Source organism: Streptomyces litmocidini, from assembly GCF_014649755.1.
Taxonomy (GTDB): domain Bacteria; phylum Actinomycetota; class Actinomycetes; order Streptomycetales; family Streptomycetaceae; genus Streptomyces; species Streptomyces litmocidini.
Genome location: NZ_BMTQ01000013.1, coordinates 1 through 53659, shown reverse-complemented (window position 1 = coordinate 53659; position 53659 = coordinate 1). Strand labels below are relative to the sequence as shown.

63 protein-coding genes are annotated in these 53659 nt (G+C 73.4%); 13 read left to right on the top strand and 50 right to left on the bottom strand.

The annotated features are described in order from the left end of the window. The first annotated feature begins 80 nt into the window (after nucleotides 1-80). Nucleotides 81-1628 carry a CocE/NonD family hydrolase gene (locus tag IE180_RS25305; RefSeq protein WP_190159258.1) on the top strand — a complete coding sequence of 516 codons (1548 nt, stop codon included), beginning with the start codon at nucleotides 81-83 and terminating at the stop codon, nucleotides 1626-1628. 57 nt (nucleotides 1629-1685) lie between these two features. On the opposite strand, the gene IE180_RS25300 is transcribed toward IE180_RS25305, so the two are convergent. From IE180_RS25300 to IE180_RS25200, 21 genes are all read right to left on the bottom strand, one after another. Further along, nucleotides 1686-2543 carry an amino acid ABC transporter permease gene (locus IE180_RS25300; RefSeq protein ID WP_190159257.1) on the bottom strand — a complete coding sequence of 286 codons (858 nt, stop codon included), beginning with the start codon at nucleotides 2541-2543 and terminating at the stop codon, nucleotides 1686-1688. Beyond that, on the bottom strand, nucleotides 2540-3184 hold the full coding sequence (locus IE180_RS25295) for an amino acid ABC transporter permease (RefSeq protein WP_190159256.1): 645 nt from the start codon (nucleotides 3182-3184) through the stop codon (nucleotides 2540-2542). The genes IE180_RS25300 and IE180_RS25295 overlap by 4 nt, the downstream gene beginning before the upstream one ends. 15 nt (nucleotides 3185-3199) lie before the next feature. Further along, entirely contained in the window at nucleotides 3200-4117 is a 918-nt protein-coding gene (locus IE180_RS25290; RefSeq protein ID WP_190159255.1) for a glutamate ABC transporter substrate-binding protein, read from the bottom strand. A 14-nt stretch (nucleotides 4118-4131) separates the two neighbouring features. After that, entirely contained in the window at nucleotides 4132-4878 is a 747-nt protein-coding gene (locus IE180_RS25285) for an amino acid ABC transporter ATP-binding protein (protein WP_190159254.1), read from the bottom strand. A gap of 139 nt (nucleotides 4879-5017) precedes the next feature. Beyond that, nucleotides 5018-5461 carry a DUF6278 family protein gene (locus IE180_RS25280; protein WP_190159253.1) on the bottom strand — a complete coding sequence of 148 codons (444 nt, stop codon included), beginning with the start codon at nucleotides 5459-5461 and terminating at the stop codon, nucleotides 5018-5020. A 66-nt stretch (nucleotides 5462-5527) separates the two neighbouring features. After that, on the bottom strand, nucleotides 5528-6307 hold the full coding sequence (locus IE180_RS25275; RefSeq protein WP_190159252.1) for an exodeoxyribonuclease III: 780 nt from the start codon (nucleotides 6305-6307) through the stop codon (nucleotides 5528-5530). Between the two features lie 39 nt (nucleotides 6308-6346). Then, a complete protein-coding gene (locus IE180_RS25270; RefSeq protein ID WP_190159251.1) occupies nucleotides 6347-6979 on the bottom strand; it encodes an MBL fold metallo-hydrolase in 633 nt (210 codons plus the stop codon). Nucleotides 6980-6988: 9 nt separating this feature from the next. Next, nucleotides 6989-8245, bottom strand: a complete 1257-nt coding sequence (gene pcaDC, locus IE180_RS25265) for a bifunctional 3-oxoadipate enol-lactonase/4-carboxymuconolactone decarboxylase PcaDC (protein ID WP_190159250.1) — start codon at nucleotides 8243-8245, stop codon at nucleotides 6989-6991. Between the two features lie 432 nt (nucleotides 8246-8677). After that, nucleotides 8678-9241 carry a cysteine hydrolase family protein gene (locus IE180_RS25260; RefSeq protein ID WP_190159249.1) on the bottom strand — a complete coding sequence of 188 codons (564 nt, stop codon included), beginning with the start codon at nucleotides 9239-9241 and terminating at the stop codon, nucleotides 8678-8680. Between the two features lie 2 nt (nucleotides 9242-9243). Then, complete coding sequence (locus IE180_RS25255; RefSeq protein WP_190159248.1) at nucleotides 9244-9717, bottom strand: hemerythrin domain-containing protein; 474 nt, start codon at nucleotides 9715-9717, stop codon at nucleotides 9244-9246. A 277-nt stretch (nucleotides 9718-9994) separates the two neighbouring features. Beyond that, on the bottom strand, nucleotides 9995-10414 hold the full coding sequence (locus tag IE180_RS25250; RefSeq protein WP_190159247.1) for a hypothetical protein: 420 nt from the start codon (nucleotides 10412-10414) through the stop codon (nucleotides 9995-9997). 50 nt (nucleotides 10415-10464) lie between these two features. Then, nucleotides 10465-10776 carry a gas vesicle protein K gene (locus tag IE180_RS25245; RefSeq protein WP_229860854.1) on the bottom strand — a complete coding sequence of 104 codons (312 nt, stop codon included), beginning with the start codon at nucleotides 10774-10776 and terminating at the stop codon, nucleotides 10465-10467. Then, the gene (locus tag IE180_RS25240; protein WP_229860852.1) at nucleotides 10770-11006 is read right to left on the bottom strand and encodes a gas vesicle protein; all 237 of its coding nucleotides are present in this window, start codon (nucleotides 11004-11006) and stop codon (nucleotides 10770-10772) included. Before IE180_RS25240 ends, IE180_RS25245 begins: the two co-directional genes overlap by 7 nt. Next, nucleotides 11003-11866, bottom strand: a complete 864-nt coding sequence (locus IE180_RS25235; protein ID WP_190159246.1) for a GvpL/GvpF family gas vesicle protein — start codon at nucleotides 11864-11866, stop codon at nucleotides 11003-11005. Before IE180_RS25235 ends, IE180_RS25240 begins: the two co-directional genes overlap by 4 nt. Continuing rightward, on the bottom strand, nucleotides 11863-12330 hold the full coding sequence (locus tag IE180_RS25230) for a gas vesicle protein (RefSeq protein ID WP_373302820.1): 468 nt from the start codon (nucleotides 12328-12330) through the stop codon (nucleotides 11863-11865). Before IE180_RS25230 ends, IE180_RS25235 begins: the two co-directional genes overlap by 4 nt. A 32-nt stretch (nucleotides 12331-12362) precedes the next feature. After that, on the bottom strand, nucleotides 12363-13580 hold the full coding sequence (locus tag IE180_RS25225; RefSeq protein WP_190159245.1) for an SRPBCC family protein: 1218 nt from the start codon (nucleotides 13578-13580) through the stop codon (nucleotides 12363-12365). Beyond that, nucleotides 13573-14172, bottom strand: coding sequence for a hypothetical protein (locus tag IE180_RS25220; protein ID WP_190159244.1), 600 nt, complete (start codon nucleotides 14170-14172; stop codon nucleotides 13573-13575). Before IE180_RS25220 ends, IE180_RS25225 begins: the two co-directional genes overlap by 8 nt. Before the next feature lie 49 nt (nucleotides 14173-14221). After that, the gene (locus tag IE180_RS25215; RefSeq protein WP_190159243.1) at nucleotides 14222-14479 is read right to left on the bottom strand and encodes a gas vesicle protein GvpG; all 258 of its coding nucleotides are present in this window, start codon (nucleotides 14477-14479) and stop codon (nucleotides 14222-14224) included. A 15-nt stretch (nucleotides 14480-14494) separates the two neighbouring features. After that, the gene (locus IE180_RS25210; protein WP_190159242.1) at nucleotides 14495-15208 is read right to left on the bottom strand and encodes a GvpL/GvpF family gas vesicle protein; all 714 of its coding nucleotides are present in this window, start codon (nucleotides 15206-15208) and stop codon (nucleotides 14495-14497) included. A 4-nt stretch (nucleotides 15209-15212) separates the two neighbouring features. After that, nucleotides 15213-15650 carry a gas vesicle structural protein GvpA gene (locus tag IE180_RS25205; RefSeq protein ID WP_190159241.1) on the bottom strand — a complete coding sequence of 146 codons (438 nt, stop codon included), beginning with the start codon at nucleotides 15648-15650 and terminating at the stop codon, nucleotides 15213-15215. A gap of 67 nt (nucleotides 15651-15717) precedes the next feature. Further along, nucleotides 15718-16023, bottom strand: a complete 306-nt coding sequence (locus IE180_RS25200; RefSeq protein WP_190159240.1) for a gas vesicle protein GvpO — start codon at nucleotides 16021-16023, stop codon at nucleotides 15718-15720. A gap of 236 nt (nucleotides 16024-16259) precedes the next feature. On the opposite strand from IE180_RS25200, the gene IE180_RS25195 reads away from it, so the two are divergent. Then, nucleotides 16260-16538 (top strand): GlsB/YeaQ/YmgE family stress response membrane protein, encoded by a 279-nt coding sequence (locus tag IE180_RS25195; protein WP_190159239.1) that lies wholly within the window; start codon nucleotides 16260-16262, stop codon nucleotides 16536-16538. 14 nt (nucleotides 16539-16552) lie between these two features. On the opposite strand, the gene IE180_RS25190 is transcribed toward IE180_RS25195, so the two are convergent. The 8 genes from IE180_RS25190 to IE180_RS25155 all read right to left on the bottom strand — a co-directional run bounded on the left by IE180_RS25190 (nucleotide 16553) and on the right by IE180_RS25155 (nucleotide 22839). Further along, entirely contained in the window at nucleotides 16553-16978 is a 426-nt protein-coding gene (locus IE180_RS25190) for an FhaA domain-containing protein (protein ID WP_190159238.1), read from the bottom strand. Continuing rightward, complete coding sequence (locus IE180_RS25185; protein WP_190159237.1) at nucleotides 16975-17121, bottom strand: hypothetical protein; 147 nt, start codon at nucleotides 17119-17121, stop codon at nucleotides 16975-16977. Before IE180_RS25185 ends, IE180_RS25190 begins: the two co-directional genes overlap by 4 nt. Before the next feature lie 157 nt (nucleotides 17122-17278). Next, nucleotides 17279-17875 (bottom strand): hypothetical protein, encoded by a 597-nt coding sequence (locus IE180_RS25180; protein ID WP_190159236.1) that lies wholly within the window; start codon nucleotides 17873-17875, stop codon nucleotides 17279-17281. After that, nucleotides 17872-19047: an ROK family glucokinase gene (locus tag IE180_RS25175; protein WP_190159235.1), complete on the bottom strand. Its 1176-nt coding sequence runs from the start codon at nucleotides 19045-19047 to the stop codon at nucleotides 17872-17874. Before IE180_RS25175 ends, IE180_RS25180 begins: the two co-directional genes overlap by 4 nt. A 58-nt stretch (nucleotides 19048-19105) precedes the next feature. Further along, nucleotides 19106-19900: an ATP-binding cassette domain-containing protein gene (locus tag IE180_RS25170; protein WP_190159234.1), complete on the bottom strand. Its 795-nt coding sequence runs from the start codon at nucleotides 19898-19900 to the stop codon at nucleotides 19106-19108. Continuing rightward, the gene (locus IE180_RS25165; protein ID WP_190159233.1) at nucleotides 19897-20952 is read right to left on the bottom strand and encodes an ABC transporter permease; all 1056 of its coding nucleotides are present in this window, start codon (nucleotides 20950-20952) and stop codon (nucleotides 19897-19899) included. The genes IE180_RS25170 and IE180_RS25165 overlap by 4 nt, the downstream gene beginning before the upstream one ends. Further along, a complete protein-coding gene (locus IE180_RS25160) occupies nucleotides 20949-21968 on the bottom strand; it encodes a sugar ABC transporter substrate-binding protein (protein WP_190159232.1) in 1020 nt (339 codons plus the stop codon). The genes IE180_RS25165 and IE180_RS25160 overlap by 4 nt, the downstream gene beginning before the upstream one ends. Before the next feature lie 112 nt (nucleotides 21969-22080). Then, nucleotides 22081-22839 (bottom strand): GntR family transcriptional regulator, encoded by a 759-nt coding sequence (locus tag IE180_RS25155; RefSeq protein WP_229860850.1) that lies wholly within the window; start codon nucleotides 22837-22839, stop codon nucleotides 22081-22083. A 115-nt stretch (nucleotides 22840-22954) separates the two neighbouring features. On the opposite strand from IE180_RS25155, the gene IE180_RS25150 reads away from it, so the two are divergent. Next, on the top strand, nucleotides 22955-23989 hold the full coding sequence (locus IE180_RS25150) for a Gfo/Idh/MocA family protein (RefSeq protein WP_190159231.1): 1035 nt from the start codon (nucleotides 22955-22957) through the stop codon (nucleotides 23987-23989). Here IE180_RS25150 and IE180_RS25145 read toward each other — a convergent pair. From IE180_RS25145 to IE180_RS25135, 3 genes are all read right to left on the bottom strand, one after another. Next, entirely contained in the window at nucleotides 23978-24403 is a 426-nt protein-coding gene (locus IE180_RS25145; RefSeq protein WP_190159230.1) for a PaaI family thioesterase, read from the bottom strand. The genes IE180_RS25150 and IE180_RS25145 overlap by 12 nt on opposite strands. Nucleotides 24404-24845: 442 nt before the next feature. Further along, complete coding sequence (locus tag IE180_RS25140; RefSeq protein WP_190159229.1) at nucleotides 24846-25520, bottom strand: response regulator transcription factor; 675 nt, start codon at nucleotides 25518-25520, stop codon at nucleotides 24846-24848. A 43-nt stretch (nucleotides 25521-25563) separates the two neighbouring features. After that, the gene (locus tag IE180_RS25135) at nucleotides 25564-26775 is read right to left on the bottom strand and encodes a sensor histidine kinase (RefSeq protein ID WP_190159228.1); all 1212 of its coding nucleotides are present in this window, start codon (nucleotides 26773-26775) and stop codon (nucleotides 25564-25566) included. Nucleotides 26776-26921: 146 nt separating this feature from the next. Here IE180_RS25135 and IE180_RS25130 point away from each other — a divergent pair, with 146 nt between their 5' ends. Continuing rightward, on the top strand, nucleotides 26922-27143 hold the full coding sequence (locus tag IE180_RS25130) for a hypothetical protein (RefSeq protein WP_190159227.1): 222 nt from the start codon (nucleotides 26922-26924) through the stop codon (nucleotides 27141-27143). A 12-nt stretch (nucleotides 27144-27155) separates the two neighbouring features. Here the strand turns inward: IE180_RS25130 and IE180_RS25125 are convergent, their stop codons facing one another. Together IE180_RS25125 and IE180_RS25120 are read right to left on the bottom strand one after the other, a co-directional pair. Then, complete coding sequence (locus IE180_RS25125; RefSeq protein ID WP_190159226.1) at nucleotides 27156-27494, bottom strand: hypothetical protein; 339 nt, start codon at nucleotides 27492-27494, stop codon at nucleotides 27156-27158. 32 nt (nucleotides 27495-27526) lie between these two features. Beyond that, nucleotides 27527-28453 carry a DMT family transporter gene (locus tag IE180_RS25120; protein WP_190159430.1) on the bottom strand — a complete coding sequence of 309 codons (927 nt, stop codon included), beginning with the start codon at nucleotides 28451-28453 and terminating at the stop codon, nucleotides 27527-27529. Between the two features lie 321 nt (nucleotides 28454-28774). Here IE180_RS25120 and IE180_RS25115 point away from each other — a divergent pair, with 321 nt between their 5' ends. Beyond that, nucleotides 28775-29515, top strand: coding sequence for an SDR family NAD(P)-dependent oxidoreductase (locus IE180_RS25115; protein ID WP_030692990.1), 741 nt, complete (start codon nucleotides 28775-28777; stop codon nucleotides 29513-29515). Nucleotides 29516-29760: 245 nt separating this feature from the next. Here IE180_RS25115 and alc read toward each other — a convergent pair whose 3' ends face one another. Both alc and allB read right to left on the bottom strand, forming a co-directional pair. Then, complete coding sequence (alc, locus tag IE180_RS25110; protein WP_190159225.1) at nucleotides 29761-30876, bottom strand: allantoicase; 1116 nt, start codon at nucleotides 30874-30876, stop codon at nucleotides 29761-29763. Nucleotide 30877: 1 nt separating this feature from the next. Next, entirely contained in the window at nucleotides 30878-32212 is a 1335-nt protein-coding gene (allB, locus tag IE180_RS25105) for an allantoinase AllB (RefSeq protein ID WP_190159224.1), read from the bottom strand. 324 nt (nucleotides 32213-32536) lie between these two features. Between allB and IE180_RS25100 the strand changes: the two genes are divergently transcribed. Continuing rightward, nucleotides 32537-33343, top strand: coding sequence for an IclR family transcriptional regulator (locus tag IE180_RS25100; protein ID WP_093873352.1), 807 nt, complete (start codon nucleotides 32537-32539; stop codon nucleotides 33341-33343). Between the two features lie 214 nt (nucleotides 33344-33557). Here IE180_RS25100 and IE180_RS25095 read toward each other — a convergent pair whose 3' ends face one another. Then, nucleotides 33558-34226: a response regulator gene (locus IE180_RS25095; protein WP_190159223.1), complete on the bottom strand. Its 669-nt coding sequence runs from the start codon at nucleotides 34224-34226 to the stop codon at nucleotides 33558-33560. After that, nucleotides 34223-35350, bottom strand: a complete 1128-nt coding sequence (locus IE180_RS25090) for a sensor histidine kinase (protein WP_190159222.1) — start codon at nucleotides 35348-35350, stop codon at nucleotides 34223-34225. The genes IE180_RS25095 and IE180_RS25090 overlap by 4 nt, the downstream gene beginning before the upstream one ends. Before the next feature lie 194 nt (nucleotides 35351-35544). Between IE180_RS25090 and IE180_RS25085 the strand changes: the two genes are divergently transcribed. Then, nucleotides 35545-35973 carry a DUF6223 family protein gene (locus IE180_RS25085; protein ID WP_190159221.1) on the top strand — a complete coding sequence of 143 codons (429 nt, stop codon included), beginning with the start codon at nucleotides 35545-35547 and terminating at the stop codon, nucleotides 35971-35973. Nucleotides 35974-36112: 139 nt separating this feature from the next. Here the strand turns inward: IE180_RS25085 and IE180_RS25080 are convergent, their stop codons facing one another. Further along, nucleotides 36113-36793, bottom strand: coding sequence for an ABC transporter ATP-binding protein (locus IE180_RS25080; protein ID WP_190159220.1), 681 nt, complete (start codon nucleotides 36791-36793; stop codon nucleotides 36113-36115). Continuing rightward, on the bottom strand, nucleotides 36790-37866 hold the full coding sequence (locus tag IE180_RS25075; protein ID WP_190159219.1) for an ABC transporter permease: 1077 nt from the start codon (nucleotides 37864-37866) through the stop codon (nucleotides 36790-36792). Before IE180_RS25075 ends, IE180_RS25080 begins: the two co-directional genes overlap by 4 nt. A 112-nt stretch (nucleotides 37867-37978) precedes the next feature. Here IE180_RS25075 and IE180_RS25070 point away from each other — a divergent pair, with 112 nt between their 5' ends. Next, nucleotides 37979-39175 (top strand): sensor histidine kinase, encoded by a 1197-nt coding sequence (locus tag IE180_RS25070; RefSeq protein ID WP_190159218.1) that lies wholly within the window; start codon nucleotides 37979-37981, stop codon nucleotides 39173-39175. After that, the gene (locus IE180_RS25065; protein ID WP_190159217.1) at nucleotides 39172-39798 is read left to right on the top strand and encodes a response regulator; all 627 of its coding nucleotides are present in this window, start codon (nucleotides 39172-39174) and stop codon (nucleotides 39796-39798) included. The genes IE180_RS25070 and IE180_RS25065 overlap by 4 nt, the downstream gene beginning before the upstream one ends. Here IE180_RS25065 and IE180_RS25060 read toward each other — a convergent pair. From IE180_RS25060 to IE180_RS25025, 8 genes are all read right to left on the bottom strand, one after another. Next, nucleotides 39788-40012, bottom strand: coding sequence for a hypothetical protein (locus IE180_RS25060; protein ID WP_190159216.1), 225 nt, complete (start codon nucleotides 40010-40012; stop codon nucleotides 39788-39790). The two genes, IE180_RS25065 and IE180_RS25060, sit on opposite strands and share 11 nt — an antisense overlap. 114 nt (nucleotides 40013-40126) lie before the next feature. Next, the gene (locus tag IE180_RS25055; protein ID WP_190159215.1) at nucleotides 40127-40555 is read right to left on the bottom strand and encodes an amphi-Trp domain-containing protein; all 429 of its coding nucleotides are present in this window, start codon (nucleotides 40553-40555) and stop codon (nucleotides 40127-40129) included. Next, complete coding sequence (locus IE180_RS25050) at nucleotides 40552-40989, bottom strand: DUF7144 family membrane protein (RefSeq protein ID WP_190159214.1); 438 nt, start codon at nucleotides 40987-40989, stop codon at nucleotides 40552-40554. Before IE180_RS25050 ends, IE180_RS25055 begins: the two co-directional genes overlap by 4 nt. Nucleotides 40990-41017: 28 nt before the next feature. Continuing rightward, nucleotides 41018-41482, bottom strand: coding sequence for an SHOCT domain-containing protein (locus IE180_RS25045; RefSeq protein WP_190159213.1), 465 nt, complete (start codon nucleotides 41480-41482; stop codon nucleotides 41018-41020). Between the two features lie 58 nt (nucleotides 41483-41540). After that, nucleotides 41541-41738 (bottom strand): DUF8691 family protein, encoded by a 198-nt coding sequence (locus IE180_RS25040; protein ID WP_030693005.1) that lies wholly within the window; start codon nucleotides 41736-41738, stop codon nucleotides 41541-41543. A gap of 125 nt (nucleotides 41739-41863) precedes the next feature. Then, nucleotides 41864-42052 carry a hypothetical protein gene (locus tag IE180_RS25035; RefSeq protein ID WP_373302819.1) on the bottom strand — a complete coding sequence of 63 codons (189 nt, stop codon included), beginning with the start codon at nucleotides 42050-42052 and terminating at the stop codon, nucleotides 41864-41866. A 210-nt stretch (nucleotides 42053-42262) separates the two neighbouring features. Then, nucleotides 42263-44959, bottom strand: a complete 2697-nt coding sequence (locus IE180_RS25030; protein WP_190159212.1) for a helix-turn-helix transcriptional regulator — start codon at nucleotides 44957-44959, stop codon at nucleotides 42263-42265. 415 nt (nucleotides 44960-45374) lie between these two features. Continuing rightward, nucleotides 45375-45692 (bottom strand): DUF5955 family protein, encoded by a 318-nt coding sequence (locus tag IE180_RS25025; protein ID WP_190159211.1) that lies wholly within the window; start codon nucleotides 45690-45692, stop codon nucleotides 45375-45377. A gap of 183 nt (nucleotides 45693-45875) precedes the next feature. On the opposite strand from IE180_RS25025, the gene IE180_RS25020 reads away from it, so the two are divergent. The 3 genes from IE180_RS25020 to IE180_RS25010 all read left to right on the top strand — a co-directional run bounded on the left by IE180_RS25020 (nucleotide 45876) and on the right by IE180_RS25010 (nucleotide 49743). Continuing rightward, on the top strand, nucleotides 45876-46490 hold the full coding sequence (locus IE180_RS25020; protein ID WP_190159210.1) for a nucleotidyltransferase family protein: 615 nt from the start codon (nucleotides 45876-45878) through the stop codon (nucleotides 46488-46490). Between the two features lie 239 nt (nucleotides 46491-46729). After that, nucleotides 46730-48352, top strand: coding sequence for a malate synthase A (gene aceB, locus IE180_RS25015; RefSeq protein ID WP_190159209.1), 1623 nt, complete (start codon nucleotides 46730-46732; stop codon nucleotides 48350-48352). 245 nt (nucleotides 48353-48597) lie between these two features. Then, entirely contained in the window at nucleotides 48598-49743 is a 1146-nt protein-coding gene (locus tag IE180_RS25010; RefSeq protein WP_190159208.1) for a GDSL-type esterase/lipase family protein, read from the top strand. An 18-nt stretch (nucleotides 49744-49761) separates the two neighbouring features. On the opposite strand, the gene IE180_RS25005 is transcribed toward IE180_RS25010, so the two are convergent. Beyond that, nucleotides 49762-51549 carry a hypothetical protein gene (locus IE180_RS25005; RefSeq protein WP_190159207.1) on the bottom strand — a complete coding sequence of 596 codons (1788 nt, stop codon included), beginning with the start codon at nucleotides 51547-51549 and terminating at the stop codon, nucleotides 49762-49764. 265 nt (nucleotides 51550-51814) lie between these two features. Next, entirely contained in the window at nucleotides 51815-52768 is a 954-nt protein-coding gene (locus IE180_RS25000) for a fibronectin type III domain-containing protein (RefSeq protein WP_190159206.1), read from the bottom strand. A gap of 131 nt (nucleotides 52769-52899) precedes the next feature. Here IE180_RS25000 and IE180_RS24995 point away from each other — a divergent pair, with 131 nt between their 5' ends. Next, a complete protein-coding gene (locus IE180_RS24995; protein WP_190159205.1) occupies nucleotides 52900-53553 on the top strand; it encodes a hypothetical protein in 654 nt (217 codons plus the stop codon). Nucleotides 53554-53659 lie beyond the last annotated feature (106 nt).

The following is a 53659-nucleotide window of genomic DNA, read 5'->3' as shown; positions in this document are numbered from 1 at the left end:
ACCAGTTACCACGGGTAAGTCGCTCCGGTTACCGTCGGGTCACTTTCACTGCCCCCACAGTGCCCCGTGAGGAGTGCCCCGTGCGCACATCCCTGGTCCTCGCCGTCTCGGCCGCCCTCGTGGCCGGGACCGCCCTCGGGCTCGCCCCGACAGCCCGGGCCGCCGACACCTCGATCCGTTTCGTCGACATCGCGGGGGACGGCGGCACCGTCCTCAAGGCGAACGTCGTCACCCCCGCCGGAGCCGACGCCGCCGGCCGCCACCCCGTGATCGTGCTGCCCACCAGCTGGGCCGTGCCCCAGGTCGAGTACCTCGCCCAGGCCCAGGAGCTCGCCGACTCCGGCTACGTCGTGGTGAGTTACAACTCGCGCGGCTTCTGGCAGTCCGGCGGCGAGATCGAGACCGCCGGCCCCGAGGACGTCGCCGACGCCTCCAAGGTGATCGACTGGGCCCTCGCGAACACCCCGGCCGACCCGGACCGCGTCGGCATGGCGGGGGTCTCGTACGGCGCGGGGATCAGCCTGCTCGCCGCCGCGCACGACCCGCGGATCAAGGCCGTCGCGGCGCTCAGCGGCTGGGCCGACCTCATCGAGTCCATCTACAGCGGCCGCACCCAGCACCTCCAGGCCGCCGCCCTGCTCGGCGGCGCCGGCTACCTCACCGGACGGCCGGGACCCGAACTCCAGCAGATCCTGGGCGACTTCCTCTCCTCCGACCTGACCAAGGAGGAGGACATGATCGCCTGGGGCCGCAAGCGCTCCGCCGTCGAGCAGATCGACCGGATCAACGCCAACGGCACCGCGGTCATGCTCGGCAACGCCTGGGGCGACACCATCTTCCCGCCCAACCAGTACGCGAGCTTCTACGAGAAGCTCACCGGCCCCAAGCGGCTGGAGTTCCGTCCGGGCGACCACGCCACCGCCGAGGCCACCGGCCTCCTCGGCCTGCCCAACGACACCTGGACCAGCGCCCACCGCTGGTTCGACCACTACCTCAAGGGCGCGGACAACGGCGTCGACCGCGAGCAGCCCGTCCGGCTCAAGCCCCGCTCCGACGCGCCCTACGAGGGCTACCCCGACTGGAAGTCGGTCGACGCCCGGCGGCGCACGATCGCGCTCGAAGGCTCCGAGCACGTCTGGGCGAACGTCGACTCGGGAGCCAACGGCGGCATCGTGATGCTGTCCAACCTCCTGGACCAGTTCTTCCAGGCTCCGCCCACCGCCTCGATCCCGCTGCTCCCCCGCGCCTTCGCGGGCGTCTGGCAGTCGGAGCGGTACGAGACCCCGCAGCGGGTGCGCGGCACGGCGCGCCTGCACACCACGGTCACCCCGACCGCGGAGAGCGGCACCTTCGTCGCGTACCTCTACGACGTCGGCCCGCTGGGCGTCGGCAAGCTGATCAGCAACGCCCCGTACACCTTCCACGGCAAGGTCCCGGGGAAGGCGTTCGCCGTCGACCTGGACCTGTTCTCCACGGCGTACGACGTCCCGGCCGGGCACCGGCTCGCCCTGGTCGTCGACACCGTCGACCCGCTCTACATCGAGCACAACCCGACCGGCGCGCAGCTGACCTTCTCCTCCCCCACGGCCGACCCGTCGTACGTGTCGGTCCCGCTGCGGGCGGAGTGATCACCGGCTGCTGCCGGGCGGGTGCGGCCCCGGGAGGGGTCTTGTCCCCCTTCCCCGCTACTGCTGTCCCGGCAGCAGCGTCCGTGGTTCGGCCGGGGCGACGTCCACGGCCTTCGTCTTCGGGCTGTGCCGCTCCCTGCGGGCCACCCAGGTGGCGAACCAGGAGAGCAGCATGCACATCCCGATGTAGACCGGTGAGACGACCAGGACGACGGGGATGAACGGCAGGTCGTAGTCGAGGTTGGACGCGATCAGCTTGCCCGCGTGCAGGAACTCCTCGTAGGTGATGAGGAAGCCGAGCGAGGTGTCCTTGAGGGCGACCACGAGTTGGCTGATGATGGCCGGGAGCATGGCGCGCACGGCCTGGGGCACCAGGACGTACGTCATCACCTGGGCCTTGCGCATGCCGAGCGCGTACGCGGCCTCGCCCTGGCCGCGTGCGACGGCGTGGACGCCGGTGCGGAAGACCTCGGCGAGCACGGAGCCGTTGTAGAGGGCCAGGCCGGCGACGAGCGCGGGCAGCGGCTGCACCTTGAGCGCCACGAAGATGAAGAAGATCATCACGAGGACGGGCATGGCGCGGAAGAACTCGACGAGCAGGGTCGAGATCCAGCGCGGCACCCGGTGCTCGGAGAGGCGCCCGGTGGCGAGGACCGCGCCGAGGGCGAGCGAGAGGACCGAGGCGCAGGCGAAGGCCTTGAGGGTGTTGCCGAGGCCCCTGAGCAGCAGCTCCTGGATGCCCTCGTACGCGAAGGGCGTCCATTTGGCGGAGGTGAACTGCTCGGTGTCGAAGAGGAGGTACAGGACCCAGCCGGCCAGGGCGAGGAGGACCGCGGTGGACGCGAGTCCGTAGAGGAGGTGGCGCTGCCGGGCGTGGGGTCCGGGGATGTCGTAGAGGGCGGTGGACTCGGTCATCGGGCGACTCCCCAGCGCTTCTCCATGAGGTGGAAGAGGGCGCTGATGGTGAGGGTGATGATCAGGTATCCGACGGCGATCCAGACGAAGGTCCAGACGATGTCGTAGCCGAGTTCGCTGAGGGGCTTGTAGGTGCCGAGGAGTTCGGTGACGCTGAACGCCCCGGCGATCGCCGAGTTCTTGGCGAGGGCGATCAGGGTGGAGCCGACGGGCGGGATGACGGTGCGGAAGGCCTGCGGCAGGACGACCGTGGAGAGGGTCTGGGAGAAGGTCATGCCCAGGCTGCGGGCGGCCTCGCCCTGGCCGCGCGGCACGGTGTTGATGCCGGAGCGCAGCACCTCGCAGATGAAGGCGGAGGTGTAGCAGCCGAGGGCGAGGACCGCGAACAGCTCGAAGGGCAGCACGAGTCCGAAGCGGGGCAGGCCCAGCATGACCGCGAAGAAGAGAAGGGTCAGCGGGGTGTTGCGCAGGACGGTGACCCAGACCGTGCCGAAGACCCGGAAGGAGCCCACCGGTGCGACCCGGAAGGAGGCCATGACGAAGCCCAGGACGAGGGCGAGCGCCGAGGAGTAGACGGTGAGTTCGACGGTGCCGAGGAAACCCTTGCCGTAGAGCGAGAAGTTGTCTGTCAGTACGTCCATGTCGGGCTCCTCCGGTCAGCTCGCCGGGTAGCGGTCGATGGCGGGCGGCTTCGGGGCGGGGACCCCGGAGAGCCCGAGGGTGGCGTCGTACGCCTTCTTCCAGTCGCCGTTCTTCTCGTGGGCGGCGACGGCGTCGTCGAGGGCGAGGCGCAGGGCGGTGTCGCCGTGCGGGACGCCGATGCCGTAGGGCTCCTCGGAGAACGGCTTGCCGACGACCTTGAGCTCGTCGGGGACCTTGGCGGCGTAGCCCATGAGGATCGTGTCGTCGGTGGTGACCGCGTCGACCTGGTAGGTCAGCAGGTTGTCCACGCAGACGGAGTAGGTGTCGTAGGCGACGAGTTCGGCCTTCGGGTGGTCCTTCTGGATGCGCTGGTACGGGGTGGAGCCGGCTGCCGAGCAGACCCGCTTGCCGTCCAGGTCCTGCGGTCCGTCGATGTCGTTCTCGTCGGTGCGGACCAGGAGGGACTGGCCGGCCCGGTAGTAGGGGCCGGCGAAGCCGACGAGCTTCTTGCGGTTGTCGTTGATGGTGTACGTGCCGACGTAGTAGTCGATCTGGCCGTTCTGGAGGGCCGTCTCGCGGTTGGCGGAGGCGATGGTGCGGAAGTCGACGCCGGCCGGGTCGAAGCCGAGGGACGCGGCCATCATCTTGGCGATCTCGACGTCGAAGCCGGAGTAGCGTCCGGTGGCGGGGTCCTTCTCGCCCATGTAGGGCTGGTCCTCCTTGGCTCCGACGACGAGCCGGCCGCGTCTCTTCGCCCGGTTCCAGGTGGCGGATTCCGGCAGGGTGAAGTCCGACGCGACCTGGTAGACGGGGAGTTGGTCGGGCTGTGGGCCCTTGACGGGCGGGCTGCCCTCCTTGCCGCAGCCGCCGAGCGCCGCCGTCACGGCGAGCAGCGGGGCGAGCGCGGCGAGGGTCCGGTGCGTGCGCTGCATGGTTCCCACCCGGGTCAGTGCTTGAGGATCTTGGAGAGGAAGTCCCTGGCGCGCTCGCTGCGCGGGGCGGTGAAGAACTCCTCCGGGGTGCGGTCCTCGACGATCTTCCCGTCGGCCATGAAGACGACCCGGTGGGCGGCGGAGCGGGCGAAGCCCATCTCGTGGGTGACGACCACCATCGTCATTCCCTCGCGGGCGAGTTGCTGCATGACCTCCAGGACCTCGTTGATCATCTCCGGGTCGAGGGCCGAGGTCGGCTCGTCGAAGAGGAGGGCCTTGGGGTCCATGGCGAGGGCCCGGGCGATGGCGACGCGCTGCTGCTGGCCGCCGGAGAGCTGGGCCGGGTACTTGTCGGCGTGCGCGGCGAGTCCGACCCGGTCGAGGAGTTCGCGCGAACGCCGGTCGGCCTCCTCCTTCCTGCGCCTGCGGACCTTGACCTGCGCGAGGGAGACGTTCGCGAGGACCGTCCTGTGCGCGAAGAGGTTGAAGGACTGGAAGACCATGCCGACTTCGGCGCGCAGCCGGGCCAGCGCCTTTCCCTCCTCGGGGAGGGGCCGGCCGTCGACGAGGATCTCGCCCGACTCGACGCTCTCCAGCCGGTTCATCGCGCGGCAGAGGGTGGACTTGCCGGATCCGGAGGGGCCGATGACCACGACCACCTCCCCGCGCCCGACGGTGAGGTCGACGGACCGGAGGACGTGCAGCGCGCCGTAGTGCTTGTTGACGCCACGCAGTTCGATCAGCGGATCGACGACGGCCATGCGCTGCCCTGCCCCGTTTCTCGGCGGTGTCGCGGACAGCGCAAACTTTCCACGAGAAAAAGGGACTTCACGCCCGACACGCATGAAACGGGAATAATCCGTATTTACTGCGGAAGGGTGGATCGGGGCGGGCGGAAACTCAGTACTCGGAGGCTTCCGCGTACACCTGGGAGAGCTGCGGCGCGCCCGTCATCGCCCAGTCGAGACCGGCCTCGACGACCTGGATCTCCCGGCCGGAGGCCAGTCTCACCACGGGGCTGCCGCCGGGCCACACCTGCCACCGGGCGCCCGGCACGTTCCGGACGATCACGGTGCCGAGGTAGAGCCCGGCGTCGTTACCGAACCAGGGAAGCTCTTCGGGATCGTTCCGCCAGCCGGGCGGGAGCTGGTCGAGCTCCTGGAGGGAGCCCGGGGTGTCGTCCAGGGCCACTCCGGCCTCCGCGACCCGGGACCGCAGCAGCTCGCACTCGGAGAGGAGCTCGGCCACCCCCTCCGGGTCGCGGTCGAAGGCCGCGACCAGGGGGGAGTCCGAGGAGCCGGGCCCGTGCCGCTTGCGCCAGCCGTCCAGAAAGGGAATGTTCATCCGAACAGCGTCGCACCGTGGCCGTGCGGACGACCACCCGGCGCGCGGTGATCATCGCGACCGGCGTCAGACGTCGAGGTCGACGACGACCGGCGCGTGGTCCGAGGCGCCCTTGCCCTTGCGCTCCTCGCGGTCCACGTAGCTGTCGGAGACCGCCTCGACGAAGGGCTTGTTCCCGTAGACCAGGTCGATGCGCATGCCCTTGTTCTTCGGGAAGCCGAGCGCGCGGTAGTCCCAGTACGTGAAGGGGTGGTCGTACTTGAGGGGCCGCGGGACCACGTCGGCGAGACCGGCCTCGCGGAGCCCGGCGAGCGCGGCCCGCTCCGGCTCCGTCACGTGCGTGGCGCCCTCGAAGACGGCGATGTCCCAGACGTCCTCGTCGGTCGGGGCGATGTTGTAGTCGCCGAGGACCGCGAAGGGGCGCTCCCCCGCCGCGTCCTCCCCGACGGCCGCCCTGAGCGCCTCCAGCCAGCGCAGCTTGTACGCGTAGTGCTCGTGGGCCACCTCGCGGCCGTTCGGCACGTACACCGACCAGACGCGGACCGGGCCGCAGGTCGCGGAGACCGCCCGGGGCTCCTGAACCCCGTCGTACTCCGGACCGCCGGGCAGTCCGGTCACCACGTCCGCGAGGCCGACCCGGGAGACCAGGGCCACGCCGTTCCACCGTCCGGTGGCGTTGACCGCCGACTCGTAGCCCAGGGCGCGCAGTTCCTCCACGGGGAACTGCTCGGCGGCGCACTTGGTCTCCTGGATGCACAGCACGTCGGTGCCGCTGCTCTCCAGCCAGGCCAGGAGCCGGGGCAGCCGGGCGGTGATCGAATTGACGTTCCAGGTGGCGATGCGCATGGACCCAAGCCTACTGGCGGGGTGTGACAGCGGGCGGATTCAGAGCTCGGCGGAGGCGCCGGGGGCGAGGCGCGCGTGGTGGGTGCCGCCGAGCCCGCCGATCTGCCGGTCGTAGATGGGCCGCGCGAGATCGGTGAGCAGCGCGTCGTGGATGTCGTACGCCCGGCGCGGCTTGACCTCCCGCACGTAGTCGATGACCTCGGAGATCTTGTTCCAGGGGGCCATGACGGGCAGCAGCAGCGTGTCGACCGGCTGGTCGGGCACGGTCAGCGCGTCGCCGGGGTGGAAGACGGCGCCGTCGACGAGGTAGCCCACGTTGGTGATGCGCGGGATGTCCGGGTGGATCACCGCGTGCAGCTCGCCGTGGACCTGGACGTCGAAACCGGCCGCCGTGAAGGCGTCGCCGTGCCCCACGGTGTGCACCCGGCCCGGAAAGGCCGCCGAGAGCCGGTCGGCGACGCTGCGCAGCGTCCAGATCTCGGCGGCCCCGTCGGCCTCCAGGGCCGCGCGCAGCCGGCCCTCGTCGAAGTGGTCGGGGTGCTCGTGGGTGACGAGCAGCGCGTCGGCTCCGAGGACGGCGTCCTCCTCGGTGAACATGCCGGGGTCGAGGACGAGCGTGCGGCCGTCCTTCTCCAGCCGCACGCAGGCGTGGGACTTCTTCGTCAGCTTCACGCCGCCAGGCTACGCCGGGGGCGTCGTCTCCTCCGCGATCACCCGGTTGACCACCCGCAACGCCGTCTCGGCGGCCGGGAGGCCGCAGTACACGCCCGCGTGGAGGACGATCTCGCGGAGTTCCTCGGGCGACAGGCCGTTGCGGAGGGCCGCCCGGGTGTGGTCGGCGAGTGCCTCCCGGTGGCCGCCGGCGAGGAGGGCGGTGAGGGTGACGGCGCTGCGCAGGCGCCGGTCGAGCCCCTCGCGGCTCCAGACCTCGCCCCAGGCGTAGCGGGTGACGAGTTCCTGGAAGGCGCCGTCCGGGTCGTCGGCGAGGGCCCGGTCGACGTGGGCGTCGCCGAGGACCTCGCGGCGCAGCCCGAGCCCCTTCTCGTACGGGTCGGACCGGCCGGCCCCGACGGGCTCGGCGGCCGGAGCGGCCGGGGCGGGCTCGGCGACCGGCACGGGCGGAACGGGCGGCGGCACGTTCAGGGTGCCGCTGGGTTCCTGGGCGGTCCCGGAGAAGTGCTCGGTGAGCAGGTCGGTGACGGCGGCCGGCTGCTCGACGGGGGCCAGGTGCGAGGCGCCGGGGACGACGGCGAGCCGGGCGTCGGCGATGCCGGCGACCAGGGTGCGGGCCTCGGCGGGGCCGGTGACCTGGTCCTCGGAGCCGACGAGGACCAGGGCGGGGATGCCGATGCTGCCGAGGGCCTCGCGGACGTCGAAGACGGCGAGGGCCTCGCAGGCGGCGATGTAGCAGGCGGGGTCGGTGGTCCTGACCATCTGGACGGCCCAGTCGACGATGGCGGGCTGCGCGCCGGCGAAGAGCGGGGTGAACCACTGCTCGGGCGCGGTGCGGGCCATCGGCTCCAGGCCGTTGGCGCGGACGATGACGCCCCGCTGACGGAACTCGTCGGCGGTGCCGAACCGGGGCGAGGTGGCGACCAGGGCGAGCGAGGCGACCCGGTGGGGCGCGCGCAGGGCGAGGTCCAGGCCGACCGCGCCGCCCAGGGAGCAGCCCGCGTACCCGAAGCGCTGGACGCCGAGCGCGTCGAGGGTGGCGAGGAGCCGGTCGCCGAGTTCGGCAACGGAGGTGAACGGCTCCGCGGGCGCGCCTCCGTGTCCCGGAAGGTCGAAGCGGACGACCCGCCACTCACGGGCGAGCTCCGGTATCTGCCGGTCCCACATGTGGAAGGTGGTGCCCAGTGAGGGGCCCAGGACCAGGGCCGGAGCCTGTTCCGGCCCGTCAACGCGGTACTGCAGGGTGTTCGTCGGTGTCTCGCTCACCCGCTAGACCCTCTCATCTCGCCCGACCGCCCCTACGACCGGGGACCCGATTGCGCGGCCCTGAGCAGGTGGGAGACCTCTCGGGCAGCGTGGTGTTCGAGGCATCGGAGGCACCCGCGACGGGCCTGCCCGCGTCGGTGCGACGTCGGCGGCGGTCCTGGACGCACGGTCGAGGCGCAGGCGAGTCGCACGAACCGGTGCGAGGCGGTGTCGGCCCGGCCGCCGCACCTCCGGCTGCGCTCGGCGCCCCACCTTACGGCCCCGCCTCCGGTGCGAGAAGTGCGCCCCGCGATCGGGAGCGGCCGGCGGTCGCCGCACGGCCCCTCCGGAAAAGCGGCGGTCCTCAGTCCCGGCGTGCCCCGGTCTCCGGCGCCCCGATCGACCGGACGGAGCCCGGCCGTGGGAGGCCGGCCGTGCCGTGCCCGGCGGTCCTCACCGTTCCCCTCGTGCGGCAGGGGCGCGGAAGTCGATGTCCGCGACGGGCCGGATGTCCGCGCCCATGTTGACCTCCATCATCCGCAGGGCGGCCCGGGCGAGGTCCGGGCGGATGTGGGCGACGGCGTCCCGGGCGACGGTGACGTCGAGGTGGCGGATGTGCGCGTCGAGCGCCGAGTAGAGGATGCACTGCTCGGTGACCTGGCCGCACAGCACCAGACGCTCCACTCCCAGTGTGCCGAGCAGATAGGCGAGAGGGGTCTCGTAGAAGATGGAGTGCCGGGCCTTCATGACGAACAGGGCGTTCTCGTCGGGCTTGACCGGTTCGACCAGGTCCCCGTGCGGGCCGGCGAGCGCGGATTCGAGGAGTTCTCCGTGGTGGGAGCGCCACTGGCCGAAGTTGTCGTTGACGTAGACGACCGGTACGTCGGCCTGCCGGGCGCGCTCCAGGGCGGTGCGGATCCCGGGCAGGGCCTCCCGGACGGACGGCAGGAGGAGTTCCGCCTCGGGATGCTCGTAGAGGCTGAGCATGTCGACGACGACCAGGGCGCTCTTCGCCACTTCTACTGCTCAGCGCTCGGAACGGTCAGCGGGTCGCTGGGCGCGGTCGCCCTGGCGGCCTCCATCTCCTCGCCCAGCTCCTTGAGCCGGTTGCGTCCCATCGCCTTGCGGACCTCGGGGAACCACTCCTTCTCCTCTTCCTCCACGTGGTGGCGCACGTTCTCCATCAGCACGGTCATCTTCGCGTCGAACCGCTCGTCGGCGGGGTCCATGTCCTTCAGCTCGGACAGCATCCACAGCACCACGTGGTGCTCCTCGACGCTCTCCAGGACGTGGTCCTTGCTGTCGGGGGCGGCCTCCCGCGCCGCCGGATAGAAGATCTTCTCCTCGATCCAGGTGTGGGTGGTCAGCTCCTCGATCACCTGGTCCGCGAGCTTCCGCTTCTCCGCCAGGGCGCCCTCGCCGGCCTTCTCGAACTGCTTGAAGAGCTTCTCCACCGTCTTGTGATCCTCCTTGAGGAGCACGATGCCGTCCATGTCCGTCCCTTCGTCAGCGATGATGTTCTCCACGCATTCCCCGGCCGTGTCCCCGCACGCTCCCGCCGCCGCCAGATGCCCCGACCGGACCAGTGCGCACGCACCGCCGGGGGGACGCCGCCGACGGGCCCGCCGCTGTCCGGGCGGATGCGGCGGGGCGGCGACGGGGCACACGGCTCCCGACGCGATCGGCGGGGCACGGTGGCCCGCCCGGCAGGACCGGGCGGGCCACCGTGCCCCGCGGGTCGCGCGGGTGCTGTCACCCGCGCCCGCCGGCTCAGATCCGGCCGCGTGCGAGACGGGCCAGCGGACCCGTCAGCGGACCGGTCAGCGGCTTGGCCGTGGAACGGCCGATGGCGAACGCGGCGCCGGCGACACCGGCGACGCCGGCCGCCGCACCGGCGGCCACGGCCTTGCGGTGCTTGACGGCCGTCCAGGCCGTGGCGGCCGCGGCGGCCGCCTTGCCGGCGTTGGCCGTCACCAGCTCCCGGCCGCTCTGGAGTCCGCCGGCCACCGCCCGGCCGGCGCGCTCGGTGGCCTCGCCGGCCGCCTTCCCGGCGCCCTGCGCCCCTGCCGCCTTCTCCGCGACGGAGGCGCGCTTCGCGGTCCGCCGGGCCGCGGTGGCGGTCTTGCCGCCCGTGGTCTTCCCGGCGTTCGCGGTATCGGAATTCTTGGTGTTGTCGCTCTCAGCAGTCATGACATTCCTCCTTGCCGCTCGATGTGAAATGACACGGGCCCCTGGCTGTCTCAGCCGCCGTTCCGGGGGAGCAGGGATCCCAGGGGTCCCAGATCCAGATTGAGGTCGTCCATCGACAGGCCGTACCGGTCGCAGAGTTCCTCCATGCGTTCCTGCAGGACCATCAAGGTCAGTCCGATGCGCTCCTCCTGCTCCTCCGTCAGGTCTCCCTGGTCCACCCGGTGCACGGCGGTGCGCTCCATCAGCTGCCGGAGCAGCTCGACGACGGTCAGGACGAGTTTGACGAGGTCCCGTTCCACGGTGTCCGCGTCCGTCCCCAGGCGCCGGGCGGCCGCGGAGATCTCGCCCTCCCGGTTCACCACGGCGCCGGCTCCTCTCCCGTGACGGACCGGATCACCGCGCGCAGGTTGATGTGGACCAGGTCGACGTCCGCGACGGACAGGACGAGGTCTCCGGTGAGCACCGCTCCCCCGTTCAGGAGCCGGTCCAGCAGATCGATCAGGGCGACGGGCGGGCCGGTCAGGGAGTCGGGCGGGCCGGAGAGGGAGTCGAGAGCGGTGGTGCCGCCGCGGGCGGTCCGCGTGCCGTTCATCGCCCCGCACCTTCCTCCGCCCCGTGCCGGTCCTCCTCCGTCACCGTGGCGAACGAGTACGGGGCCCACGGGCCGGTCACCTCGACGCGCACGCCCGGCGTGGCGCCGGCCGACGCGTCGAGCGCGGACGTGAACCGGCCGACTTCGCCCGCGGGCACGAGGTACGCCTCGTTCGCGATGTTCTCCCCCCGCGCGGGAGCCAGTCCGCCCTGCTGGGGCCGGTGGACGACCCGCGCGCGGGAGAGCCCCTCCGCCACCCGGACCGCCTCCTCGGCGACGCCCGCCGCCGCGCGGTAGAGGTCCTGGGTGCCGCGGCGCTGGGCCCGGCGCCGTTGGAGGTAGGCGCGTCCGGGGCTCTCCGCGACCGCGACCGCCTCCGTCTTCGGCGGCGCCACCGCGCCCGCGTCCACGGAGACCTTCACGCCGAGTTCCACGTGGCCGTCCAGGCGGTCCAGCAGGTCCAGGAAGCGATCGCGCCGGGCGTCGAGCATCCCGGCCACCCGGACGTCGTCCAGATAGACGGTCGCCAGCCGCATGGGCAGGACGGTCGTCCTCGCGAACGCGGCGTCGACCACCGCGTGGTGGGACCGGGCGATCGTCTCCAGCCTGGCCATGTCCTCCAGCTGGGTGCGCAGTCCCCGTTCCCCGAACGCGCCGGACGGAACGGAGGACACCACCGCCGCGAGGCCGGCGGACTCGACCAGCCGCAGAGCCCTTCCGTCGACGCCGGCCAGGCGCGCGACGGCCTCCCGCAGGGCGGGCTCGCCGCCACGGCCGAGGGCGTAGACGTACGACATCTCCTCACCGGCGTCGAGGGGCTCCTCCGCCCGCCGGGGCTGCGAGGGCGCTTCGGTGCTCATCGCGTCTCCTCCTCTCCCTGCCCGGTGCCCACCGCGTCGCCTCCTCGCTCCTGCCGGGGAGCCCGCGCCGCGTCGGACGAGGGGTCGGAGAGTCCGACCGCCGCCCTCAGCCGGGCCAGCTCGGCCCGCAGCCGCTCGTTCTCCTCGGCCGGCGACTCGACCCCGGCCGTCGGACCGTTCGTCACGGACCGGGCTGGCCTGGCCCGGGAGGAGAGCGAGGGGTCGTGCTCCCACCAGTCGATGCCCATCTCCTTCGCCTTGTCGACGGACGCGACCAGCAGGCGGAGCTTGATCGTCAGGAGTTCGATGTCGAGCAGGTTGATCTGGATGTCGCCCGCGATCACGATGCCCTTGTCGAGCACCCTCTCGAGGATGTCCGCGAGGTTCGCGGACGAGCCCTGCGCGGTGTACGCCGGTGCGGCTCGCGGAGAACCCGGCATGCGGACGGCCGGTGAATCGGACACGATGTCTCCCCTGTCCTGTGCTGCGGTGTCGGTCAGCGAGCGGAGGCCGCGGTACGACGCCGGGAGCGGCGGGCGGACCCGGGCTCCTCGTCGGGGAGCTCGTCGTCCTTCTCGGCCTCGCTCTCGTCGGTGTACTCGTCCTCGGGCCCTTCGCCTTCGGGCTCTTCGTCCTCGGGCTCTTCGTCCTCGGGCTCGTCGGGCTCGTCGTACTCGGCCGCCGCGTCGTCGTCCGTCTCGTACTCGGCCGCCGCGTCCTCGTCGGCGTCACCGGACTCGTCCGAGTCGTCGGGATCGTCAGAGTCGTCGGGATCGTCGGCGTCCTCGAAGTCGTCCTCGGGGCCCTCCTCGGGGCCGTCCTCGAAGCCGTCCTCGGGACCGGGCTCCTCCTCCGGCGCTTCGGCGGCTTCCCGCTCCTCCTCGACCGCCTCGTCGTGCCCGACCACGACCTCGCCGTCGCGGATCTCCCCGCGCCAGCCGTCCGTGGCCTCGCCGCGCATCATGATGAACTTGCGGTAGAGCTTGAGGTCGAGCCGCGCCCGGCGGCCCTGGGCGCGCCAGATGTTGCCGGTCTTCTCGAAGAGTCCCTTCGGGAAGTACTCGAGCACCAGCAGCACCCGGGTGAGGTCGTCGGTGAGGGGGTGGAAGGTCACCACCCCCTTGACGGTGCCCTTGGCGCCCTCCGTGGTCCACATGATGCGCTCGTCCGGCACCTGCTCCGTGACGTTCGCCTGCCAACTCCGGGTGGACTTGGCGACCTTCACCTTCCAGTTGCTCGTCGTGTCGTCGGCCTTCTCGACGCTCACGACGCCCTTGGCGAAGGTGCTGAACTCCTGGAACTGCGTCCACTGGTCGTACGCCTCGCGCACGGGCACGCCGACGTCGATGTCCTCGACGATCGTCACGCTCCGGGTCTTGCCACCACCCGACTTGCGCCCCTTGCCGAACAGGCCCTTGACCTTGTCCTTCACGGTGTCCTTGAGGTGGGAGACGCCGGCGGTCACGGCCGCCTGCGCGGGTGACCTGCCCTCGCGGAGGGCCTGACCGCCCTTGGCCAGGCTCTTGACCGCGCCGCCCGTGCCCGTTCCGGGCTCCGCCAGCTTGGCGACGCCTTCGCCCAGGCGCTCTCCGAGCCGTGTCACGGTGTGCTCGGCCCGGGCGCGCAGATAAGCGTGGAGCTCTTCCTTGAGCCGGTCGGTGGCGGGGTGGTCGGCCAGCTCGCCCTTCAGCCTGCCCAGTGCCGAGTCAGCCACGGTCACCACCGCCCCGGGTCCTGCGGCCGGACGGGGTCGCGGTCTTCTTGGCGGCGGTCCGCTTGCGGGCCGTGGCGGCCGACTTGCCCGTGCCGTCGGCGGACTTCGCCCGCCCGGTGGCCTTCTTGGCGGGCGCCTTGCTCCGGGTGGCGCGCCTCGGCTTCCCCTTTCCGCCGTCGTCCCGTGCGGCTCGCTCCTCCTGTTCGTCCGGCTCGTCCTCGGAAGCCTCCTCGTCCTGCTCGCCCTCGGAGGCCTCCTCGTCCTGCTCGTCCCGCTCGTCCCCGAGGTCGTCGCCGGACCCGCCGAGGGCCCGTGTGCGCCGGCTCAGGGAGTCGGCGAGGCCCGCCGCGCGCTGCGCGAGCGCCTCCGCCGCCGCGGACTTCGTGGCCTCCACCAGCTCCTTGCGCACCTGGTCGTTCAGGTCGCCGACGAGCGGTGAGGAGGCCAGCGCCCGACCGACCCGGCGGGGGTCGAGGTCGAGTCGCCTGCCGGCGAGGAACAGGCCGAATCCCAGGGCCAGCCTGGCCTTCCTGGTCCTTCCCAGTAGGTATCCCCCCACCAGGGCCGCGCCTATCCTGGCGTTCTTCGTCATCTCTCGTACACCTCGTCCTCCCGGTCGGTCGTCTGTCGTCGATGGGGGCTCAGCGGCCGCTCCGCGAGCCCTGCCAGTACGCCTCGGCCTCTTCGAGCCGGTCGAGGAGCTCGTCCTCGCGGCGGTCGAACTCGTCGGCGTCGATGCGGCCGCTCGTCAGTTCCCGTTCGAGCGCCGCCAGCTCCCCCCGCACCCGCTCGGGGTCGTAGTACTCCCGCTCCGCGGCGAGGATCACCTGGTCGAGGACCCAGGCGGTGCCGCGGACCGGGGCCAGCGGGAGGGTCAGAACGGTACTGACGAGCCCCATGTCCCCTCCTTTCCCTCAGACGAAGCTGTACGGCGGCAGCGGTCCCGTGAGGGTGAAGTCGTACGCGTTCCCGCACCGGTCGGCCTCGGCCTGCACGGCCTGGACGAACGCGTCCGTGCGCTCGGCCGGGACCAGGAAGGAGGCGTTGAGGAAGTGGTTGCCGCCGACGCCGGAGACGGTGGAGCGGGTGGCCGAGCCGTCCAGCCGGGTCACGATCTCCTCGGCCTCCCGTTCACCACGGGCCACGACCTCGCGCGAGACGAGCTCTCCCAGCGCGACCCGGTCCTCGTGGGTGCCGGAGCCGTCGCGGGTGCGCTCGTTGAGCTCCCGGGCCTGCTCGGAGTCGGCGAGGACCGCGCGGAGCATGTCCTCCTCGTCCCGGCCGGCCTTGAGGTGGTACTCGACGTGACCGTCGAGCTCGGCGAGCCGCTGCCGGTACGCCTGTTCCTCCCGGTCCAGGACGTCGGCGACGCGCTCGTCGTCGGGGCCGAGCAGGCCGAAGCGCATCGGCAGGGTCGCCCCGTCGGCCATGAGCGACTCCAGGACGTTCTGGTGGGCCATGACGTCGCGCCGCTTGGCGCGCAGGCCGGGGGGCGCGTCGCTCACGACGGCCGTCAGGGTGCCGGTGCGGACGGTGCGCAGGGGTGACGGCGGATCGCCGACCCCTCGCAGACCGTCCAGGCGCACGGGGTGCGTGGCGTCGGTGATGGCGTAGACGTACGTGGACAAGGTGTCACTCCTCTCGCTTCCGGGCCGTCTGGCGGCCGGCCGTCGACTTGCGGGCCGGGCGCTTGCCGGCTTCCTCCTCGGACTCGTCGCGCTTGCCCTGCAGCGTGTCCGTGAAGGCCTCCACGGCGCCGCTCAGCGCTCCCTTGGACTTGCCCTTGGCGCCGCTCTCGGTCATCTCGCCGACGATGTCGGTGAGCTGGGTGGGCGCCTTGCGGCCGGATTCCAGGTCGAGGCGGTTGCACGCCTCCGCGAACCGCAGGTACGTGTCGACGCTGGCGACGACCACACGGACGTCGATCTTGAGGATTTCGATTCCGACCAGGGAGACGCGGACGAACGCGTCGATCACGAGCCCTCGGTCGAGGATGAGTTCGAGAACGTCGTAGAGATTTCCCGAACCACTGCCACCGGTCGTGGCGTTGCTCTGCTGGACGAGTGTCACGATGAAGCTCCTTCCGGTGATCGCGCGGGACCGGCGAAGGCCGGGACCCGCCGGTCACCCGCTGGTTTCAGCGGCGGTCGATCTGCCCCCTCGCGTAACGGCGAACGCGTTCGTAGGCGACGAGTCGCCCTTCGGCGTCGAGTTCGACGTGGTAGGTCGCCATGACGCTCATGGTGTCGGGGACCTTTTCGAGTTCGACCACTTCCACGTCTGCGGACCAGCCCTCACCGGTGCCCTTCACCGCCGAGACGGATCCCGGCTCGCACTGGAGCAGGTCCGCGAGCTGGCCGGAGGCGCGGCGCATGACGGTGGCGATGTCGCAGCGCCCGCCGGCGGCGGCATCGGCCGTCCCGCCTTTCCTGTCGTCGGTCATGTTCCTGATCCCGCCTTCGTGCCCCTGGAAATCGGTGTGAGGAAAAGCTCCGGCCGCCGAGTGCGGCTGCCGTTCGCGTGCCCCTGCGATCCGAACGTATGCGTGATCGCGACCGGTTCGCCGAACGGGCGGTGGAATCCCACCCCTTTCGCTCCCGCGCTTTCCGTTCCCGAATGCCCCGCATGCGCGCGGGTAGGCGGGCACGGAAATCATCGGGCCCCGGCGAAAGGGAAGTTGTGACGATCTCGGGATTCCTCAGCGCCTTGGTCATCGGTGTCGCGGTCGGTCTGCTGGGCCGTCTCGTCCTGCCCGGAAGACAACACATAGGCGTCCTGTGGACGCTCGTCGTGGGAATCGCCGCGGCGCTGGTCGGGTCGTTGATCGCCGCCCTCTTCGGACTTTCGGACACCCGGGGCGTCGACTGGACGGAGTGCCTGGTCCAGATCGTGCTCTCCGCGCTCGGGGTGGCGGCCCTGGACCGCGTCCTGGGCGACGTCCGCCCTCCCGGGCGCTGAGGTCCCCGGGCCGTTCAGTCGCCCTCGGGAAAGGCGTCGGCCCGTACGTGGGGCATGGGGCGGCCGGTGACCCGGTACGGCTCGCCGGGCGGGCACGCGGACGGGACGACGCGCACGGTCAGCGGTCCCGCCCACTCGTAGCCCTTGCGCTCGCCGTACCGGAACAGATCGTCCGTCAGGGACTCGCCCACGTCGCCCCGGCCCCGGCGGACCAGCTCCTCGTGCACCCCGGCGTCGAGTTCCACCTCGTAGGCGTTCGGTACGACCACTCTGCTCTCGCTGCACACCACGGCGTGGTCGTCGCACTCGTAGTGCAACGCGTCGAGCAGCTCGGCGTGTTCGCGGTGGCGGCCCCTGGAGAACAGCCTGTCCTGCCAGCGTTCCAGGGCGCGTTCCCACCGCGAGAGCCCTCCTCCCGCCGCGTGCCCGCCGCCCTTCACCGTCGTCCTCGCAGCCGGCCGAGCAGACTGCGGGCCCGGGCGCGCGTACGGGGGTCGGCGGCGGCGCGACGGGCCGACGCGATCGTCCGCCGTCCCTGCGGACTGCGGGTGAACTGCTTGATGCGGGTGATCAGTCCGGACATCGTTCCTCCTCGGGTCGCGTGGGGTCCGCCTACCCGGGGACGCCCCGAGAATGTCGGCGGCCTTCGCCGGGGCGCGGCGCGCGGCGGGCAACCAGCGTTCCGAGGGAGGGCCTTGCCCCCGTCAGGCGGTGGATCCGCTCACCCGTGGGAGACCGCGTCAGGGGCTCGTCGTCGACACCGCGTACACCCGCGGGAAGGCCGGATCGGTGAGGTCGACGGTGATGTCGGTCCGCGGGCGCGGTTCCTCGCGGGTGACGACGGCGCCCGCCCAGGTCACGCCCGGGGTGAAGGTCCAGCCCGCGATGTCGGCGTCGCGCTCTCCGACGGTGACCCGGCCCTGGGTGAGCGCGGAGCGGGCGGTCCCGGACTCGGCGAGGAAGGCGTCGAGGCCGCCGGCGGTCGTCGTGAACTGGACGTACAGCCGGCTGGTCTTCCAGTTGCTGGTCTCGTAGTAGGCGACGCCCCAGGCCCCGGGGGGGATCGGGATCTCGAAGACCCGGCGCTTCATCAGCGAGGGCCAGTTGTCCTGGAGGCCGGCCGCCGAGGACTCGCGCTCCTTGTCGCGGCCGCTGTCGCGGCTCTGGCCCGCGGAGATGACGAGATAGCCGGCCGGGATGCCGACGAGGAGCACGATGATGACGGCCGTCAGCCAGCGGCGGCGGATCATGTGCCGGCGGTCTTCGGGCAGTCTGTCCTGCGGGAGGCGGGTCGGGGTGGACTGCTGGGGCAGGACGGTCTGCTGGGGCGGGGTCATGAAGAGGGGTCCTCGGGGATGCGTGCGGTCCGGCCCGAGGTCCCGTTGCGCAGGGCCTGGGCGTAGCGCTCGTACCGTTCGTACCGCTCGACGCGGCGCCGGTTGGCGCGGCGGAAGCGGCGGGCGACGAGCCGGGCGAGGTCGGCGGCGCCGACCATGCCGGCCTCGGGGCCGAGCTGGGCGCGGGTGATGCGGGCCTCGGGGCGGTAGCCGCGGCCGGTGAGGTGGCGGCGGAAGGCGTCCCTCGCGGGGCCGATGAGCAGGTCGTCGGCGGCGGAGACGCCTCCGCCGATGACGAAGCAGGAGGGGTCGAGGGCCGCGGCGAGGTTGGCGATGCCGACGCCGAGCCACTGGCCGATGTCCTGGAGCAGCTCGACGCACATGGCGTCGCCCTCGCGGGCGAGCTCGGTGATGAGGGGGCCGGTGATGTCGGGGACGTTCCCCTTGACCCGCTCGATGATCTCGTACGCGACCGGGGAGTCGGCGGCGGCCAGCTCGCGGGCCTCGCGGACCAGCGCGTTCCCGGAGCTGTACTGCTCCCAGCAGCCGCGGTTGCCGCAGGGGCAGCGGTGGCCGCCGGGGACGACCTGCATGTGGCCGAACTCTCCGGCGACGCCGTACTTGCCCCGCTTGACCTGGCCGTCCTCCAGGATGGCGCCGCCGATGCCGGTGCCGAGGGTGATCATGACGAGGTGGTCCTCGCCGCGTCCGGCGCCGAAGCGCCATTCGGCCCAGGCGGCGGTGTTGGCGTCGTTGTCGACCATGACGGGGACGGCGAGGCGGCCCTGGAGGGCGTCGCGGAGGGGCTCGTTGCGCCAGGCGAGGTGCGGGGCGAAGAGGACCCGGGCCCGGTCGGCGTCGACCCAGCCGGCCGCGCCGATGCCGACGGCGTGCACGTCGTGCCGGTCGGAGAGGTCCAGGACCAGCTCGACGATGGTGTCCTCGACGACCTTGGGGCTCTTGGACTTGTCCGGGGTCTCCGTGCGGAGCTTCTCCAGGATGTTGCCGTCGGCGTCGACGACGCCGGCCATCACCTTCGTACCGCCGATGTCGATGCCGACGGTCGGCACCCGGGGCGCCGTCAGGTGGGAGCGCCGCTCCCGGCTCCCGACGGTGCGCAGCACGGTCCCGCGGGCGGATCCCCGGTGGGCGAGGTCACGGTAGGTACTCATCGGCTCCGATTCTGCCAGGTGGGGTGTGAAGGGGCCGTCACCGCGCGGAACGGGCCGGTCACGTGCCGGTCGGCCGCTCCAGCTCGTGCCGCAGGTCCTCCAGCTCGCTGCCGCCCGCCATCTGCCGGGTCAACTCGTCGAGGGTGACGGAGTCCTTGGTGTGGCTCGCGGCCATGACGCCCCGCTTGAGGAGGACGAAACGGTCGCCGACGAGGTAGGCGTGGTGCGGGTTGTGGGTGATGAGAACCACTCCGAGGCCTTCGTCCCGGGCGGCCGCCACGTACTTCAGGACGACTCCGGACTGCTTGACGCCGAGCGCGGCGGTGGGCTCGTCGAGGACGAGGACCTTGGCGCCGAAGTGGACCGCGCGGGCGATGGCCACGCACTGGCGCTCGCCGCCGGAGAGGGTGCCGATGGGCTGGTCGACGTCGCGGAGGTCGATGCCCATGCGCAGCAGCGCCTCGCGGGTCGTGGTGCGCATCAGCTCGACGTCGAGCCGCTTGAGCGGGCCCTTGCCCTTCGTGGGTTCGGAGCCGAGGAAGAAGTTCCGCCAGACCGGCATGAGGGGGACGACGGCGAGGTCCTGGTAGACGGTGGCGATGCCCCGGTCGAGGGCGTCGCGCGGGTTGGCCAGGGTGACCTCCTCGCCCTCGATGCGGAAGGTTCCGGCGTCGTGCCGGTGGAGACCGGCGACGATCTTGATGAGGGTGGACTTGCCGGCGCCGTTGTCGCCGAGGACGCAGGAGATCTCGCCCGCGTTCACTTCCAGGGAGACGCCTTCGAGGGCGCGGATGTTGCCGTAGTACTTGCTGACGTCGGCCAGCTCGACGAGCGGAGTCGGCTCCGTGGTCACTTGGTCGCCTCCACGCGCTTGCGGATCCAGGCGTTCAGCAGGGTCGCCAGGAGGAGCATCGCTCCCAGGAAGAACTTGAACCAGTCGGGGTTCCACTCGGCGTACACGATGCCCTTGCTGGTCATGCCGAAGATGAGGGCGCCGACCGCCGAACCGATGGCCGAGCCGTATCCGCCGGTGATCAGGCAGCCGCCGATGACGGCCGCGATGATGTAGATGAGCTCGTTCCCGACGCCTTCGCCCGACTGGACGACGTCGAAGGAGAAGAGCAGGTGCTGGCCGGAGATCCAGGCGCAGAAGGCGACGCCCATGTAGAGGCCGATCTTCGTGCGGTGGACGGGGACGCCGACCGCGCGGGCCGCGTCGGCGCCGCCGCCGACGGCGAAGATCCAGTTGCCGAAGCGGGTGCGGAGCAGGATCCAGGTGGCGAGCGCGACGAGGCCGAGCCACCACAGGATGGTGACCTTGAACTCGACGCCGCCGATCGTCGCCTCCGAGGCGAAGAGCTTCCGCGCGGAGGGGAAGCCCTCCATGTCGGCGACGCTCTTGGTGGAGACGGTGCCGCTGATCAGCTTGGTGAGGCCCAGGTTCAGACCGGTCAGCATGAGGAAGGTGCCGAGCGTGATGATGAAGCTGGGCAGCTTGGTGCGGGTGAGCATGAAGCCGTTGAAGACGCCGATCGCCAGGGTGACGAGCAGCGAGACGCCGACGCCGACCCAGACGTTCGCCGTCATCTGGTAGCTGAACATCGAGGAGATCAGCGCGGAGCTGGTGACCAGGACGCCGGCGGAGAGGTCGAACTCGCCGCCGATCATCAGCAGGGCGACCGGGACGGCCATGATGCCGATGGTGGAGGCCGCGTAGAGGACCGTGCCGAGGCTGGAGGGCTTGAGGAAGCTGTCCGCCACCACCGCGAAGAAGGCGAAGACGGCGATGGCGCCGACGACCGAGCCGAGCTCGGGGCGGGCGAGCAGCTTCTTCAGGGGGGTGGTGCGCAGCAGCCGCTCGTCGACGTGGTCGACGCCGTTCGACGGCGGGGCGGTGGAGCTCATCGGGTGCCCCGATCCGCGTACTGCTTCAGCGCGGCGGCCTGGTCCCTGGTGATGATCTGGGGGCCGGTCAGGACCGGCTTGCCGCCGCCGAGGACGTCGGCGTTGTAGCGGTACAGCCAGAGCAGGTCGACGGCCTCGTAGCCCTGGAGGTAGGGCTGCTGGTCGACGGCGAAGCCGAGGGTGCCGGCCTCCAGGGCGGTCGCGACCTTGGCGTTGAGGTCGAAGGTGTCGACCTCGGCCTTGCTGCCGGCGCCCTTCACGGCCTGGACGGCGGTGTCGGCGAAGGGGGCGCCGAGGGTGACGACGGCGTCGACGTCCTGGTCGGACTGGAGCTTGGCCTCGATGGAGGCCTTGACGTCGGGCATGTTGGTGCCGTCGACGTACAGGTTGACCAGCTCGCCGTCGAAGGTCTTCTTCACGCCGGCGCAGCGCTGTTCGTGGCCGACGTTGCCCTGCTCGTGCAGGACGCACAGGGCCTTCTTCCTGCCGCGCTTGTCGAGTTCCTCGCCGACGGCCTCGCCGGCGACGGTCTCGTCCTGGCCGATGTGGGTGAGCGCGCCGTAGGCCTTGGACTGCTCGGCGCCCGAGTTCACGGTGATCACCGGGATGCCGGCCTTGACGGCCTTCTCGACGGCGGCCTTCATGGCGTCGGGCTTGGCGAGGGTGACGATCAGTCCGTCGACGCCCTTGGCGACGTACGAGTCGATCAGCTGCGCCTGCTGCTGCGCCTCGTCGTTGTGGGCGTAGAGGAAGTTGATGTTGTCCTTGGCGGCGGCCTGCTTGGCGCCCTTCTGGACGATGTCCCAGAAGGTGTCGCCGTCGCCCGAGTGGGTCACCATCGCGAAGGTCCACCGGGGGGTGTCGACGGCCGCCCTGCCCTGTGCCTCGGCCGCCTTGCGGGCGTCCTCCGCCCGCTTTCCGCCGGTGCTGCTGCACCCGGCGAGCGCCGCGGTGAGTGCGAGGGCGAGCACGGCGCCGACTGCGGCGCGTACCCCTCCTGTCCGAAGCCTGGTCACGAGGCCGTGCCCTCCTTTGTGTCCTTCTGCGTGCATTGCAGTATCGGTCATGCGGGTCGCGGCGTTCGTCAGGGGGTTGCCCTGGGTGACGGAGCCGGTCCGCGGGGCCGGTTCACGGGCGGACCATCAGCTGGAACTCGAAGGAGTGGCGGGTGGCACGGTACAGGTGGGAGCCGTACTCGACGGCACGTCCGGTGTCGTCGAAGGTGACGCGCTCCATGGTGAGCAGCGGCGCGCCCTCCGGTTCGTCGAGGAGCGCGGCCTCCTCGGCGGTCGCGGCGCGGGCGCCGACGACCTGGCGGGCGCTGTGCAGGGTGAGCGCGGCGGAGCGGAGCACGCGGTAGAGGCCGGTGGTCTCCAGGCCTTCGGCGTCGGGGTCGACGAGGCCCGCGGGCAGGTGGTTGCGCAGGTACGCCATCGGCTCGCCGTGCGCGGTGCGGAGCCGTTCGAGGTGGTGGACCTCGCCGCCCTCGGGCACGCCGAGGGCTGCCGCGACCGGTCCCTCGGCGGGTTCGAGACGGTTGACCAGGACCCGGGTGGCGGGGCGCTGTCCGGCGGCGGCGAGGTCGTCGTAGAGGCTGCTGAGCTCCATCGGGCGGCGGACCCTGCTGTGCAGGACCTGGGTGCCGACGCCCCGGCGGCGGACCAGGAGGCCCTTGTCGACGAGGGACTGGATGGCCTGGCGGACGGTGGGCCGGGAGAGGCCCAGGCGGGTGGCGAGGTCGATCTCGTTGCCGAGGAGGGTGCCCGGGGCGAGCGTCCCGTTCTCCACGGCGCTCTCCAGCTGCCGGGCGAGCTGGAAGTAGAGCGGGACCGGGCTGGTGCGGTCCACGGAGAGCGGGGGCAGCGGGGAGCCGGACTGCTTGGACACGGGGCGAGCGTAGCCCGGGGCCGTCGACGACCGGAAGCTGATGACGGGAAGTCGTGACGTCCGGTTGACCTGACAAATCCTTGACAGTCCGGCCACCCGCCTCCACGGTGGGGCCATGCGCATCGGACTGATCGGTACGGGACGGATCGGGAGTTTCCACGCGGGGGTGCTGGCCCGGCATCCGGAGGTCGGGGCGCTGGTCCTGGCGGACGCGGACGCCGCTCGGGCCGCGGGGGTGGCGGGGGCGCTCGGCGCGGAGGCGGCGCCGGACGTGGACGCGCTGCTCGGACACGCCCTGGACGCCGTGGTGATCGCCTCGGCGACGGCCGCGCACGCGGAACTGATCGCCCGCGCCGCCCGGGCGGGTCTGCCGGCCTTCTGCGAGAAGCCGATCGCCCTGGACGTGCCGGGGACGCTGAGGGCGCTCGACGCGGTGGCGGAGGCGGGCACGGCGCTCCAGCTGGGATTCATGCGCCGCTTCGACGCCGGGTACCGGGCGGCGCGCGAGGCCGTGCGGTCGGGGCGGCTCGGCCGGCTGCACACCGTGCGGGCGGCCACCTCCGACCCGGAGCCGCCGCCCGCCGCGTACCTGCCGCTCTCCGGCGGGCTCTTCCGCGACTGTCTCGTGCACGACTTCGACGTCGTGCGCTGGGTGACCGGGCGGGAGGTCGTCGAGGTGTACGCGACGGGCTCGGACGCCGGCCCGGGGATGTTCCGGGAGACCGGCGACGTGGACACGGCCGCGGCCGTGCTCACCCTGGACGACGGCACGCTGGTGACGGCGACCGCGACGCGGTGCAACGGCGCCGGGTACGACGTTCGCATGGAGCTGGCGGGCGAGCGGGACCAGATCGTGGTGGGCCTGGACGACCGGACCCCGCTCACCTCGGTGGAGCCGCAGGGCCCGCCCGCCCCGGGCAAGCCCTGGCCCGGCTTCCTGGAGCGGTTCGCCCCGGCGTACGAGGCGGAGCTGGACGCCTTCGTGCGGCTGGTGCGCGGCGAGGCGCCCAACCCCTGCGACGGCCGGGAGGCCCTGGCGGCGCTCCGGATCGCCGAGGCGTGCGAGCGCTCGCGACGGGAGCGGGGGCCCGTCCGGCTCGCCGGAGCGGGTGAGCCGGACGGGGGCGACGGGGCCGGTTCAGCCCGCTGACAGCACCGTGCCCTGGGCCACCGCGCACAGCGTCTCGGCCCCCTGCTCGTCGACGGTCGACAGGTCGCAGCGCACCACCGCCTGCCGCCGCCCGGCGTGGACCACCTCCGCCCGGGCGCGCAGCACGCCGCCCGACGCGGGCCGGACGTACTGGATGGAGAACCCGGCCGTCAGCACGGCCGGGCCGAGCTCGGCGCCCGCGGCGAAAGTGATCGCGTTGTCCGCCGCGTACGAGAGCACCCCGCCGTGCAGGAAGCCGTTCTGCTGTCTCAGCTCCTCGCGGTGGTCCAGCTCCAGGACCGCTCGGCCCGCGCCGAACTCGGTGAGGCGGGCCCCGACGAGCCGGCTGAACGGCTGCGCGTCGAGGACCTTCCGGGCGAGGTCGAGGTCGAGGGCGGGGGTCTGATCGCTCAAGGGTTCACCACCGGACGGGGAGACGAAGGGGCCCGCGCATGAGCATGCCGGGCAGCCACTCCAACGAGCGGGGGTCCGCGTCGGGTTCCGGCCGGGGAAGGCGCTCCAGGAGCGTCCGGAGGACGGTCCTTCCCCCGGGCGGGCGAGCGGCGCGGCCGGGTGCGGTCGGGGGCGTCCGCCGCGAGGAGGTGGACGCCGGTGGTCCCCTCCTCCGGGAGCCGGACGCCGACGACGGGCGGGGACCTGGCGAGACCGGGAGCGGCGAGCCCCGCGCGCCCTTCCTCGTGCCCGACGACCAGCCGGAACGGGAAGCCGTCGGGCATCCGCACCTCGTGGGCGGGGCCGGCTCCACGGAGCTTCGCGCGGGGGAGGTACGGATTCGCGGTGAAGTCCGCGCCGTACTCCCCCGGTTCGGTGACGGACAGCGAAGCGGACCGTCCGGCTAGCCGTTCCCGCCCTCGTCGACGAGGCCCGCGTCGTGCACCAGGAGCGCGATCTGGACGCGGTTGTTGAGGCCGAGCTTGGCGAGGATCCGGGAGACGTGGGTCTTGACCGTGGGGACGCTCATGTACAGCTCGGCGGCGATCTCGGCGTTCGACCGGCCGTGCCCGACGGAGACGGCCACCTCCCTCTCGCGGTCCCCTAGTTCGGCGAGGCGCCCGGCGGCCGCGGCGCGCCGCGGCGAGCGCTCCGGCCGCTCCACGACGTGGGCCATGAGCCGCCGGGTGACGGCCGGCGAGAGGACGGGGTCGCCCGCGGCGACCCGGCGGACGGCGGTGACGATCTCCGCGGGCGGGGTGTCCTTGAGGACGAAACCGGCGGCGCCGGCCCGCAGGGCGCGCAGCACCTGTTCGTCGGCGTGGAAGGTGGTGAGGACGACGACCTCGGGGGCGCCGGGGTGGGCCCGGAGCCGCTCGGTGGCGGTGAGGCCGTCCACGTGGGGCATGCGGATGTCCATGAGGACGACGTCCGGGGCGTGCCGGGCGACGAGTCCGGGGACGTCCCGGCCGTCGGCGCCCTCGCCGACGATCTCGAGGTCGTCCGCGCCGCCGAGCATGAGGGCGAGGCCCGCGCGGACCAGGGGGTCGTCGTCGACGACGATCAGCCGGATGGTCATGGGGGCCACGGTAGCCGCGCGCACGGCAGGACCGGCCGGAAGGTCATGCCGGCCACGGCAGCCAGGCGCGCAGGGCGAAGCCGCCGTCGGGGGTCGGGCCGTGTTCCAGCCGGCCGCCGGCGAGGGTGGCGCGTTCGGTGAGGCCGATGAGGCCCTGGCCGGAGCCGGGGACGGGGGGCACCGGGCCCGCGGGGGCCGGGTTGTGGATGTCGACGACGAGGCCTTCGCCGGGCCGGCCGCGCACGGTGACGGTGACGGTGGTGCCCGGGGCGTGCTTGCGCGCGTTGGTGAGGGCCTCCTGCGCGATGCGGTAGACGGTGCGGCCGGTGGCGGCGGGCACGGCGGCCGGGTCGCCGACGGCGCTGTCGAGGACGACCTCCGCACCGGCCTCGCGGGACTCGTCGACCAGTGCGTCGAGGGTGGCGAGGGTGGGCTGGGGCCGGTCGCCGTCGCCGTTCTCGCCGGGGGCGCGCAGGACGCCGATGATCTCGCGGAGGTCCTGGAGGGCTTCGTGGGCGCTGTCGCGGATGACTCCGGCGGCGCGGGCGATCTGCTCGGGCGGGGCGTCCGGCCGGAACTCCAGGGCTCCGGCGTGCACGCTCAGCAGGGTGAGCCGGTGGGCGAGCACGTCGTGCATCTCGCGGGCGATGGCCTCGCGGGCGAGCCGTTGGGCCTGGGCGGCGCGCAGTTCGGCCTCCGCCTCGGCGCGGCGGGCCCGTTCCCTGAGGGCTTCGACGAGCTGGCGCCGGGAGCGGACCAGCATGCCCCAGGCGGTGACGAGGAGGACGAGGACGAAACCGAGGGCGATGGAGAGACCGGCGTGGGTGGTGGGGTCGGGGCGGACGAAGACCTGGGCGACGGAGGTGGCGACGGCGAGCGCGCCGATCCAGGTGATCTCGCGGAACGGGCGGCGTACGGCGACGCTGAACAGGCTCGCGAGGAGGGCTCCGGCGGCGACCGGGGCCACGAGGTTCGCCAGGGAGAGGGCGACGGCGAGCCCGACGGGCCACCGTCGGCGCAGCCAGAGGGCGCAGCAGGCGGCGGTGCCGGCCAGTTGGTCGACGAGGGTGACGGTCTTGCTGGTGTACTGCGCGCTGGTGTCGGCGGCGATGAGGCCGACGAAGGCGGCGAGGAGGAAGAGGGTGGTGTCCACGATCCAGTCGCGGAGGGTGCGGCGGGGCCGGGCCGCTCCGGCCCCGCCCGGTTCGACCAGGTGGGAGGGGAGCAGCCAACGCTGCCGGTCCGTACGCGTCATGCCGGCAAATGTACGCAGGCCAGGCGCGGTTCGGCGGTCGTACGGGCCGTCGGGCTACCGGAGTCGCCGAGGTCGATACTTTGGTATCGACCTCGGGGGACGAACGGCGGACGCGGCCGGCCGGCCCTCCCCTCCATGATCGGATCATGAAGGGATTTCCTGGGGGTCTCGGGGCCTTGCTGCTGGTGTCCGGCGTCGCCGGACTGATCCGTGAGCTGGCCGACGGCTGGTTCGGGTTCCTGGGCCTGGCCCGGTTCCTCACGGAGAACGCGTGGTTCCTGCGGGGCCGGGAGCTGTTCGCGAACATCGTGGTCGCGGTCCTCGGGCTGGTCCTCGCGATCGCGGGGAGCCGAAGAGCAGAGGCCTGAGCCCCGGCGGGGTCAGGTGCTCGCCGCGTCGAGGCGGGTGACCTCGGCCAGGTGCTCGGCCGTGCGGTGGGAGACGGAGCCGCTGGTGCAGAGGACGCCGCCGATGACGGACACGGGCACGGACGCGCCGAGGACGGCGAGGAGTTCGGGCCGGTCGCGTTCGACGACGCAGCTGCTCTCGTCGTCGTGGAGGTTCTCGCTGGTGAACCGGGAGGTGCAGTCGTGGCCGGAATCACCGGTCTCGTAGGGCGTGAAGAGGAGCACCGCGAGCCGGATCCACAGGAGCGCGGCCACGGTGAGGAGTCCGAGTCCCCACCCCTGGGTGCGCCGGGCGCGGGCGCGGAAGTCCATGTCGTACGGCAGTGAACGCGTGGAGCGAGAACCTACCGGGCCTCGTCGTCCGCGGTGCGACGGCCCCAACTGGTCCCCGCGAGGACCAGTACGGCACCCGCGAGTCCGAGGGCGCCGGGGCGGTCGCCGGCGAGGGCGATGCCCGCGGCGGCGGCCCAGAGCGGCTCCGTGCCGAGGAGGAGGCTGACCCGGGAGGGCGAGGTGCGGCGGACGGCCCACATCTGCACGAAGAAGGCGAAGAGCGTGCAGAAGAAGGAGAGGAAGAGGAGTCCGGCCCACTCGCGCGGGCCGAAGCCGAGGGCGACGGTCCAGGGCGGGGCGCCCGTGCCGGGGAGGGCGGCGATGACGGCGAACACGGCGACGGCGGAGCCGAGCTGGACGGTGGTGAGGGAGAGCGAGTCGGCCGACCGGACCGCCTTGATCCGGGACATGGCCAGGACGTGGACGGTGCGGGCGAGGGCGGCGAGCAGCATGAGCAGATCGCCGGAGGAGGGCGCGGTGAACCCTCCGCCCTGGGTCAGCAGGAGGACACCGGCGACGGAGAGCGCGGCGGCGGCGAGGAAGGCGCGGGGAGGGAGGGCGCGGGTGACGGCGGCCTCGGCGAACGGGGTGAAGATCATGGTGAGGCTGATGATCAGGCCCGCGTTGGTGGCGGAGGTGTGGACGACGCCGTACGTCTCCAGGAGGAAGATCCCGCTGAGGATCAGTCCGAGGGTCGCGGCGCCGCGCCACTGGGCCGCGCTCAGGGTCCGGAGCCTGCTCCACCCGGCGGCGACGAGGACGGGCAGCACCACGGCGAACCGCAGCACGAGGACCGCGAGGACGGTGTGGCCGGTGGTGATGCCCTTGGCCGCGAGGTAGCTGGAGCCCCAGACGAGGGCGACGAGCAGGACGGGCAGGTCGGTGAGCCAGGCGCGGCGGGGGGCGCCGAGGGTCACGGGTGCGGCGATCGAGGACATCGCGAGCCGGGTCTCCCACTCTTCTGACGGGGTGGAGACGTCGACGGCTCGCACTCGGGGCGATCACCGTAACCGGGGCGGGCCCGTGGTGGCCACACCGTTCTCCCGGTCCGGATCGGTGGCTGCCGTACGGGGGGCGGTCGGCCGGTTCGTGCGTGTGGAGGGCGTTGAGCCTGGAGGCGACGGGGTCGGCGTGGTCGGCGTGGTCGGCGTGGTCGGCATGGTCGGCGTGGTCGGCGTCCGATTCTCGCCAGCGTTCGGGCACCCTGCCGACTTTCATTGAGCCCGCAACCAGTTAGTACTTCTCACGGAGGTTTCGGGATGTCCACGATGAACGGCACGGCGGTCCTGGTGACGGGCGGCAGCCGGGGGATCGGCGCGGCGACGGCGGTGCGGCTGGCCCAGGAGGGCGCCGACGTGGCCTTCACCTACGTCCAGGACGAGGCGCGGGCCAAGGAGGTCGCCGGTCGGATCGAGGCGGCCGGCCGCAAGGCGTTGCCCCTGCGGGCCGACGCGGCCGACGCCGGGGACGCGGCGGGCGCGGTGGAGTGGGCGGCGGACGCCCTCGGCCGCCTCGACGTCCTGGTGAACAACGTCGGCGCCGGCGTCCTCGGCCCGCTGGAGTCGCTCTCCCTCGCGGACGTGGACCGGGTCCTGGCGGTGAACGTCCGGGCGGCCTTCCTCGCCTCGCAGGCGGCGGCCGCGCGGCTGCCCGAGGGCGGCCGGATCGTCACGATCGGCACCTGCATGACCCAGCGGGTGCCGGGGCCCGGCGGAAGCCTCTACACGATGAGCAAGGCCGCGCTGATCGGCCTGACGAAGGCGCTCGCCCGGGAGTTGGGCGGGCGCGGCATCACGGCGAACATCGTCCACCCCGGTCCCGTCGACACCGACATGAACCCGGCGGACGGGCCGTACGCGGAGGGGCAGGCGGCCATGACGGCGCTCGGCCGCTTCGGCACCCCGGACGAGGTGGCGGCGATGGTCGCCTTCCTGGCGGGGCCCGGCGGACGGTACGTGACGGGCGCCGAGTTCTCCGTGGACGGCGGGCACGCCGCGTGACGCACACGCGCGGGACCCGGCGAGCGAGCCGAAGGCCGCCGTCGGGGGACGGCCCCGCGCGCGGAGCCTCCCGGGGAACGAGGGAGGCGAGCACGGTCGGGGCCGTGAGTCCTGCTCCGAACGCCCGGAGGTGAGCCGGGCCCCGGGAAGAAGGGGTGGCGCGAGGGCGCACCGGTGCTGTCGGGTCGGTGCACCCTCGCGGGCCGGGCGGGGTGTCGTACCCGCCCAGTCGGTGGAGGAGCCGGTCAGCCGCCGAGCTCCTGGTGGCGGGCGGTCAGCCGCGCCGTGCCGGCCTCCGTGAGGGAGCCGAAGAGACGGAGGCGGGAGATGCCGCCGTCCGGGTAGATGTCGATCCGGACGCGGGAGCCGACGGCCGGGGCGTCGAGCACGAACCGGTGGTTGGTGTCGGGCTGGAGGCGGGTCCGGGGCAGGATCTCGGTCCACTCCTCCGAGCCCTCGGCCGCGACGGAGAGGGCGGCCCAGCCCGCGCTGTTGCCCTTGAGGTAGGCGGTGTCGATCTCGACGGCGCGGATCTCGGACTCGGCGACCAGGCCGTAGCGAATCCAGTCGTTGCCCTTGTCGCGGCGGCGGCGGGTCTCCCAGCCGTCGTCCATCTTGCGGGAGCGGCCCGGCTGGATGGTGTTGGTGGCCGGGGAGTAGAAGCGGTCCGAGGCGTCCTCGACCCGGCCGCCGTTCTCCAGGGCCGCGAGGTCGAAGGTGCCGAGGACGCCGAGCCACGCCGGGTCCGGGGCGACCTCGCCGTGGACGCGGAGGCGGGCGATGCCGCCGTCGGGGTGCTGGTTGACGCGCAGGTGCGTGAAGCGCTGCTCGACGTCGACGGCGAAGCCGTTGGCGGCGTGGCCGCCGACGGCGGTGCGCGGGACCAGCGTCGTCCACTTCACGTCGTCGGCGAGGAGTTCCTCGGGCGAGGGCGAGCCGGCCACGGAGGTGGCCTCGACGGAGACGGCCTGCGGGTAGTTGCCGCGGAAGTGGGCGGTGTCGACGACGATGCCGCGGACGACGCCGGGCGCGCCGAGGCGTACGAGGGCCCAGTCGTGGTCGTCCTCGGTGGGGTGCGGCTGCTGGGCCGAGACGCCGCGGCGGCGGCGGGTCTCCCAGCCGTCCATGATCTTGCCCTTGTGCCCGAAGTGCTCGGGGTCGAACTCGGCGGCCTCGGGCTTGAGCAGGTTCTCGCGCTCGGCGAAGAACTCGTCGTTGGCCGCGATGATGCCCGCGCCCAGGCGCCGGTCCGCGAGGTCCGCGTACTGGGTGAAGGGGAAGTCGGCCGTCCGGTAGTCGGCGTACGGGTCGCCGCCGCCGTAGGGGCTCGCGTCACCAGTGAAGCTGGGTATGGACGACACGTCAGTTGTTCCTTTCGAGGAGGCGGCCGGAGGGCTCGGCGAGGGTGCCGCGGTCGGCGATCCGCTCTCCGCGCAGCCAGGTGGAGGTGACGACGCCGCTGAGGGTCCGGCCCGCGTAGGCGGTGATCCGGTTGCGGTGCTGGAGCTCGGCCGGGTCGACGGTGAAGGTGGCGTCGGGCGCGAGGACGGCGAAGTCGGCGTCGCGGCCGGCCTCGATGGCGCCCTTGCGGGTGAGTCCGGCGAGCCGGGCCGGGCCCTCGGACATCCAGCGGACCACGTCCTCCAGGGTGTGGCCGCGGCGGCGGGCCTCGGTCCAGATGGCCGGCAGACCGAGCTGGAGGGAGGAGATGCCGCCCCAGGCGGAGGCGAAGTCCGGGGTCTTCAGGTCGGCGGTGGACGGGGAGTGGTCGGAGACGATGCAGTCGATCGTGCCGTCCGCGAGCCCCTGCCACAGGGCGTCCTGGTTCGAGGCCTCGCGGATGGGCGGGCAGCACTTGAACTCGGTGGCGCCGTCCGGGATCTCCTCGGCGGTGAGCGTGAGGAAGTGCGGGCAGGACTCGACGGTGATCTTCACGCCCTCGGCCTTGGCGGCGGCGAGGGCCGGCAGCGCGTCCGAGGAGGAGAGGTGCAGGACGTGGACGCGGGCGTCGAGCCGGCGGGCCTGGTTGATCAGGTTCTCGATGGCCGTGTTCTCGGCGTCCCGGGGGCGGGAGGCGAGGAAGTCGGCGTAGGCGCCGCCCGATCGCTGGGGCGCGGCGGCGAGGTGGTGCGGGTCCTCGGCGTGCACGATCATCAGGCCGTCGAAGCCGGAGATCTCGGCGAGCGAGGTGGCCAGCTGCTCCTGGTCGAGCTCCGGGAACTCCTCGACGCCGGAGGGCGAGAGGAAGCACTTGAAGCCGAAGACGCCGGCGTCGTGGAGGGGGCGCAGGTCCTTGACGTTGTCGGGCAGGGCGCCGCCCCAGAAGCCGACGTCGATGTGGGCCTTGCTGCGGGCGACCTCCTGCTTGACGCGCAGGTTCTCCACGGTGGTGGTCGGGGGCAGCGAGTTGAGCGGCATGTCGAGCAGGGTGGTGATGCCGCCGGCGGCGGCCGCGCGGGTGGCGGTCCAGAAGCCCTCCCACTCGGTGCGGCCCGGGTCGTTCACGTGGACGTGGGTGTCGACGAGTCCGGGGAGGACGGCGTCGTCGCCGACGTCCTCGAGCCGGGCGCCGGCGGGCACCTCGGCGTCGTACGGCAGCACGGCCGCGATCGTCCCTCCGGAGACGGCGATCGACGCCGGGCGCGTCCCCTCGGGGGTGATGACGCGTGTCGAGCGCAGGACCAGGTTGACGTCCACCCGTACCCCTTCTTCACTTCAACGAGAATTTCAACGAACTGTTGAAAAGGAGTCTTCACTTCCGAGCGAGGGGTCGTCAAGGGCACACTTCCAGCATCGGCCGCCGGAGGGGCCGCCTTAGAGGTTTCCACAAAGTGGAATGGAAATTTCGTACAGTAGAAGGTAGCTCTCCACATGCGAGCCGGGCCCGGACCGCTCCGGGCCGCCACCGACACCGGACAAACACCCCCTGACCGGCGCTGACGCCGACACCGGGACCGTGTGTCCCGATCGGCGGCCCGGTAGGCTGCTGCCTTGCCCGCCTGCCCCGAAAGGACCGTTGACGTGCCGACGTCCAGCGCCAGCACCACCGACGCCGCCAAGCCCGCCGCGAGCGGGGGCGTCCAGTCCCTTGAGCGCGCCTTCGACCTCCTGGAGCGGATGGCCGACGCCGGGGGCGAGGTAGGGCTGAGCGAGCTCTCCGCCAGCAGCGGACTCCCGCTCCCCACCATCCACCGTCTGATGCGCACCCTCGTCGCCTGCGGCTACGTGCGCCAGCAGCCCAACCGTCGCTACGCCCTCGGCCCCCGGCTCATCCGGCTCGGCGAGTCCGCCTCCCGCCTCCTCGGCACCTGGGCCCGCCCCTATCTGGCGCGGCTCGTCGAGGAGACCGGCGAGACCGCGAACATGGCGCTGCTCGACGGCGACGAGATCGTGTACGTCGCGCAGGTGCCGTCCAAGCACTCCATGCGCATGTTCACCGAGGTCGGCCGCCGGGTCCTGCCGCACTCGACCGGCGTCGGCAAGGCGCTCCTGGCGCACACGCCGGCGGAGGAGGTGCGGGCGCTGCTCGCCCGCACCGGCATGCCGGCCGCGACCGAGAAGACCATCACCACCCCGGACGGCTTCCTCGACGCGCTCGTGGCGGTCCGCGAGACGGGCTACGCGGTCGACGACAACGAGCAGGAGATAGGAGTCCGCTGCCTGGCGGTCTCCGTCCCCGACTCCCCCACCGCGGCGGCCATCTCCATCTCGGGCCCGGCGGGCCGGGTCACCGAGGCGGCCACCGAGAAGATCGTCCCGATCCTCCAGGAAGTCGCCCGCGAACTGTCGGCGGCCCTGGCGAACACCTCGGGCAACGGCCAGGGCTGAGCCCGGACGCCCCGGGCTCGCCAGTCCCCGGGCCGCCACCTGGGCCCGGGACGCCTCCCGGGCCAGTCGCCGCGGAACGGACCCCGGGCATGAGACGTACACGGGACGTGAGGACGTGCGCGGGACGTGAGGACGTGCGCGGGACGTGAGGACGTGCGCGGGCGCGACGTCCACCGGGCCGTCGCGCCCGGTCCGCCGGCCCCGGCGTCGTGCGTCAGCGCCCGGGAGCGCGCGGTGCCACCAGGCCCGACTCGTAGGCGAGGACGACCAGTTGGGCCCGGTCACGGGCCCCGGTCTTCCCCATGGCCCGGTTGACGTGGGTCTTCGCGGTCATCGGCGTGATCACCATGCGGTCCGCGATCTCGTCGTTGGACAGGCCCCGCGCGACCAGGGCGACGGCCTCGCGCTCACGGTTGGTCAGCTCCTCCAGACCGGCGCCGGGGCCCGCCCCGAACGGCTCGGAGACGTACCGGTCGATGAGCCTGCGCGTGATCGACGGCGCGAGCAGCGCGTCGCCGCGCGCCGCGACCCGTACCGCGTGCAGGAAGTCCTCCGGCAGGACGTCCTTGACCAGGAACCCGGCGGCGCCCGCGCGCAGCGCCTCGAAGACGTACTCGTCCAGGCCGTAGTTGGTCAGGATGACCACGTGCACCCCGGCCAGAGCCGGATCGGCGGCGATGCGCCGGGTCACCTCCACGCCGTCCATGACGGGCATCCGGACGTCCACGAGCGCGATGTCCGGCAGGTGCCGCCCGGCCAGGGCCAGACCCTCCCGGCCGTCGCCGGCCTCGCCCACCACCCGGATGTCCTCCTCCAGGTCGAGGAGCGCGCGGAATCCGCTGCGGATGAGCGGCTGGTCGTCGACCAGCAGGACGCGGATCACGAGGTCCGCTCCAGGGGGAGCCGGGCCCGGACGGTGAAGCCGCCCTCCGTGCGCGGTCGCGCGCTCAGGCCTCCGCCGAGCGCGGTGACCCGTTCGCGCATCCCGAGCAGCCCCGTGCCGGGCTCCGGCACGGAGTCCGGCACCGCCCTCCCGTCGTCGTCGACCCGTACGGTCAGGGCGTCGGGGCGGCAGTCGATCCGTACCGAGGCCGTGGCCGCGTCCGCGTGCCGGGCGATGTTGGTGAGCGACTCCTGGACGATCCGGTAGACGGTCCTGTCCACCGCGACCGGCACCTCGTGCCGCTCGCCCTCGATCGTCAACGTCGCGTCCAGACCGGTCAGCCGGGCCCGCGCCACCAGGCCCGGGACGTCGTCGAGGCCGCGCGGCGGGGCCGTGTCGTCGTCGCGCAGCGCCTCCAGGGTGGCCCGCAGTTCCCTGGTCGCCTCCCGCCCGGCCTCCTGGATCGCGAGCAGCGCCTCGGGCACCCGCTCGCCGCGCCGACGGGCCACGTGCACCGCGGCCTCGGACTGCACCTTGATGATCGAGATCTGATGGGTGAGGGAGTCGTGCAGCTCGCGCGCGATGCGCAGCCGCTCCTCGTCGGCGCGGCGGCGCGCGGTCTCCTCCCGGGTGCGCTCGGCCTCGTCCGCCCGCCGCTCGGCCTGCCGCAGCGCCTCCCCCGCGGCGCCGGCGGCGACCAGCCAGGCCAGCTCCAGGGCGCCGCGGGCCCGCGCGAACGCCTCGCCCGTGTCGTGCAGACCGGAGGCCAGCGCCGCCACCGGCAGGGCGGCGAGCACCAGCACGCTCACCGCGAGCGTCACGGCGCGGTGCCCCGCCCGTACGGCCGCGTACACCGCGAACAGGTACGCGACCGCGGGCACGTCGAAACCGGCCGCCTGAGGGCCGACCGCGCACAGCCCGGTCACGACCAGGACGGCGACCGGAGCGCGGCGGCGCGCGGCGAGGGCCAGCCCGCCGGCGGCGAGGAGCGCCCGGCCCAGGAGGTCGAGGCCGCCGGCCGGATGCTCCCCGGAAGCCCCGGTGAGCAGCAGCGCCGCCGTCACGCCGACGGCGATCGCCCCGTCGACGACACCGCCCGGGACCTCGAACCGTCCTCTGATCATGCGCGCACCCTAACCGCGCGGGGGGCGCGGGCGGATCCCGCTCGCGGAGGAGCCGCGACTACCGCGGACGCGGTAGTCCGGCCGTTCCTGCCGCACCCGCGGCAGCGCGGAGTGACCGCGTCCGGCGGACGACGCGCGGCCGGTCCGGCGGCCATGCTCGAGGTCCCGTTCCCCCGAGGAGAAGGAGCACCCCCATGTCGGTCCGCACCGTGCTCGCCCTGACCGGAGCCGTCCTGATCGGCGGTCTCGTGCTCGCCGTGCCGGCGGCCGCCGAACCCGCCGTCCAGCCGGTCGCCGCGAGCGTCCGGACCCTGAGCACCGGACGCGTCGGCGCCTCGTCGGCCGCACTGGTCGGCCTCCTGGGCGCGGCCGTCGGCGGTCTGGCGTCGGCCCGCCCCACGGGCCGGGGGCGCCTCCGGCCCTGGGCCCGCCGGAACGGGCCCGTCACCGCCCTCGTGGCCGGGCCGATCGCCGTGGTCGTCGGGACGGCGGTCGCGGTGACCGCCGACGGCGGCCTCGGCACCGGGAACGGGCTGGGCGGCGCGTACGTCGCCGTGCTGGTGGGCCTGGCGTCGGTCGCCCTGGGGTGGCGGGCGCGCTCCCGGGCCCGCCGGACCGGATGACCGGCCCCCTCGGACCCGCCGGACCGGACGGCGGGCCCCCGCCCCGGACCCGCCGGACCGGACGACGGGCCCGCTTCAGGCCCGCCGGGCCGGACGGCGGGCGCCCCTCGGACTCCCCCAGCCGGACGACCGGCCCGCCTCAGGCCCGTACCGCCTCCGCCAGGCGGCCGTCGTGGACGGTCACCGTGCGGTCCGTACGGGCCAGGTGCGCGCGGTCGTGGGTGACCAGGACCGTCGCCGTCCCGCGTTCGGCCGTCAGCGCGGCGAGGAGGTCCATGACCGCCGCCCCCCGCTCGTGGTCCAGGGCGCTCGTCGGCTCGTCGACCAGGAGGACGGACGGCTCGTTCATCAGCGCCCGCGCGATGTTCACGCGCTGCCGCTGGCCGCCCGACAGCTGGTGCGGCCGCCGGTGGGCCCGGTCCGCGAGGCCCACCGCGTCGAGGAGGTCCAGGGCCCGGTCCCGTACCGCCTTCGGGGAACGCCCCGACAGGTGGGCCATCACCTGGAGCTGCTCCACCGCGCTCAGCGAGGGCAGCAGATTGGGCTGCTGGAAGACGATCCCGATGTGCTCCCGGCGCAGCTCCGCCTTGGCGGCGGGGGTGAGCGTCCCCGTGTCCGTACCGGCGACGACGACCCGCCCCTCGTCCGGGGTCACCAGGGTGGCGGCGACCGCGAGGAGGCTGGACTTGCCGGAGCCGGAGGGCCCGACGACGGCCGTGAGGGTGCCGGCGGGGACGGTCAGGGAGACGGCGTCGAGGGCGGTGAGCCGGCCGTCGCCGTCGGGGTAGGTGAGGGTGACGGCGTCGAGGACGAGGCTCATCGTGCGCTCCCGAGGGCGGTGAGGGGGTCGACGGCGGTGATCCGCCGGATGGACAGGGCGGCGCCGAGGACACCGAGGACGACGATCACGGCGGCCGGCCCGAGGACGGTGAGCGGTTCGAGGACGAAGGGCACGTTCCCGCCGCTGACGAGGGCGCCGATGCCGACCGCGAGCGCGGTGCCGAGCAGGGTGCCCGCGGCGAGCATGAGGACGGCCTGCCCGAGGGCGTCCTTGAGGAGGTACGGGGTGGAGGCGCCGAGCGCCTTGAGGACGGCGACGTCGCCGCTGCGCTGGATGGTCCAGACGGTGAAGAAGGCTCCTATGACGAGCGCGGAGATCGCGAAGAGGAAGCCGCGCATCAGCTGCAGCGAGCCGTTCTCGGCCTGGTAGGACCCTATGGCGGTGAGGGCCCCGTCGGGGGTGCGGGCCTCGGTGCCGGCGGCCTCGTCGCCGGCCGCCCAGTCGACGCCGTCGCCGCTGAGCGCGATGACGGTGGCCTGTTCCTGGGCGGCGGGCCCGCTGTGACCGAGCTTCTGCCAGTCGTCGAGGGAGGTCCACACCACGGGCGTGTGGCTGTACGAGGCGTCGCCGGCGACCGCGGCGACGGTGACCTCCAGCGGGCCGAGGCGGACGCGGTCGCCGGCCCGCACGGCCAGCTCCTCCGCCGCCGACCCGGACAGGACGGCCCTGCCCGCGCCGACGGCGGCGGGGGCGAGTCCCGCGTCCGGTTCCGTACCGAAGGCGGAGACGGCCGCGGTGCGGTCCCCGGCGGTGGCGTTGAGGGTGCGGATGCCGAGCGGATCGGCACCCGTCACCCCGGGCCGCTCCGCCCAGCCGCGCCACTGCTCCTCCGTCACCGTCGAGTTGGTGAAGGAGACCGACTGCCCGGACGGCGGCGCCGCGAAGGCCAGCCGGTCGGCGGGCAGACCGGTGATCGCGGAGATGTTCTCTCGCGCGAGTCCGGCGGTCAGCCCGGACAACAGTCCCACGAGCAGGGTGATCAGCACGATCACGGTGCCCATGAGGGTGAAACGCCCCTTGGCGAATCTCAGGTCTCTCCATGCCACGAACATGCTGACCAGAGTGGTCCGCGAGGCACCCCACGGGCATCGCGCCACGGATGGCTCCGTCATCAAACTTTCGGTTGAGTCCGGATCGTCTCCCGCTGTCTACGCTGGAGGAATCATGGATCCCCGCTCCCTCACCCCCGCCCTGCGCGCGCTGCGCCTCTGCCTGCACCTCCTCCTGGCGGGACTGCTCGTCCTGGCGGCGGTACGGGCGGACACGACCGCCGGGGCGGCGATGGCGGCGGTCATGGGAGGGGTGTACGCGGCCGGCTCGTACCTGCCGTCCGTACGGAGTTCGCAGCGCGCCGCCACCACGTGGCTGGCGGTTCTCGGAGCGTCCTGGCTCGGACTGCTCTGGCTCACCCCGGAAGCGCTCTGGCTGGCCTTCCCCCTGTACTTCCTCCAGCTGCACCTGCTGCCCACCCGCTGGTCGCTGCCGGCCGTGGCGCTGACGGCGGGCGCGGCGATCCTCTCGTACGTGGGGCACGGCGCCGCGCTCAATCCGGGGGTCTTCATCGGGCCGCTGCTCGGCGCCGCCGTCGCGGTGGCGACGGTCCTCGGCTACCAGGCGCTGTACCGGGAGAGCGAGCGGCGGCGCCGGCTCATCGAGGAGCTGATCGAGACGCGGGCGGAGCTGGCGGCGGCGGAGCGGCACGCGGGAACGCTCGCCGAGCGGGAGCGGCTCGCGCGGGAGATCCACGACACGCTCGCGCAGGGCCTGTCCTCGATCCAGCTGCTGCTGCGGGCGGCCGAGCGGGTGCTGCCGCCGGACTCCCCCGCCGCGGGCCACATCGGCCGGGCCCGGGAGGCGGCGCAGGACAACCTGGCGGAGGCACGGCGCTTCGTCCGGGCGCTCTCGCCGCCGGACCTGGAACACGGCTCCCTCGCGGCGGCGCTGGAACGGCTGTGCGCGCCGGGCCCGGTTCCCCCCGGCGCGAACCCGTACGGGCCGGAGGGCGGCCCCCGGGTCCGGTTCTCGGTGAGCGGCACGCCGGTCGAGCTGCCCACGCCGTACGAGGTGGCGCTGCTGCGGATCGCGCAGTCGGCGCTCGCGAACACGGTGCGGCACGCCTCGGCCTCGCGGGCGGAGATCACCTTGTCGTTCATGGACGCGTCGGTGACCCTGGACGTGGTCGACGACGGCCGGGGCTTCGACCCCGCGTCCGTGCGCCCGTCCTCGGACGGCGGTTTCGGGCTTCCGGCGATGCGCTCGCGGGCGGAGTCGCTGGGCGGCACGTTCACCGTCGAGTCGGCGCCCGGCCAGGGCACCGCCGTCGCCGTCTCCCTCCCCCTCCCCGCTGGAGCGTCCGCATGACCATCCGACTCCTCCTCGCCGACGACCACCCGGTGGTACGGGCGGGCCTGCGCGCGGTCCTCGACACCGAGCCGGACTTCGCGGTGGTCGCGGAGGCGGCCACGGCCGAGCGCGCGGTGGAGCTGGCCGCCGCCGGGGGCGTGGACGTGGTCCTGATGGACCTGCAGTTCGGCGCCGGGATGCACGGCTCGGAGGCGACGGCGGCGATCACGGCGGCGCCGGGCGGGCCGAAGGTGCTGGTCCTGACGACGTACGACACGGACGCGGACATCCTGGCGGCGGTGGAGGCGGGCGCCTCCGGCTACCTCCTGAAGGACGCGCCGCCGGAGGAGCTGGCGGCGGCGGTCCGGACGGCGGCGGCCGGCCAGTCGGCCCTCGCACCGGCGGTCGCGCACCGGTTGATGGACCGCATGCGGACCCCGGCGGAGGCCCTGACCAAGCGCGAGCTGGAGGTGCTCCAGCTGGTGGGCGAGGGCCTGTCGAACCAGCAGATCAGCAAGGCGCTGTTCCTGAGCCAGGCGACGGTGAAGTCCCACCTGGTGCACGTCTTCGCGAAGCTGGGCGTGGACTCGCGCACGGCGGCGGTGGCGGCGGCGACGGCACGACGGCTGATCAGGAGGTGAGGCCGTCGGGCCGGCCCTCGGCCGAGGAGCCCGCCCGGGCGGCCATCAGGTCCTGGAAGGACCGCATGCACGGCAGGCAGTGCCGGTCCGTCCGCATCCCGTCCGCGCCGCGGTCGACGGTCTGACCGCAGAGGCTGCTGCCCGCCTGTCTGGCGATCACGTGCCAGACCAGGAGTCCGCTGGAGCCGTCGGGCGCGATGTGCATCTCGTACATGGCGGGTTCCGTTCTCTGGTGTCCGGGGTTCCCACCCAACTCGTGCCCGGCCGGACCGGCGCGTCGGCCAGGTCAAGCGGGTGAAACGGAACCCCCACCCGGGCGGGAACCGGCTCACGCGGGCTTCGCGGCGGTGCGCCTGGTCTTGGCGGGTGACGCGGCCTTCCGTCTCCGGGCGACGGGTGCGGGCGGCCCGCTCCCCGCCCCGGTCCTCTTCGCCCCGGCCTTCTTCGGCGGGGGCTCGGTCCCGGACTCCGGCTCGGGCTCTTCCGCCCCGTCGGCCTTCCCCCCGGAGGGGGCCGTGTCGCGCGGGCCGCCGCCCGTCCGCCACTTCAGCTCGATCTCCAGCTCGATCTCGCCGTCGCCGACCTCGAACTCCACCTCGCTGCGGAGCCTCTCGGGGACCCGCAGGCTCAGTACGCCGGACCCCAGCGGGATCTCGGCCTCCTCGCCCGCCCTGAGCGCCTCGGCGAGCGCCTCCAGCTGCTCGGCGGCCTCGGTACGGGTCAGGGAGCCCTTCTGCTCGAACTTGAGGTCGCTCACGACTGCCTCCCGCCGATGACGCCCTCGTCCTCGCCCCGGTCGACGCACAGGGCCCAGATGATGAACCCGGACATCACGATCATGATGACGGACCACCACGGGTAGTAGGGCAACGACAGGAAGTTGGCGATGATCACGAGCGCGGCGATGCCGACGCCGGTGTACCGCGCCCAGGCGGCCGCCGCGAAGAGTCCGAAGCTGACCAGCAGGGCGACGATGCCCAGGCACAGATGGATCCAGCCCCAGCCGGTGAGGTCGAACTGGAAGACGTAGTGGGGCGTGGTGACGAAGACCTCGTCCTCGGCGATGGCCATGATCCCGCGGAAGATGCCGAACAGCCCCGCGAGGGAGAGCATGACGGCGGCGAAGACCCGCAGGCCTCCGGCCCAGGCGTATTTCGCCGATGCGGGGTGGGTGGTGTGCGTGGCGTTCATCTCGGTCTCTCCTTCTCCCGGCCCCGTCTCACCGAGGGGTCGTGGTGGCGCCGGTGGGCGCGGACGAGCGGTCGTCGTTCAGGACGAGGGCCTTGGCCTGCTGGAACTCCTCCTCGCTGATGTCGCCCCGGGTACGGAGGTCGGCGAGCCTGCGGAGTTCCTCGGCCCGGCTGGGACGGCTGCCGCCGCTGCCGGCGGTCTCGCGGACGTAGGCGTCGAAGGCCTGCTGCTTCTCGCGGGCGTGGTCGATCTCCCGGCGGCCCATGCTCTTGCCGCGGGCGATCACGTAGACGAGCACGCCGAGGAACGGCAGCAGGATGACGAACGCCATCCAGCCGGCCTTGCCCCAGCCGCCCATGCTGTCGTCGCGGAGGATGTCGGCGATGACCCGGAAGAGCAGGATGAACCAGAGGACCCACAGGAAGAGCCACAGCATGGTCCAGAACATGCTCAGCAGCGGGTAGTCGTAGGCGAGGTACATCTGTGTGTCCATGTCTCCGCTCCGTTTCCGGTTCCTTCTCCCGCCGGGGTCCCGCCGGGGTCCGCCTCGGTCATTCCGGCAACCGCCGCAGTTCCACCACATGCAGTCCGAGGGACTGGAAGCGGGCCAGCAGCCCGTAGAGGTGGGCCTCGTCCACGAGGGGGCCGTACAGCACCGTCTGACCGGAGATCATCACGTGCTCCAGCTCGGGGAAGGATCCGATCAGCGTCTCCGACATGAGCCCGTCGATCCGGATCTCGTACTGCATGGTCTGCCCCTCCCCTGGTGGGGGTGGCCGTCACGGGGCCGGTCGGGCCCTGATGTGAGGGTCCGTCTTCGCTTCTCCGGCGTCCTCACCCTCCGCGGGTGAATCAGGGGGCCTCGGAGCCGGACTCAGGCGGCGTGGAACCCTCGGCGTCCCGGCGGCGCCCCGCCCCCGTGGCCCCGCCCGCGGCCCCGCCCGCACCGGGGAAGGCCGCGCGTCACCAGGAAGCTCGCCGGGGTGACGCCGCCGGTCGCGAGGACGGCCGCCTTGAGACCGCGCGGCTGGGCCGAGGCGTACGAGTCGGTGACGGCGTCCACCTCGCCCGGCGGAAGTCCGGCGTCCTCCGCGGCCGAGCGGACCTGGTCGGTTTCACGGTCGCCACCTCGCCGGGCCGGGCCGCCGGGGTCAGCGGCGGCGGAAGGGGGAGCCCGCCCTCGCCGCCATCACATCCGAAACGGTCGCCGGCGGCTCTCACCCGTCGCGGGTGAGAGCCGCCGGCGTCCGTCGTTCCGGCGCCGGGCACCCGGTCACAGGAGCCGCAGCTCACGGGCGCGGCGGACGGCCTCGTTGCGCCGGTGGACCGACAGCTTGCGGTAGACGCTCTTGAGGTGGGTCTTGACGGTGTTCACGGACACGCAGAGGTCGGCGGCGATGTCCTCGGTCGACATCGCCCGGGCGAGCCGCTCCAGGACCGCGCGCTCCCGTCCGCTGAGCTCCTCCACGGGCTCCACGGGCTCCACGGGCGTTCCGGGCCCGGGCCCGCCCCGGGCCGCTTCGCCCGACGGCTCCGGGTCGGGTACGAGCCATCCGGCGGCCAGTGCCCGCAGCGGAGGCTCCGCCAGGAAGGCGTCGATCCACGGCCCGGCGCTCCGGAAGGGGCCCCTGAGCTCTTCGCGGCGGCCCTCGACGAGAGCCTTCGCCAGCAGCCTGCGGGCGAAGGCGGGGTCCTCCTCCAGCACCGCCGCCTGGGCCCGCACCAGCGCGGCCGGCACGGCCACCCCCGGTCCTGACCGGGTACGGGCCGCGAGGCCGTCGAGCAGGTGGACGGCCGTGCCGGGGTCCCCGGCGGCGAGGTGGGCCCGTGCCGCGCCGACGGTGCACAGCGGCTGGTCACCGGCGACCTGCCGGAGCGCCTCGACGGCCGCGTCCGGGCGTCCCTCGGCCAGGTGGGCGTCCGAGACGGCCAGGGCGGCGCGGCCCTGCGCCCAGGGCGATGCCTCGGCGGCGGGGAGGGGCCGGGTGGCGACGGCCAGTGCGTCCCTCCTGCGGCCCCGGGCCAGGAGCACGCCGGCCTCCACGGTCCGCCTGGCGGCGGCCGTCACCGGGGCCGCCGTCGGCTGGTCGGACGTCTGGGCGAGGAGTGCCTCGGCGCGGTCCACCTCGTCCCGGTCGACGGCGACCGCGGCGAGCACCAGCCGTCCGAGTCCGGAGCCCTGCGGCAGGACGAGACCGTACCGCTCGGCCTCGGCCTCCATCGCGAGGACCTTGCGCTCCGCCTCGCCCGGCCACCCGTTGAGGTGGTCGACGAGTGCCAGGTGTTCCAGCGCCTCCATGCGCGGGAGCGCCGTGGACGCCGTGCGGGGACCACGGGTCACCTCGGTGAGGGTGGCCCGGGCCTCGTCGAGGCGTCCGGCCCACAGCCGGGACGCGCCCACGTGGGTCAGCAGCAGGGCGCCGACTTCCGGGTGCCCGTCCAGCAGCCGGGGAGGAAGCTGCGGCATCAACCGCCGGGCCGACCGGTCGGCCCGGTCGGCCAGACGCACCGAGCCGGCGAGCCGGCCGGCCAGCGCCTCCAGGAGGGCGCAGCTCAGCAGGGCCGCCGGGGAGGCCCGGCCGTCGCCCGCGAGCTGTCCGGCGGCCCGGCGCAGGTGCGCCAGGCCCCCGTCGAGGTCCGCCCTGGACAGCGCGCACGCGGTGCGGACGAGGTGCGTGGCCGGGTCGGACGCCTCCCCCTCCCCCTCCATGCCGGCGAACCGGTCCGCCGGCTCTCCGGAGTCCGGGCCGGTGAAGAGCTGCCCGATCGCCAGGTCCTCGACCAGGACCTGGGCCGTGTACGTCCAGTCCTGCGCGGCGACGGCGTTGGCCAGCGTCTCGGAGAGCGTTCCGGAGTGTCGTAGCCAGTGCGCGGCACGCCGGTGCAACTGCGGCTCCAGGCCGGGGGCACGCCGGCGCAGATGGGCCCGGAGGATCTCCCGGAAGAGCGGATGGAGCCGGTACCAGTCGTGTCCGAAGTCCTCGACGAAGGCGTTCGCGTGGTGCAGCTCCGCCAGGATCGTCGCGGCGTCGCGCCGCTGGGTCAGCTCGTCCGCCAGGTCGGGGCAGAAGCGGTCCAGCACGCTGATCCGCAGCAGCAGGTCCTGGGTCTCGGGGGGCTGCTGTCCCAGCACCTCGGCCAGCAGGAAGTCGGCGATCGTGCCCCGTCCCGCCTCGAACTCCTTCAGGTAGAGCTCGGGATCCGGGCTCGACCGTGCCGCCAGGGCGCTCAGCCGGAGGCCCGCCGCCCATCCCCGGGTGCGCTCCACCAGCGCTCCGACCACCGGGACGGCCAGTGACAGCCCGTGCAGTCCGAGGAGTTCCGCCGCCTCCTCGGTGGTGAAGGCCAGCTCGGCGCCCCGGATCTCGGTCATCTCGCCGGCGAGGCGGTAGCGGTGGAGCGGGAGGAGGGGTTCGGTACGGCTGACGAGGACGAGGCGCAGTCCCCGTCCCGCGTGCCGCAGGACGGACTCCAGCTGCCGCGCCACCTCGGGGTCGGTCATCCGGTCGAACTCGTCGATCACCAGGACGACGGGCCGGTCGCGCCCGGCGAGTTCCCGGGCGAGCCGGCTCAGGAGCGTGGGGTGGACCCGGGACGCGTCGGCGGGGAAGCCGATCGTGCCGGGCACCGGTACGCCGCCGGCGTTCAGGGACTGGAGCAGGTGGGCCCAGAACATCCCCGGGCCCTCGACCGCCGCGTCGAGCGTGAGCCAGGCGAGCGGCCGCCGCAGGTTCGCGGCCCAGTCGGCGACCAGGAGGGTCTTGCCGGCTCCCGCGCTGCCGTTGACCACGGTCAGCGGGGTCAGCAGGGCCTGCCCGAGGTGCCGGACCAGCCGGCCGCGGCGCAGGAACGTGCCGGGGCGGGCCGGCGGGACGAACCGGGTCCGCAGGAACGGGTTCCCCAGCGGGTCGGTGTCGCCCGGGGGCGGGACTCCCCGGGGCGGCGCCCCGCTCGTGTCCTCCACATCCACCACCGCCTTCCGGTCGGGCCCGCCGGGGCGGGGCCCTCCTCCAGGGTGGGAGTCTTCTCTCCGGATCGTCCACCGCACAGGATCACGAGAACCCCTCCGGGGTGTCCGGAGGTCCCGGTCCGGAGGGGCCTCCGGGGGTAGCCGCCCGGCCGCCGGGGGCCCGCCCGGCGGCCGTGGACCGCCGGGCCTCGGCCCGGTCGTGGACGGCCGCCGCCCCGGGCGCGAACGGGCTCGGGCCCGGCCACGTACGGCCACCGGCCCGGCCATGGAGGGGTCCCGGACCGGTCACGGACGGCTCCCGGGCCGGTCACGGAACGTCACCGGACCGGTCGCGGACCGGTCGCGGACCGGTCGCGGACCGTCGCCGGACCGGTCGCGGACGGTCGCCGGACCGGGCCCGGGTCCGGTCGCCGGTCTACTGCCCGGGCTGCGGCGGACCGAAGAGTTCCACCGCGCGCCGGACCCCGGCGAGGCCCTCGGCGAGGGCGCTGACGGAGCCGACGGAGCCCGCGACGAGCAGCAGCGAGCGGCGCAGCCGCCGTACCTCGGGGTCGCCGCTGAGCGCCATGGCGTCCAGGGCGGCGAGTTCGTCCTCGGCGATCTCCCGGTCGGCGAAATCGGCCCGGTGTGCGGCCAGTTCGCGCCGGAGCCGGGACACGGCGGCCCGCAGTTCGGCCACCCTGGGGTCCACGCCCTCGCCGGTCACTCGCCTCTGCCCCACGCTTCGCAACACGGTTCTCCCCCTCGCACCCCACTGTGCGCAGAACTCCACCCCGAACACTCCGAGGCATCCCGGACGGCGGTCGGGCGCCGTGAGTCGCGGGCCAGTTAACTCCTTCGCCACCCCGGCGCGCCACCCTTGGTGGACGGAATTCAGGCGACCGTGTGATTCCGCCTCATGAGGTATGCAGTCCTCATGACAACCGCAGAGGATCGAAGCCCCGTCGTCGCCGGACTGCTGCTCGCCGCCGGGGGCGGCAGGCGCCTCGGAGGGCGGCCGAAGGCCTTGCTCACGCACCGGGGGAGGCCGCTGGTCGAGCATGCCGTGGGGGTGCTGCGCGGGGCCGGCTGCGAGGTGGTGCACGTGGTGCTGGGGGCCTCGGCCGGGGTCGTGCGGCAGCGGGCGGAGCTGCCCGGGTGCGTGCTGGTGGACAACCCGGAGTGGGCGGAGGGGATGGGTTCCTCGCTGCGGGCGGGGCTCGCCTCGCTGGCCGCCGACCCGCGCGGGGTGGACGCGGCGCTCGTCCTGCTGGTCGACCAGCCGGGGATCGGGGTGGAGGCCGTGGCCCGGGTGCGGGCGGCGTACGGCTCGCGGGACGCGCTGGCGGCCGCCTCGTACGACGGGGTGCGGGGGCATCCGGTGCTGTTCGGCGCCGGGCACTGGGCGGGGATCGCGGAGACGGCGGTGGGCGACCGGGGGGCGCGGGACTATTTGGCGGCGCACCGGGATGCGATCACCCCGGTGGACTGTTCGGATGTGGCCGAGCCCTACGACATCGACACGGAGGCGGATCTGTCCCGTCTGGAGTGAACCCGTGGAGTGAATGGCCTGGCACCGAGCGCCATGTTCTGTCGATCCGGAGAATCTCGACATCAACAAACCATTGAACTTCCACCATGAGGAAACTAGTATCCACTGTTCAGAAGCGCCTGCTCGTTCAGAAGGCGCTCGCGGCCGTATCTCGGCGCCTGCGGCACTCCGTGCCGTCCCGTGACGCCCGGCGGCCGCCTGGCACCGCCCGTGAAGTCCGCTGAAGGAAGTGACAGTTCATGTCCGCACCAGCGCCGTCCCCCCTGGCCGTCGTCGATGCCGAGCCCCTCCCGCGTCAGGAGGAGGTCCTCACCGAGGCCGCCCTGGCCTTCGTCGCCGAACTGCACCGGCGGTTCACCCCGCGCCGGGACGAGCTCCTCGCCCGCCGAGCGGAGCGCCGCGCCGAGATCGCCCGCACGTCCACCCTGGACTTCCTCCCGGAGACCGCCGCGATCCGCGCCGACGACTCCTGGAGGGTCGCGCCGGCCCCGGCGGCCCTGAACGACCGCCGCGTCGAGATCACCGGACCGACCGACCGCAAGATGACGATCAACGCGCTCAACTCCGGCGCGAAGGTGTGGCTCGCCGACTTCGAGGACGCCTCGGCGCCGACCTGGGAGAACGTCGTCCTCGGCCAGGTCAACCTGATCGACGCGTACACCCGGAAGATCGACTTCACGGACCCGCGCTCAGGCAAGTCGTACGCCCTGAAGCCCGCCGACGAGCTCGCCACCGTCGTCATGCGGCCGCGCGGCTGGCACCTGGAGGAGCGTCACCTCACCTTCGACGGGCGTCCGGTGCCCGGCGCGCTCGTCGACTTCGGCCTGTACTTCTTCCACAACGCCCAGCGTCTGATCGACCTCGGCAAGGGCCCGTACTTCTACCTCCCGAAGACGGAGTCGCACCTGGAGGCCCGCCTCTGGAACGACGTCTTCGTCTTCGCGCAGGACTACGTCGGCATCCCTCAGGGCACCGTCCGCGCCACGGTCCTCATCGAGACCATCACGGCCGCGTACGAGATGGAGGAGATCCTCTACGAACTCCGCGACCACGCCGCCGGCCTGAACGCGGGCCGCTGGGACTACCTCTTCTCCATCGTCAAGAACTTCCGTGACGGCGGAGCCAAGTTCGTCCTTCCGGACCGCAACGCGGTCACGATGACCGCCCCGTTCATGCGCGCCTACACCGAACTCCTCGTGCGCACCTGCCACAAGCGCGGCGCGCACGCGATCGGCGGCATGGCGGCGTTCATCCCGTCCCGCAAGGACGCCGAGGTCAACAAGGTCGCCTTCGAGAAGGTCAAGGCCGACAAGGACCGCGAGGCCGGTGACGGCTTCGACGGCTCCTGGGTCGCCCACCCCGACCTGGTCCCGATCGCGATGGCCTCCTTCGACGCCGTCCTCGGCGACAGGCCCCACCAGAAGGACCGCCTGCGCGAGGACGTCTCCGTCGCGCCCGGCGACCTCATCGCCATCGACTCGCTCGACGCGAAGCCCACGTACGACGGCCTGCGCAACGCCGTCCAGGTCGGCGTCCGCTACATCGAGGCGTGGCTGCGCGGCCTCGGCGCCGTCGCCATCTTCAACCTGATGGAGGACGCGGCGACCGCCGAGATCTCCCGCTCCCAGATCTGGCAGTGGATCAACGCGGGCGTGGTCTTCGAGAACGGCGAGAAGGCCACCCCCGAGCTGGCCCGCAGGGTCGCCGCCGAGGAGCTCTCCGCCCTCCGCGCCGAGATCGGCGAGGAGGCCTTCGCGGCCGGCAAGTGGCAGCAGGCGCACGACCTGCTCCTGCACGTCTCGCTCGACGCGGACTACGCGGACTTCCTCACCCTTCCCGCGTACGAGCAGCTGGTCGGCTGACTCGCCCCGTACGGCTGATCCGGCTGCCCGCACAGCTGCCGACAGCAACCCGAGCAGGGCTCCGTCCCCGGTGTCGCACAGCACCGGAGGCGGGGCCCTGTTCCCGTTCCTGTGACCCCACAGGCGACGTGACGGAACCGAGATATGCAGCTACCTAGCGGTAACAAGCCGGGCCGTGCGAGATTCCGCCATGCCACCGGCCGGCGGCTGTCCCCCACGTCACTGCGTACCGCAGGAGCACAGCCATGCCTTCGTCCCCCCCTCGTGCGCTGCGCGCACTCCTGGCACTGTGTACCGCCGCCGGGCTCGCCTCCCTCACCGCTCCCGCCGCCCACGCCTCCCCCGGCTCCGGCCCCACCGCCGTCGTCGCCATGGGCGACAGCTACATCTCCGGCGAGGCCGGCCGCTGGCTCGGCAACAGCCTCACCAACTCCGGCAGCCGCAACGGCACCGACCGCGCCTGGACGGGCAGCACCTACGACCCGTCCAAGGTGTACGGCGCCACCGCCGGCGGCTGCCACCGCTCGGACGTCTCCGAGGTCAGGAGCGCCGGTCCGGTCGCGAGTTCGCTGATCAACCTCGCCTGCTCCGGGGCGACCACGGCGAACGTCTTCCGTGCCTCGCAGGGCGGCCAGGCCTTCAAGGGCGAGGCGCCCCAGGCCGACCAGCTGGCGGCCGTGGCCGCCGCGAACGACGTCAAGCTGATCGCCCTGTCCATCGGCGGCAACGACCTCGGCTTCGGCGACATCATCAGCACCTGCGCGAGCGACTACATCGTCTGGTACTCGTACTGCCACGACGACCAGCAGGCCGCCGTCGACGCGAAGATCGACGGCGCGATGGCCGCCGTCGGCCGGTCCGTCGACGAGATCCGGGCGGTCATGTCCGCCGCCGGATACGCCGCCGGCGACTACCGGATCGTCCTCCAGTCGTACCCCTCCCCCATCCCGCGCGCCGCCGAGAACCGGTACACGGAGAGCGGCTGGTCCCGCACCAACACCGGCGGCTGCCCGTTCTGGGACGCCGACTCCGACTGGGCCCGCGACTCGCTGGTCCCCCAGATCGCCAACCGCCTCAAGGGCGTCGCCACGGCCAAGGGCGTGCAGTTCCTGGACCTGCGGGACATGCTCCAGGGCCGTGAGGTCTGCGCGAAGGCGAGCAAGCAGGTCACGTCGACCGTGCCCCCGTCGGCGGCGACGAGCGAGTGGGCGCGCTGGATCGACAGCCAGAGCACCCAGGGCCTCGTCCAGGAGTCGATGCACCCCAACGCCTACGGCCAGCAGGCCCTCGGCCGCTGCCTGGCCCTGATCGACGCCGTCCCGACGGGGAACCGGAGCTGCCGGAACACGGCGGGGACGGGGGCGTCGGGGATGTACCTCACGGCGGGCTGACGCTCGTCACGGGCATGGTCACGGGAGCGTGATGCCGAGCGGGCGGAGGACCCGCTCGGTCTCGTGGCGGTCCGCCGCGGCCATCGTGCGGACCAGGGCGGCGGAACCGCCGGGCCAGGCGGCCGCCGCCGCGTCGAAGGCCGCGCGGCGGGACTCCAGGGGGCCCTTCTTGACCGGCAGCCCGTCGAGGACGTGCAGGGCCCGGGCCGAGGCCCGCACCTGGACCGGGTCCGCGGGCTCGCCCCGCTCGCGCAGGGCCTCCAGGGCGTACGCGCCGATGACCGGGTCGCGGAGGGCACCGCGCAGGGCCTCCGGCGGCGCCCCGGCCGTGTCCAGTACGGCGAAGAGGCCCCGGGTGGCGGCCGCGTCGGGGGCCCCGGCGTGGACGGTGCCGAGGGCGGCGAGCAGCCCGGACCAGGCGTCGGCGGTGTCCGCGCGCGCGTGGAGCCAGTCGGCGAGTACGCGCGCGGCGACGGAGGCCGACCAGCCCCCGGCTGCGGCGACCACCTCGGGGGCGGTCCAGGCGGCGGCCTCGGCGGCGTCGGGCGCGGTGACCCCGCGCACCGCGAGCAGGTAGCGCACGGCGCCCGCCCCGCGCGGGGTGAGCCCGAAGGCGTCGCCGCGGCGGAAGACCAGGCCGGTGGCGGCGAGGCGGTCGAGGGCCGCGGCGAGGTCGCGGGCCGCCCCTTCGAGCCGGGCCCGGTCGGCCTCGGTCGGTTCGGCCGTGCCGAGGAGCCGTACGAGCTCCGGCAGGGGTGGGACGGTGTACTCCTCGGGCGCCGCGTCCGGCACCGGCACGGCCAGGTCCTCCAGGGCCGGGTCGACGGTCCAGTCCTCGTACTCGGCGGCCTTGCGGGCGACGGACTCCGGGGCGCAGCCGCGCTGGTAGACCACGTACAGCAGGTGCGGCGCCTCGCCCCCGTAGGGTTCGAACTCCTCCTCCGCGAGCTCCTCGACGGCCCCGATGAGGCTGTCGGCGTCCTCCTCCACGGGCCCGGCCTCGATCGCGGGCGGCGGGGGCACGGGGGCCGCGGGGTCCCCGTAGTGGTCGAGGTGCTCGTCGAGGAGGGCGTCGGCGAGGACGAGGTGGGGGAAGGCCTCGGGTCCCGGCGCGAACCGCGCGTACGGCCCGGCGAGCTGTTCGGCGAGCCCGGCGGCGGTCCACCGGTCCTGGAGCGCGGCGGCGAGCCGGCCGATGCCGGTCGCGACGGCGTGGTCGGTGAGCAGCGGTCCGGCGGCCGGGGGTGCTTCGGCGTCCCGCACGTACGCGCGCGTGAGCGCCTCGGAGAGCAGGACGTCGGCGAGGGCGGTCCGCCCCATGAGGTGGGCGCGGCACACCCCGTCGGGGAGCGGCGCCCCGTCGAGGGCGGCGAGCCGGCGCCGTACGTCCTCGGGGTCGGTGAGGTCGGCGCCGACGGTCCGCAGCAGCGAGGCGTACCAGCGGTGCCAGGTGAGGTTGCCGGGGTCGTTCATGGCGCGTTCGAAGTCGGGCGCGGACTCGGCGACGACCGCCGCGATCCGCTCGCGCCGCACCCCGTCGAACCGTGTCGCGAGGGCCCCGAGGACGGCCGGGTAGTGGGCGAGCCGGCCGGGCGGGGCGTACACGAAGGTCGGCAGGTCCTCCACGAGGAGCTGCCGCACGAGGCCGGGCGTCGGCTCGGGCAGGCCCGTGGCCCGGTCGGCGCCACGCAGGGCGAGCAGTCCCAGGACCGCTTCGGCGGCCCGCGCGAAGGCGGGGTCACGGTGCTCGGGCGCTCCGTCGAGGAAGCTGTCGAGCCCGGTGTTGGTCAGAACGGTCTCGGCCACGCTTCCCAGGGTAGTTCCGGGTGGCCGGTTCCGGCGGGCAGGCGCCACGGCTCAGGAGTGTCGCCGCAGTTCACGGACGACGCGGGCCGGGTGCCGGCGGTGGCCGGCGCACGGCCGGACGGCGGGAGTGCCGGCTCCGGCGGTCCGCGATGCGTCCGCGCGGGGGGGGCGAGCCGGCGCTCCCGGCGGCCTGTCGCGTCCCCTGGTCCCGGGGTGGGGGTGACGCCCCGGTGGGAGGGGGTGGTTCAGGCCGAGGACGTGGGGTTCAGCGCACCACGACCGTCCTCGGCGCCGAGAAGTCGCCCCAGGTGCCGTCCGGGAGCTGGGCGCGGAGGGTGACGACGTGGCGGGTGCCCGGGGGGTCCTGGACCGGGAAGGTGTAGGTGGCGCGGCCCGGGGGCGGGGCGGTGCCCCAGATGATGGTGGTGGTGAAGCGGCCGTCGAGGTGGAGTTCGTGGCGGGTGACGGGGGCGCCCGTCTCCGGTGGGGTCCAGGTGAGGGTGATCTCGCCCTCGGCGGCCGTCGCGGTGAGGTTCCTGGGGGCGGTGTTCGGCGGGGCGCCCGGGGAGGGGGCGGTGGTGAGGTCGGCCGGGGCGCTGTCCGGGGAGGAGTTCTCGGCCGCGTCGCGGGCGCGGACGGTGAACGCGTAGGCGGTGCCGGGGCGCAGGCCGGTGAGGCGGGCGGTGGTGGCGGTGCCGGGGACGGTGTGGACGCGGGTGTCGGCCCGGTAGACGTCGTACGCGGTGACTCGGACGTCGTCGCGGGCCGGCGACCAGCGCAGGGTGGCGGCGCGACTGCCGTCGGCGGTGACGCGGAGGGCGGTCGGGGCGGTGGGCGGCGTGCGGTCCTCGGTGGTGGCGGGGAGGGTGGTGGCGGTGACGCCGGCGCTGGGCGGCGAGACGTTGCCGGCGGCGTCGCGGGCGCGGACGGCGAAGCGGTGGCGGGTGGCGGGGGCGAGCCCGACGACGTCGGTCATCAGGGTGGTGGCGGGGAGGTCCTTGACCTTGCGGCCGTCGCGGTAGACGGCGTATCCGGTGACGGCGCGGTCGTCGGTGGCCGCGCTCCACATGACGTGGACGGTGCGCGCGCTGCCCGCGGTGGCGGTGACCCCGGCGGGGACGGTGGGCGCCCGGGTGTCCTTCGGTGCGGGGGCGGCGGAGCAGGCGGCGAGGGCGAGCACGAGCGTGGTCAACAGGCTTGCGGTGAGCAGGCGTTGCACGGGCCGGCCTCCGTCCGTCGAAAAGGTCCAGACCTATATCGCACAGGGGGCGACGACTCGGCAAGGGGTCGTTGTCAGTGGGGTGCGCTTCACTGGAATCGTCACTCTCCGTAGTCGAACCAGGGGGCATCATGACGGACCGTACGACCTATGTGAGCCTCGCCGGGGTGCGCCTGCGCGGCTGGACCGACGCGATGGTGCGGGACCTGCTGGGCACGCCGGACGTGCAGGGACGCGATCCGCGCCGCTGGTCCCTCGCGCCCGTGCGGCTCTATCTGCTGGCCCGGGTGGAGACGGTGGAGCGCACGCCCGAGTTCGCCGAGACGGCCGCGCTCTGCCGGGCCCGGGCCTCGGCCGCCGGGATCCACGCGGAGCGGCGGCGGGCCGCCGTCCTGGCCGCGATCCGCGCGGAGCCCATCGAGGTGCCGCTGCTGCCCCGGCCCGAGCTGGAGCGGCGGGCCGCGCGGCACCGGCACCTGCTGGGGGCGCGGAGCCCCGGGCCGGGCCCCGTCGCGCCCCCGGGCGGCCCACCGGCCCGGGCGGCCGCCGCGCCCGCGTCCGGATCCGCTGCCGCGCCGCCGCCCGCCGGGGCGCTCGTGCGGTGGCAGGTGAGCTATCTGCGGCACGCCCTGTCGCGGTACGAGGCACTGCTCGACGGTCTTTACGGGGAGGTCGGACGGGGCGAGGCGGAACGGCTGCTGAGGCGGCGGCTGTACGAGGCGATCGCCGCCGCCTACCCCTCGCTGGCCCGGGAGTGCCGGCGGCGGATCGCGGTGGAGCGGTGAGTGCCTTCGCCGGCCGTCACGCCGTCAGGGTGGTTGCCTTCGCCGGTCGTCACGCCGTCAGGGTGGTTGCCTTCGCCGGCCGTCACGCCGTCAAGGCGGGTGCCCT

What these genes read in the sequence shown, in the direction of transcription:
- IE180_RS25300 (WP_190159257.1), bottom strand. Translation starts at nt 2,543, where the DNA reads ATGACCGAGTCCACCGCCCTCTACGACATCCCCGGACCCCACGCCCGG.
- IE180_RS25295 (WP_190159256.1), bottom strand. Translation starts at nt 3,184, where the DNA reads ATGGACGTACTGACAGACAACTTCTCGCTCTACGGCAAGGGTTTCCTC.
- IE180_RS25290 (WP_190159255.1), bottom strand. Translation starts at nt 4,117, where the DNA reads ATGCAGCGCACGCACCGGACCCTCGCCGCGCTCGCCCCGCTGCTCGCC.
- IE180_RS25285 (WP_190159254.1), bottom strand. Translation starts at nt 4,878, where the DNA reads ATGGCCGTCGTCGATCCGCTGATCGAACTGCGTGGCGTCAACAAGCAC.
- IE180_RS25280 (WP_190159253.1), bottom strand. Translation starts at nt 5,461, where the DNA reads ATGAACATTCCCTTTCTGGACGGCTGGCGCAAGCGGCACGGGCCCGGC.
- IE180_RS25275 (WP_190159252.1), bottom strand. Translation starts at nt 6,307, where the DNA reads ATGCGCATCGCCACCTGGAACGTCAATTCGATCACCGCCCGGCTGCCC.
- IE180_RS25255 (WP_190159248.1), bottom strand. Translation starts at nt 9,717, where the DNA reads ATGGACGGCATCGTGCTCCTCAAGGAGGATCACAAGACGGTGGAGAAG.
- IE180_RS25250 (WP_190159247.1), bottom strand. Translation starts at nt 10,414, where the DNA reads ATGACTGCTGAGAGCGACAACACCAAGAATTCCGATACCGCGAACGCC.
- IE180_RS25240 (WP_229860852.1), bottom strand. Translation starts at nt 11,006, where the DNA reads ATGAACGGCACGCGGACCGCCCGCGGCGGCACCACCGCTCTCGACTCC.
- IE180_RS25235 (WP_190159246.1), bottom strand. Translation starts at nt 11,866, where the DNA reads ATGAGCACCGAAGCGCCCTCGCAGCCCCGGCGGGCGGAGGAGCCCCTC.
- IE180_RS25220 (WP_190159244.1), bottom strand. Translation starts at nt 14,172, where the DNA reads ATGACGAAGAACGCCAGGATAGGCGCGGCCCTGGTGGGGGGATACCTA.
- IE180_RS25215 (WP_190159243.1), bottom strand. Translation starts at nt 14,479, where the DNA reads ATGGGGCTCGTCAGTACCGTTCTGACCCTCCCGCTGGCCCCGGTCCGC.
- IE180_RS25200 (WP_190159240.1), bottom strand. Translation starts at nt 16,023, where the DNA reads ATGACCGACGACAGGAAAGGCGGGACGGCCGATGCCGCCGCCGGCGGG.
- IE180_RS25185 (WP_190159237.1), bottom strand. Translation starts at nt 17,121, where the DNA reads ATGTCCGGACTGATCACCCGCATCAAGCAGTTCACCCGCAGTCCGCAG.
- IE180_RS25180 (WP_190159236.1), bottom strand. Translation starts at nt 17,875, where the DNA reads ATGACCCCGCCCCAGCAGACCGTCCTGCCCCAGCAGTCCACCCCGACC.
- IE180_RS25175 (WP_190159235.1), bottom strand. Translation starts at nt 19,047, where the DNA reads ATGAGTACCTACCGTGACCTCGCCCACCGGGGATCCGCCCGCGGGACC.
- IE180_RS25165 (WP_190159233.1), bottom strand. Translation starts at nt 20,952, where the DNA reads ATGAGCTCCACCGCCCCGCCGTCGAACGGCGTCGACCACGTCGACGAG.
- IE180_RS25150 (WP_190159231.1), top strand. Translation starts at nt 22,955, where the DNA reads ATGCGCATCGGACTGATCGGTACGGGACGGATCGGGAGTTTCCACGCG.
- IE180_RS25140 (WP_190159229.1), bottom strand. Translation starts at nt 25,520, where the DNA reads ATGACCATCCGGCTGATCGTCGTCGACGACGACCCCCTGGTCCGCGCG.
- IE180_RS25135 (WP_190159228.1), bottom strand. Translation starts at nt 26,775, where the DNA reads ATGACGCGTACGGACCGGCAGCGTTGGCTGCTCCCCTCCCACCTGGTC.
- IE180_RS25130 (WP_190159227.1), top strand. Translation starts at nt 26,922, where the DNA reads ATGAAGGGATTTCCTGGGGGTCTCGGGGCCTTGCTGCTGGTGTCCGGC.
- IE180_RS25125 (WP_190159226.1), bottom strand. Translation starts at nt 27,494, where the DNA reads ATGGACTTCCGCGCCCGCGCCCGGCGCACCCAGGGGTGGGGACTCGGA.
- IE180_RS25120 (WP_190159430.1), bottom strand. Translation starts at nt 28,453, where the DNA reads ATGTCCTCGATCGCCGCACCCGTGACCCTCGGCGCCCCCCGCCGCGCC.
- IE180_RS25115 (WP_030692990.1), top strand. Translation starts at nt 28,775, where the DNA reads ATGTCCACGATGAACGGCACGGCGGTCCTGGTGACGGGCGGCAGCCGG.
- IE180_RS25090 (WP_190159222.1), bottom strand. Translation starts at nt 35,350, where the DNA reads ATGATCAGAGGACGGTTCGAGGTCCCGGGCGGTGTCGTCGACGGGGCG.
- IE180_RS25085 (WP_190159221.1), top strand. Translation starts at nt 35,545, where the DNA reads ATGTCGGTCCGCACCGTGCTCGCCCTGACCGGAGCCGTCCTGATCGGC.
- IE180_RS25080 (WP_190159220.1), bottom strand. Translation starts at nt 36,793, where the DNA reads ATGAGCCTCGTCCTCGACGCCGTCACCCTCACCTACCCCGACGGCGAC.
- IE180_RS25075 (WP_190159219.1), bottom strand. Translation starts at nt 37,866, where the DNA reads ATGTTCGTGGCATGGAGAGACCTGAGATTCGCCAAGGGGCGTTTCACC.
- IE180_RS25070 (WP_190159218.1), top strand. Translation starts at nt 37,979, where the DNA reads ATGGATCCCCGCTCCCTCACCCCCGCCCTGCGCGCGCTGCGCCTCTGC.
- IE180_RS25065 (WP_190159217.1), top strand. Translation starts at nt 39,172, where the DNA reads ATGACCATCCGACTCCTCCTCGCCGACGACCACCCGGTGGTACGGGCG.
- IE180_RS25060 (WP_190159216.1), bottom strand. Translation starts at nt 40,012, where the DNA reads ATGTACGAGATGCACATCGCGCCCGACGGCTCCAGCGGACTCCTGGTC.
- IE180_RS25050 (WP_190159214.1), bottom strand. Translation starts at nt 40,989, where the DNA reads ATGAACGCCACGCACACCACCCACCCCGCATCGGCGAAATACGCCTGG.
- IE180_RS25045 (WP_190159213.1), bottom strand. Translation starts at nt 41,482, where the DNA reads ATGGACACACAGATGTACCTCGCCTACGACTACCCGCTGCTGAGCATG.
- IE180_RS25040 (WP_030693005.1), bottom strand. Translation starts at nt 41,738, where the DNA reads ATGCAGTACGAGATCCGGATCGACGGGCTCATGTCGGAGACGCTGATC.
- IE180_RS25020 (WP_190159210.1), top strand. Translation starts at nt 45,876, where the DNA reads ATGACAACCGCAGAGGATCGAAGCCCCGTCGTCGCCGGACTGCTGCTC.
- aceB (WP_190159209.1), top strand. Translation starts at nt 46,730, where the DNA reads ATGTCCGCACCAGCGCCGTCCCCCCTGGCCGTCGTCGATGCCGAGCCC.
- IE180_RS25010 (WP_190159208.1), top strand. Translation starts at nt 48,598, where the DNA reads ATGCCTTCGTCCCCCCCTCGTGCGCTGCGCGCACTCCTGGCACTGTGT.
- IE180_RS24995 (WP_190159205.1), top strand. Translation starts at nt 52,900, where the DNA reads ATGACGGACCGTACGACCTATGTGAGCCTCGCCGGGGTGCGCCTGCGC.